Annotated in this window: 51 protein-coding genes and 5 pseudogenes (1 of these 56 cut by a window edge); 23 read left to right on the forward strand and 33 right to left on the reverse strand. The window is 62.0% G+C overall.

From position 1 onward, the window contains the following. Positions 1-722: Ig domain-containing protein (locus ACO550_RS03825; protein ID WP_485994209.1), on the reverse strand; the 722-nt coding region annotated here is incomplete at its 3' end. Positions 723-1857: 1135 nt separating this feature from the next. On the opposite strand from ACO550_RS03825, the gene ACO550_RS03830 reads away from it, so the two are divergent. Continuing rightward, positions 1858-2415, forward strand: a complete 558-nt coding sequence (locus tag ACO550_RS03830) for a DUF2726 domain-containing protein (RefSeq protein WP_315594894.1) — start codon at positions 1858-1860, stop codon at positions 2413-2415. Beyond that, positions 2412-2801 carry a DUF4124 domain-containing protein gene (locus ACO550_RS03835; protein WP_315594895.1) on the forward strand — a complete coding sequence of 130 codons (390 nt, stop codon included), beginning with the start codon at positions 2412-2414 and terminating at the stop codon, positions 2799-2801. Before ACO550_RS03830 ends, ACO550_RS03835 begins: the two co-directional genes overlap by 4 nt. A 138-nt stretch (positions 2802-2939) precedes the next feature. On the opposite strand, the gene ACO550_RS03840 is transcribed toward ACO550_RS03835, so the two are convergent. Next, positions 2940-4877, reverse strand: a complete 1938-nt coding sequence (locus ACO550_RS03840; RefSeq protein ID WP_315594896.1) for a hypothetical protein — start codon at positions 4875-4877, stop codon at positions 2940-2942. A gap of 486 nt (positions 4878-5363) precedes the next feature. Between ACO550_RS03840 and ACO550_RS03845 the strand changes: the two genes are divergently transcribed. Next, positions 5364-7010 carry a hypothetical protein gene (locus ACO550_RS03845; RefSeq protein ID WP_315594897.1) on the forward strand — a complete coding sequence of 549 codons (1647 nt, stop codon included), beginning with the start codon at positions 5364-5366 and terminating at the stop codon, positions 7008-7010. A gap of 124 nt (positions 7011-7134) precedes the next feature. After that, complete coding sequence (locus ACO550_RS03850; protein WP_315594898.1) at positions 7135-9597, forward strand: ATP-binding protein; 2463 nt, start codon at positions 7135-7137, stop codon at positions 9595-9597. Here the strand turns inward: ACO550_RS03850 and ACO550_RS03855 are convergent. From ACO550_RS03855 to ACO550_RS03865, 3 genes are all read right to left on the reverse strand, one after another. After that, entirely contained in the window at positions 9584-10207 is a 624-nt protein-coding gene (locus ACO550_RS03855) for a response regulator (RefSeq protein WP_315594899.1), read from the reverse strand. The genes ACO550_RS03850 and ACO550_RS03855 overlap by 14 nt on opposite strands. Before the next feature lie 144 nt (positions 10208-10351). After that, the gene (locus ACO550_RS03860) at positions 10352-11164 is read right to left on the reverse strand and encodes a GSU2403 family nucleotidyltransferase fold protein (protein ID WP_315594900.1); all 813 of its coding nucleotides are present in this window, start codon (positions 11162-11164) and stop codon (positions 10352-10354) included. Continuing rightward, positions 11161-12282 (reverse strand): hypothetical protein, encoded by a 1122-nt coding sequence (locus tag ACO550_RS03865; protein ID WP_315594901.1) that lies wholly within the window; start codon positions 12280-12282, stop codon positions 11161-11163. The genes ACO550_RS03860 and ACO550_RS03865 overlap by 4 nt, the downstream gene beginning before the upstream one ends. Positions 12283-12464: 182 nt before the next feature. Here ACO550_RS03865 and ACO550_RS03870 point away from each other — a divergent pair, with 182 nt between their 5' ends. The 4 genes and pseudogenes from ACO550_RS03870 (at position 12465) to ACO550_RS03885 (ending at position 16030) form a co-directional block, all read left to right on the forward strand. Next, positions 12465-12854, forward strand: a complete 390-nt coding sequence (locus ACO550_RS03870) for an MbcA/ParS/Xre antitoxin family protein (protein WP_315594902.1) — start codon at positions 12465-12467, stop codon at positions 12852-12854. 72 nt (positions 12855-12926) lie between these two features. Further along, positions 12927-14090 (forward strand): H-NS family nucleoid-associated regulatory protein, encoded by a 1164-nt coding sequence (locus ACO550_RS03875; protein WP_315594953.1) that lies wholly within the window; start codon positions 12927-12929, stop codon positions 14088-14090. A 124-nt stretch (positions 14091-14214) separates the two neighbouring features. Then, positions 14215-15771 (forward strand): annotated as a pseudogene (locus ACO550_RS03880) (Tn3 family transposase); the annotation flags it as partial. Positions 15772-15796: 25 nt separating this feature from the next. Next, positions 15797-16030: a DUF6429 family protein gene (locus ACO550_RS03885; RefSeq protein WP_315594904.1), complete on the forward strand. Its 234-nt coding sequence runs from the start codon at positions 15797-15799 to the stop codon at positions 16028-16030. 409 nt (positions 16031-16439) lie between these two features. On the opposite strand, the gene ycaC is transcribed toward ACO550_RS03885, so the two are convergent. Next, positions 16440-17063: an isochorismate family cysteine hydrolase YcaC gene (gene ycaC / locus ACO550_RS03890; RefSeq protein WP_066741837.1), complete on the reverse strand. Its 624-nt coding sequence runs from the start codon at positions 17061-17063 to the stop codon at positions 16440-16442. 173 nt (positions 17064-17236) lie between these two features. Between ycaC and ACO550_RS03895 the strand changes: the two genes are divergently transcribed. Next, a complete protein-coding gene (locus ACO550_RS03895) occupies positions 17237-18130 on the forward strand; it encodes a LysR substrate-binding domain-containing protein (protein ID WP_315594905.1) in 894 nt (297 codons plus the stop codon). 34 nt (positions 18131-18164) lie between these two features. Here ACO550_RS03895 and ACO550_RS03900 read toward each other — a convergent pair. From ACO550_RS03900 to ACO550_RS03925, 6 genes and pseudogenes are all read right to left on the reverse strand, one after another. Continuing rightward, positions 18165-18359: pseudogene (locus ACO550_RS03900) on the reverse strand (MFS transporter); the annotation flags it as partial. Positions 18360-19082: 723 nt separating this feature from the next. After that, complete coding sequence (locus ACO550_RS03905) at positions 19083-20108, reverse strand: zinc-binding dehydrogenase (protein ID WP_315594954.1); 1026 nt, start codon at positions 20106-20108, stop codon at positions 19083-19085. A 2-nt stretch (positions 20109-20110) separates the two neighbouring features. Next, positions 20111-21232: a flavin monoamine oxidase family protein gene (locus tag ACO550_RS03910; RefSeq protein ID WP_315594906.1), complete on the reverse strand. Its 1122-nt coding sequence runs from the start codon at positions 21230-21232 to the stop codon at positions 20111-20113. Next, on the reverse strand, positions 21225-21875 hold the full coding sequence (locus ACO550_RS03915; protein WP_315594907.1) for a cupin domain-containing protein: 651 nt from the start codon (positions 21873-21875) through the stop codon (positions 21225-21227). The genes ACO550_RS03910 and ACO550_RS03915 overlap by 8 nt, the downstream gene beginning before the upstream one ends. Before the next feature lie 28 nt (positions 21876-21903). Then, entirely contained in the window at positions 21904-22248 is a 345-nt protein-coding gene (locus ACO550_RS03920) for a carboxymuconolactone decarboxylase family protein (protein ID WP_315594908.1), read from the reverse strand. Between the two features lie 36 nt (positions 22249-22284). Continuing rightward, positions 22285-23058 carry an SDR family oxidoreductase gene (locus ACO550_RS03925; protein WP_315594909.1) on the reverse strand — a complete coding sequence of 258 codons (774 nt, stop codon included), beginning with the start codon at positions 23056-23058 and terminating at the stop codon, positions 22285-22287. A gap of 207 nt (positions 23059-23265) precedes the next feature. Here ACO550_RS03925 and gcvA point away from each other — a divergent pair, with 207 nt between their 5' ends. Together gcvA and ACO550_RS03935 are read left to right on the forward strand one after the other, a co-directional pair. After that, on the forward strand, positions 23266-24207 hold the full coding sequence (gene gcvA, locus ACO550_RS03930) for a transcriptional regulator GcvA (protein ID WP_315594910.1): 942 nt from the start codon (positions 23266-23268) through the stop codon (positions 24205-24207). Positions 24208-24640: 433 nt separating this feature from the next. Further along, positions 24641-25078 (forward strand): annotated as a pseudogene (locus tag ACO550_RS03935) (universal stress protein). Between the two features lie 204 nt (positions 25079-25282). Here the strand turns inward: ACO550_RS03935 and ACO550_RS03940 are convergent. From ACO550_RS03940 to ACO550_RS03985, 10 genes are all read right to left on the reverse strand, one after another. Continuing rightward, positions 25283-25543 (reverse strand): Rid family hydrolase, encoded by a 261-nt coding sequence (locus tag ACO550_RS03940; RefSeq protein WP_315594911.1) that lies wholly within the window; start codon positions 25541-25543, stop codon positions 25283-25285. A 63-nt stretch (positions 25544-25606) separates the two neighbouring features. Further along, positions 25607-27196 (reverse strand): IS66 family transposase, encoded by a 1590-nt coding sequence (gene tnpC, locus ACO550_RS03945; RefSeq protein ID WP_315594912.1) that lies wholly within the window; start codon positions 27194-27196, stop codon positions 25607-25609. Positions 27197-27253: 57 nt separating this feature from the next. Beyond that, entirely contained in the window at positions 27254-27607 is a 354-nt protein-coding gene (gene tnpB, locus ACO550_RS03950) for an IS66 family insertion sequence element accessory protein TnpB (RefSeq protein WP_315594913.1), read from the reverse strand. Further along, positions 27607-28077 (reverse strand): IS66-like element accessory protein TnpA, encoded by a 471-nt coding sequence (gene tnpA, locus ACO550_RS03955; protein WP_315594914.1) that lies wholly within the window; start codon positions 28075-28077, stop codon positions 27607-27609. The genes tnpB and tnpA overlap by 1 nt, the downstream gene beginning before the upstream one ends. 136 nt (positions 28078-28213) lie before the next feature. Then, positions 28214-28651 carry a universal stress protein gene (locus ACO550_RS03960; protein ID WP_315594915.1) on the reverse strand — a complete coding sequence of 146 codons (438 nt, stop codon included), beginning with the start codon at positions 28649-28651 and terminating at the stop codon, positions 28214-28216. A 39-nt stretch (positions 28652-28690) separates the two neighbouring features. After that, on the reverse strand, positions 28691-29527 hold the full coding sequence (locus ACO550_RS03965) for an ATP-binding cassette domain-containing protein (protein WP_315594955.1): 837 nt from the start codon (positions 29525-29527) through the stop codon (positions 28691-28693). A 5-nt stretch (positions 29528-29532) separates the two neighbouring features. After that, on the reverse strand, positions 29533-30279 hold the full coding sequence (locus ACO550_RS03970) for an ATP-binding cassette domain-containing protein (RefSeq protein ID WP_315594916.1): 747 nt from the start codon (positions 30277-30279) through the stop codon (positions 29533-29535). Further along, positions 30276-31298, reverse strand: a complete 1023-nt coding sequence (locus ACO550_RS03975; protein WP_315594917.1) for an ABC transporter permease subunit — start codon at positions 31296-31298, stop codon at positions 30276-30278. The genes ACO550_RS03970 and ACO550_RS03975 overlap by 4 nt, the downstream gene beginning before the upstream one ends. Continuing rightward, positions 31295-32197 carry an ABC transporter permease subunit gene (locus ACO550_RS03980; RefSeq protein ID WP_315594918.1) on the reverse strand — a complete coding sequence of 301 codons (903 nt, stop codon included), beginning with the start codon at positions 32195-32197 and terminating at the stop codon, positions 31295-31297. Before ACO550_RS03980 ends, ACO550_RS03975 begins: the two co-directional genes overlap by 4 nt. A 22-nt stretch (positions 32198-32219) precedes the next feature. Beyond that, entirely contained in the window at positions 32220-33503 is a 1284-nt protein-coding gene (locus ACO550_RS03985) for an ABC transporter substrate-binding protein (protein WP_315594919.1), read from the reverse strand. 199 nt (positions 33504-33702) lie between these two features. Between ACO550_RS03985 and ACO550_RS03990 the strand changes: the two genes are divergently transcribed. From ACO550_RS03990 to ACO550_RS04005, 4 genes are read left to right on the forward strand one after another with little or no spacing between them, the layout of a single operon-like run. Next, the gene (locus ACO550_RS03990; protein WP_315594920.1) at positions 33703-35094 is read left to right on the forward strand and encodes an ABC transporter substrate-binding protein; all 1392 of its coding nucleotides are present in this window, start codon (positions 33703-33705) and stop codon (positions 35092-35094) included. 17 nt (positions 35095-35111) lie between these two features. Next, complete coding sequence (locus tag ACO550_RS03995; protein WP_315594921.1) at positions 35112-36140, forward strand: ATP-binding cassette domain-containing protein; 1029 nt, start codon at positions 35112-35114, stop codon at positions 36138-36140. After that, positions 36137-37084 (forward strand): ABC transporter permease subunit, encoded by a 948-nt coding sequence (locus ACO550_RS04000; protein WP_315594922.1) that lies wholly within the window; start codon positions 36137-36139, stop codon positions 37082-37084. Before ACO550_RS03995 ends, ACO550_RS04000 begins: the two co-directional genes overlap by 4 nt. A 1-nt stretch (position 37085) precedes the next feature. After that, complete coding sequence (locus ACO550_RS04005; RefSeq protein WP_315594923.1) at positions 37086-37940, forward strand: ABC transporter permease subunit; 855 nt, start codon at positions 37086-37088, stop codon at positions 37938-37940. Positions 37941-38335: 395 nt separating this feature from the next. Here the strand turns inward: ACO550_RS04005 and ACO550_RS04010 are convergent, their stop codons facing one another. Together ACO550_RS04010 and ACO550_RS04015 are read right to left on the reverse strand one after the other, a co-directional pair. Then, positions 38336-39790, reverse strand: coding sequence for a bifunctional 2-methylcitrate dehydratase/aconitate hydratase (locus ACO550_RS04010; protein WP_315594924.1), 1455 nt, complete (start codon positions 39788-39790; stop codon positions 38336-38338). Positions 39791-40209: 419 nt separating this feature from the next. After that, entirely contained in the window at positions 40210-41121 is a 912-nt protein-coding gene (locus ACO550_RS04015; protein ID WP_315594925.1) for a LysR substrate-binding domain-containing protein, read from the reverse strand. Between the two features lie 146 nt (positions 41122-41267). On the opposite strand from ACO550_RS04015, the gene ACO550_RS04020 reads away from it, so the two are divergent. The 5 genes and pseudogenes from ACO550_RS04020 (at position 41268) to ACO550_RS04040 (ending at position 45716) form a co-directional block, all read left to right on the forward strand. Continuing rightward, positions 41268-42185, forward strand: coding sequence for an NAD(P)-binding domain-containing protein (locus ACO550_RS04020; RefSeq protein ID WP_315594926.1), 918 nt, complete (start codon positions 41268-41270; stop codon positions 42183-42185). 78 nt (positions 42186-42263) lie between these two features. After that, on the forward strand, positions 42264-43226 hold the full coding sequence (locus tag ACO550_RS04025) for a Bug family tripartite tricarboxylate transporter substrate binding protein (RefSeq protein WP_485994221.1): 963 nt from the start codon (positions 42264-42266) through the stop codon (positions 43224-43226). Between the two features lie 58 nt (positions 43227-43284). Beyond that, entirely contained in the window at positions 43285-43866 is a 582-nt protein-coding gene (locus tag ACO550_RS04030) for an amino acid synthesis family protein (RefSeq protein ID WP_315594927.1), read from the forward strand. Between the two features lie 266 nt (positions 43867-44132). Beyond that, on the forward strand, positions 44133-45113 hold the full coding sequence (locus ACO550_RS04035; protein WP_315594928.1) for a tripartite tricarboxylate transporter substrate-binding protein: 981 nt from the start codon (positions 44133-44135) through the stop codon (positions 45111-45113). Positions 45114-45296: 183 nt separating this feature from the next. Further along, positions 45297-45716: pseudogene (locus tag ACO550_RS04040) on the forward strand (PIN domain-containing protein). A gap of 169 nt (positions 45717-45885) precedes the next feature. Here ACO550_RS04040 and ACO550_RS04045 read toward each other — a convergent pair. Continuing rightward, a complete protein-coding gene (locus ACO550_RS04045) occupies positions 45886-46332 on the reverse strand; it encodes a GNAT family N-acetyltransferase (RefSeq protein ID WP_315594929.1) in 447 nt (148 codons plus the stop codon). 627 nt (positions 46333-46959) lie between these two features. Between ACO550_RS04045 and istA the strand changes: the two genes are divergently transcribed. Both istA and istB read left to right on the forward strand, forming a co-directional pair. Continuing rightward, positions 46960-47985, forward strand: coding sequence for an IS21 family transposase (istA, locus tag ACO550_RS04050; protein ID WP_315594930.1), 1026 nt, complete (start codon positions 46960-46962; stop codon positions 47983-47985). Then, positions 47982-48722 (forward strand): IS21-like element helper ATPase IstB, encoded by a 741-nt coding sequence (istB, locus tag ACO550_RS04055; protein WP_315594931.1) that lies wholly within the window; start codon positions 47982-47984, stop codon positions 48720-48722. Before istA ends, istB begins: the two co-directional genes overlap by 4 nt. A gap of 79 nt (positions 48723-48801) precedes the next feature. On the opposite strand, the gene ACO550_RS04060 is transcribed toward istB, so the two are convergent. Both ACO550_RS04060 and ACO550_RS04065 read right to left on the reverse strand, forming a co-directional pair. Continuing rightward, positions 48802-49404 carry a DUF6036 family nucleotidyltransferase gene (locus ACO550_RS04060; RefSeq protein ID WP_315594932.1) on the reverse strand — a complete coding sequence of 201 codons (603 nt, stop codon included), beginning with the start codon at positions 49402-49404 and terminating at the stop codon, positions 48802-48804. A 754-nt stretch (positions 49405-50158) separates the two neighbouring features. After that, positions 50159-50412 (reverse strand): annotated as a pseudogene (locus tag ACO550_RS04065) (hypothetical protein); the annotation flags it as partial. A 404-nt stretch (positions 50413-50816) separates the two neighbouring features. Here ACO550_RS04065 and ACO550_RS04070 point away from each other — a divergent pair. Then, the gene (locus ACO550_RS04070; RefSeq protein ID WP_315594957.1) at positions 50817-51188 is read left to right on the forward strand and encodes a hypothetical protein; all 372 of its coding nucleotides are present in this window, start codon (positions 50817-50819) and stop codon (positions 51186-51188) included. A 65-nt stretch (positions 51189-51253) separates the two neighbouring features. Here ACO550_RS04070 and ACO550_RS04075 read toward each other — a convergent pair whose 3' ends face one another. From ACO550_RS04075 to ACO550_RS04100, 6 genes are all read right to left on the reverse strand, one after another. Then, a complete protein-coding gene (locus ACO550_RS04075) occupies positions 51254-51844 on the reverse strand; it encodes a PPC domain-containing DNA-binding protein (RefSeq protein WP_315594933.1) in 591 nt (196 codons plus the stop codon). Positions 51845-51891: 47 nt separating this feature from the next. Then, the gene (locus tag ACO550_RS04080; RefSeq protein WP_315594934.1) at positions 51892-53169 is read right to left on the reverse strand and encodes a TRAP transporter large permease subunit; all 1278 of its coding nucleotides are present in this window, start codon (positions 53167-53169) and stop codon (positions 51892-51894) included. A 32-nt stretch (positions 53170-53201) separates the two neighbouring features. Continuing rightward, on the reverse strand, positions 53202-53702 hold the full coding sequence (locus ACO550_RS04085; RefSeq protein WP_315594935.1) for a TRAP transporter small permease subunit: 501 nt from the start codon (positions 53700-53702) through the stop codon (positions 53202-53204). Next, positions 53699-54709: an amidohydrolase family protein gene (locus ACO550_RS04090; RefSeq protein ID WP_315594936.1), complete on the reverse strand. Its 1011-nt coding sequence runs from the start codon at positions 54707-54709 to the stop codon at positions 53699-53701. Before ACO550_RS04090 ends, ACO550_RS04085 begins: the two co-directional genes overlap by 4 nt. Further along, entirely contained in the window at positions 54709-55695 is a 987-nt protein-coding gene (locus ACO550_RS04095) for a DctP family TRAP transporter solute-binding subunit (protein ID WP_315594937.1), read from the reverse strand. Before ACO550_RS04095 ends, ACO550_RS04090 begins: the two co-directional genes overlap by 1 nt. A 97-nt stretch (positions 55696-55792) precedes the next feature. Then, positions 55793-56929: the 3' portion of a fumarylacetoacetate hydrolase family protein gene (locus ACO550_RS04100; RefSeq protein ID WP_315594938.1), read on the reverse strand. It continues 72 nt past the right edge of the window; the window shows 1137 of its 1209 coding nt (coding positions 73-1209); the start codon falls outside the window, past its right edge; its stop codon occupies positions 55793-55795.

Raw genomic sequence — 56929 nt, forward strand, 5'->3', positions numbered from 1 at the left:
GCGGGCGCGACCGCGGCGGCGCCCACCGTGATTTGCAGCGTGGCGGTGGTCGATCCGGTCACGTTGGTGCCGGTCACGGTGTACGTCGCGGCGGCCGTTGTGGCGGTGGGCGTGCCGCTGATGATACCGGTCTGCGCGTCAAGCGAGAGACCCGCCGGCAGCGCGGGCGCAATGCTGTAGGCCGTGACAGGGCCTCCGCTACTCGTCGGCGCGTTCGCGGCGATGGCCTGGCCGGCCGTGTACGTGACCGTGGCTTCGCGGTAGCTCATCGATGCCGGTGCGGCCGCTATGCTTCGCACTTCGATCTGTACGCGCGCGGTGGCGTTGCCGGCCGCATTCTCAGCCGTGACCGTGTAGATGGCCGAAGCGCTTACCGTGGTAGGCGTGCCCGTGATGACCCCGCTGGCGCCGTCAAGCGTAAGCCCCGCCGGGAGTGCCGGGGCAACCGTGTAGCGCTCGATGGCGCCGCCGCTGGCGGTAGGACGGTTCGGCACTATCGGACTACCAACCGGGTAGACGGCCGACGTCATGCCGTACGCCAGGCCGGCCGGCGGATCCAGCGATGACTCGTCCGCCACGCATGCCGAGAGCAGGCACGTGAACAGCAGAAGCAACCAGATGATGACTCGCCGTGGCGATGGCGCGTGGGACGACACATGTGCCCGCATGGTGGAAAACAGCGGCGCGAACCCGTGTGTATCGACGGCAGAGCAATAGAGCATGAACCCGACCCAACCCGTATCAAGAAATGAGCACCGTCCGGCAGACTGGGCGAGAACGGCGGCGCCTGGACCTGGCGCGCGTGTGCGACTTTAGCAGAGGGACCCGAACTTCCGCGTCCCCCAATCAGGGGACACGCTAAAGTCGTTGAATTTAGTGCTTGAGCGATAGTAATGCGAAGGGACTATCGGTCTGATTTGCCGATCCGCACGTCCATCCCCCTGCGATTGAGGATGGATCGACCAAGCCGGATTGTGGGGCCCTTCATCGCCATCTGATAGGCTTCATTTTTTTGAAATCTGAGTTCGGAAACTCTCAGTACGTATCAGACAAACTCTGACACCACGCGCAGCACTGAGTCCGTAACCTTTGCTTCGGGATATTGACCCGTCCCGATACCCTCTGTAGCCCGCCAGTTCGCTAGCGGGCATTTTTTCTGAAGAATTGGCAATCGTTTCAGGATTCCAGGCAGCCAGGAGTGCGAGAAACTTCGTCGCTTCGATTGCTGCTTCTCTGACCGTCTCGCCGCTCGATAGGTGCCGAGCACTTTCGCGCGGGACCTTCGATGTCGCGCACCTCTTCCATATCTGTTGTGGATGTCTGCGTCGCGATGAGGTATATCTCGCGCGAAACTACAGCCGCCGCCACGAAGATGGCGATCGCAATTGCTGCTTGAGCGAGGAATTTGGTCCAGCTTTGCACGACTTTGGAGGTTGTGAGTTACTTCTGCTAACGGCTGAGCAGCGTGAGGATACACAAAGCGACCTCATACCGCCGCTTCCTTGTTGCTGGGAGGTCACAGGTCGGCCCACTCGCTGATTCATAGCTTCGACTGATCAATTGAAGGAGGGCAACTGCTCGTCGTCAGCTTGTTATGAACTCGACTTCATAGATCGCGCCGGCAGTGCCCGACGCGCTGAATAAGAGCCGCGAGAATGCCGAGGCGCTTAGCTACTGGAACCATGCATTCTCTTGGTACCCCCAGGCACCGCAAAGGGGTAGCAGTGCGGCTCCATTCTTCCCGTTCGTGGTAGGCGGTCATTTACGACCGGCTGAGCGCCCTCCCACCGGGGGATGCCGGTCGCTCGGGCCAGGCACTAATATCGCGCGGGATCGAAATAGAGGAGGAGGGGTCCGATGAAATCGATGGTCGGGCTGGTACTTCTATTGGCCATTGCGATTGTTGTCGTGTCGATGCTGAAGGCAGGCCGTGCGGGCGGACGCTCCTCAAGGACTTTTCGTTTCGCACGCCGAGACCCATTCTTACGCCAGGATGAGATCGTGCTCTACGAACGGCTGACGACTGCTCTGACCGACACACACATCTTTCCCCAGGTGGCGATGTCTGCGTTTGTACAGCATAAGGGAAAGTCGCAAGCAGCCAGAAATATGTTTGCGCAGAAGTATGTCTACTATCTTGTGTGTGAACGCAAGACGATGCGACCGCTTTACGTTATCGAGCTTGATGGTGCCTCGCACGGTAGCGCAAAAGCACAGAAGCGGGATAAGCAGAAGAATGACGTTCTCGCGTCAGCCGGCATCCCAATCATGCGCTACACGTCTAAGAACGTTGATCTGGAGACTATTTTCCGTGACTACAGGAGTGTCGTGCCTGCGCAGCCGGCGGCAGGGACTGCCTCGTCATTACCCAAAGGCGGCTCCGCGCAAAAGGCTATGCAGGTACCCGTCGCATGAAACTTCCCATGGAGTATCTCGCTGTCGGGATGTTGGTTATGACCGCGAATGCTTCGGGTCAGAACATCTATCAATGTCGGAGTGTCTCAGGGCATGTCACGTTGCAGGACAGCCCTTGTCAGAGCAATGCAAAGACTGAGGTGGTGGGTAAATCCATCGGCCAGAAGAATGCTGAGTATCGCGCCGAAGCGCCCTCCTTCTTCGATCCAAAAGGGCAGGCGCGGCTCACGTCGAGCATTATCTGTCCATCAATTCGTCAATCGTACCAGGCCGCCGTTGCCAACTCGGAACGAGCGCTGTTAAGCCAGAATCCTGCGCAGATCCAACAAGCGTCGGAGGCAGTGCAACGAGCAGGTACGCAGGTATCGAAGTACCGGTGCGAGTAGGGCGACTGTTGAGCTTGCGAGACTTATCCACGCTGTTGAGCAGGAGCAAGCACGGCAGCCAAGAACTGACCGTGCTTGTGAGACTTTGCTGACAATTCGAGTTAACGCTGGATAGGTGCCACGACCGGCAAAAAGAACTCAGTCTGCTACAGCTGGCGCAGCAGGCACCGCGCGAGGGGAGAGGGGACCGACGCCTCCATTTTCCGAGGCTGTTTTCACTCTGGGACGCTCCCTAACCATATCGGCGATCCTGGCATGAACAATTGCCGTCGGGTGAGCTGACCCACTGATCCAATCGGACTTAATCTTGCCTGAGTCTGTCAGTCCAACGCCAGCCAGCAGCGCGTCGACGCCATACCTCATCCCGCGCATGCGCGTGCCATCGTAGGCGTCAAAATCAGACAATCGTGCAAGTGGCGGCGCGGTCGAGTAGCTATGCTGCGTCCACCATTTGACTCGATCTCCCATGTTGCAGCTTTTTTCCGTACAGGCTGGCGAAACACCGCAGTACCCGGTATCGCCGTCCGCTGTCTGGAACGCAGGCTGACTGTCGATTGGCTCCCATCCATACTTCGACGCCGCCTTAATCTGCGCACTACGCAGTGGTTGAACGAAGTCCTGGTTTAGTCGCGCAAAGTCTCCAGGATTGATGCCAAACAAGAAATTCGAGTTGCCGGGCAGGAACCCGATGCTTGTCTTCTCCCGCACCATTATCTGGAAGGGAGCATTGCCGTCTCGGGTGCGCCGGTTGCAGGCAGTGAGATTGTCGCCCGCTCCAGCTGTCGGATCGGGGTATAGAAGGATCTTGACGACTGCTGGGTCAATTCCCAGGTTGTTCAACGACTTGTCGAATGCTTCGTAGATTCGAGGCAACGCATCAATGCCTTTTTTCGCTGCCTCCGGGGCGACAACGTGCAAGCTATTCAACAAGAACCCGAGCGCAGCCTGTTTGACTGGGAAACTCAGAGTCTTACGGGCCTTGTCTGGAACGATGAGCCATTTGACCACGCCAGCAAACGCGACGTCGTTCCCGCCCACGGATACGAGCATCGCGTCAACCTTGCGCTTGCCAGAGGTGCATCCGTATAGGTCTACCTGACCGAAGTAGGTCTGACCGAGATACGTGCCACTTTCTGCCTTGGGCGATTGAAGTTCTGCATTCTGAACAACCTTGCCGTCCGGGCACAAGAGCAGCGCCAGTGCATGCTGCTGCGACAATCTCAGTCTCGCGTCGTAGAGCTGAGGATGGACCAAGTCATCCACTCGCGAATCGTAGTGGTAGCCCAATCCGCCATCCCGGTGGCGATAGTCGCCTTCGACGAGATTTTTTGCGTAGCCGCCAGGCGGGTCCGCCTGCGCGCGCAGGACGCCGTCATAAACTTCGGCCCCCGAACATGCGAAGGACGCGAACTGAACGACTTCGTGTCGATTCTGAATCGCTTGGGCCATCGCTGTTAGGGCTGGCCAGGACAGCAGCGATCTATGACAAGCCTCGTCCCACCACCGGGATCCTCGCAAGACGAAGGATTTCGCACGGGCTTCTACAAACCAATCCTGGCTCGCCGACGAAGCCTTGAGTACAGCGGGGTGATCTGGGTTGCCTTCGCCGGATGCAAACGAATCACCGAGTGATACAACAAGCCGTTCGGCGATGGCAGGAAGGTGGACAAGCATCGGCTCGCCTCCGCTCGGCGTCACCCGCAGATCAAATGCTTCATGCGCTTTGACCGTCAGTTGCGGACTTAGAGCGCAATCTGATGACTTTGGCTCGGCATCGTTGATCACCCAGGCGCATTGCGTGCCTCGAGCCACGCCGGTCAGCGTTGCCTGAACATCGTGAGTATCACGAAACAAAAAGCGCTTGTCGTACTGCCCCAGCGATGGGTTCCACGCCGTCTGTTCGACGGGCAGGATCTTCTCGAGCTTGCTGGAGATTCCAGACGATCCGATTGTGGGGCTCGCCTTAAAGCTTGAGTCCCACGCCGCTTCCAACGCCTGGAAGTCCTCGGCCTTCTTGAAAACAGGAAACCGATTCACAACCCACCAGTCCAGCTCGGCTCCGTAGGCCGAGGACATCGTTAGGTATCCCGCCGCAAGGAGCAAAATAGCTCGCCTTAGCATCATCATCTCCTCCTTTTTTATGTAGACGTGTTCTAGCGACGGGACAAGGATTTCACAACCCTCCTGCACGGGGGATAGCCTTCATTAAGGCTACTTAATCTAGTCGCCGCGCATCCGGTGAATCGCAAACGCAGACGAGCACAGTGGGGGCTGAGGTATTGCAGCACGCGACCTGCTGTCAGATTCTGGCTAAGTGTTGATTAAACAAGTCTGCGAGCGCACCGTTAATGCTGCTCTTGGTGCGGCGCTCCTTTTCTGCATCAGCTCAGGCGAGCAACGGCACCCCGCGCGTTGCTCGTTTTTTTTGTATAGGCAGCTACCTGCGGTCCCGTTTTCCCTACGGCACTATCGGCCAATCGGCCGATAGTGCCGGCCACTCCTCCATTCCGATAATGCGCCACGCATCACAAAGGCAAATGACGGGAACACAGGGGAGTAAAAATGAAGCTCAATAAAACGGCCGTTGCGCGAGGTATCGTTGCAGTTCTCATTCCAACGGCGCTGGTGGCCTGCGGAGGCGGATCCGATAGCGGTTCGTCCACGACGACAGCGACGCCGGCGGCATTGAAGGTCAGCGGAACAGCCGCAACGGGCGCGGCGATGGCCAATGCCAATATCAGCGTGGTCTGCTCAGCCGGTACAGGCACGGCAACCACCAGCACCAACGGTACCTATTCCGCCTCCGTCACTGGCGGCGCGTTGCCGTGTGTGTTGAGCGCGGCAAGCAGCGACGGCAAGACTGTGCTGCGCTCTATCGTGGCAGGCAGCGGCAAAACCGACTCCACCGCGAACATCACGCCGTTGAGCGAGTTGCTGATTGCTCAACTCTCGGGTACCGATCCCAAATCCTACGTGGCCGGATTCAATGCATCTACGACGATCAGTGCGACCGATTTGGCGGCGGCACAGAAAGCGTTGCTGCAAGTCCTGACCGCCGCCGGCGTGGACACGGCAAACGTCGGCGATATCTTGGGTGGATCGCTGACCGCTGGCAGTGGCGCGGGCTATGACGGCGTGCTGGACAAGCTCCAGACCGTGTTGGCCGCAGCCGGTGTCACCCTCACGGATCTGACCTCGGCGGTATCGTCGAACAGCAAGTCGGATAGCGCCACGGGCACCTCGGTTATCGGTACGGTACTGGCCCCCGCGGCGACCGACTGCGCTGGACTCAAGACCGGCACGCTGCGCTATGTGAACTACCTGAACGGTCAAAATGGCACCTTGCAGGTGGATGCGGCAGCTTTGAAGCTGACGATTGGCGGCACCGCCTACTCGCTGACGAAGAACGCTAGCTGCGACTATACGGCCAGCGATTCTGCCGCTACCCGTCTGCTAGTGGCCCGTTCTGGCGCGGCAGTCGTGCTGCAGGGCACGGGGCTTACCGGAGTGGCAGGCATCGCCTTCCCGGAGCAGAAGCTTGACGTTTCGGCCCTGGCCGGTAGCTACAGCCGCGTCACGTACGGCGCCACCTTTGATTCGGAAGAAGGCGATTTTGGCGACACCGACTTTGCAGCAGATGGCCAGAATGGTCTGTCAAAGAACTGCCCGCAGGGTTATGGGGCGTGCGTCCTGGACAGCGACACCAAGGGAAAACTTGTAGCCAATGCTAACGGCGGCTTTGACTACGTGGAGAACAACAACAGTCTGTTCCGCGTATTCGCCTTCCGCGACAGTTCCGGTAAGACCCTGATGCTGGCGCAAGCCGCCTCAGGCGGCAACGTGGCGGCCCTGGTGACGAAGTCGAAGCTGACGCTCCCGGCAATCTCGCGCGTTGCAACGTTCTGGCAGTTCACACTGAACAACGCTGGGGTTAGCGTCGTAACGGAAGATGCGAACACAGTGACCGCCGTGGACAGCACCAATGGCGTTGTCACCCGCAGCTTCCAGTCGGACGGGCATTTCGATACGCTGACCTACAACACGCCGTTCGACGGTACTCGCTATCGCGCGACCAATGCCTGCACGACGTCGACTGGCGGTGCCTCGACCTGCAATGGCGTGATCCATCTCCCGTTTGGGGGGCTGGTGCTGGCGGGAAGTTCGGTGCCGAGCAAGCATTTCCTGTCGATTTCTGTCGACAAGCCGTAACCGGGCGCAAGCCGTTCTGGTAGGCTGACGCGGCGATGCACGTTGGTGCTCGCCGCGTCAGCTTTCGGGGATCATGCGGCGTCTTGCCACCTGCCTTGGAGCCTGGTGCTACCGCTGCTGTTTCTTGGCTCGACTGATCATCCTGACGCTCACTCCCTTTCTCGTCGCGTGTTTTGCGAATGCCGTTCGGGCCCTTGCGCGTACCGGGGCACGCAACGCACGCCTCCTGGCAGGCATGCTGCTCTCGCTCATGGCCGTGTCGGGGAGCCCCGCTGCAATACCTATCTCGGCGCAGCGTGAGACGCCCGCGCCAGTCACGATAAGCCGTGCCGAATTCCGCCAAAGCCCGGATGCTCGATGGACGCAGGTTGCCTTGCCCGATACCTGGATGCTGCGTGCGCTGCCTGGGGCAGGGCCGGGGGAATACCGCATTGTGCTGAAGCTGCCAGCTGAGCCACCGGAGCCATGGGGGCTGGCGTTCGACCGGATCTCGCCGGTGAGGGAGGTCTATGTCAACGGGGAGCTGATCGACGCTCACCCGCCCGGCGGGCGAATGGTGCCGCTTCCTGCACTGGTCGAAGTCCCACTTCACCTACTCCATGCTGGCGATAATGAAATACGCTTGACGGTTAAGTATCGATACCGCGGTGGATTGTCCGGTGTTCGAACGGGGCCGATTGATGCCCTCGAACGATCATACGAACGCCTGCTGTGGTGGGAGAACGAGCTACCCCAGCAATTGAACATGGTGGCGGTGGTGATGTCCGCCCTCATGATCGCCATTGCTTGGCGGCAGCCTCGCGAGAAGGCGATTGGTCTGTTCGGCGCCCTCGGGCTGATCAGCGGTGTCCGCAACTACGTCAGCCTTGGAGATATGTTGCCCTGGCCGGGCGACTGGATGGACCGGTTCGTATTCGCCGCAATGATATGGATGGCTATGCTATTCATGGCCTATACGCATCGGCTGCGCTTCCACGGGCCATTACCGTGGCGCCGATTCTTCTGGGGTTTTCTTGGTGCGGTGCCGTTGGTCGTCATCTGTCTTCCCAGCGCTTGGCTGCCGCCAGTACGTATGGGGATGTATGCCACGCTTGCGGTGGTCAATCTTCGGTCGGTTCAGAACGTAGTCATGTCGGCGCGGGCGAACCGAGACCTCGCGCACCGCGCACTATGCGTGTTCCTGCTCGTCATTTTTCTGGCGGCACTGCACGACTTTGCCTACCAGATCATAGGCTGGCTGCCGATCACGCAGCCGCTGGCGCTCTCCCGCGTCTTGCCGCTTGCGCTGTGCTGCTATTCAGGCCTGCTGCTGGTACGGCTGTTTGATGCAATGGCGGAGGTGGATCTGCTGAACCGGACGCTGGAAGCCAGAGTCGCACAACGAACGCGCGAACTGGAGGCGGCCAATGCCGCCAAGACGCACTTCATCGCCAGCGCCAGCCACGATTTGAGGCAGCCCTTGGTCAGTATTGGTTTGTTGGTCAACATGCTGGGTCATGAGATCGCCAAGGTGGTGCCAGGCGCCGCGCTGAGTGTGTTGCTCGGGCGCCTAAACAAGGCCGTCTCAACGATGGAGGAGTTACTGAAACGGTTGTTAGATTTCAGCCGGCTCGAAGGTGCGGGCAACACGCCCGTCAGCCTGCGTCCGGTGCTGGTCCAGGGCATCCTTGATGCGGTGTTCGCGCATGAACTGTCTCAGGCCGATGCCAAGGGCCTGCGGTTGCGGATCCGTCCGACCTCGCTCACCTTGCTGACTGACCCTGTGATGCTCGAACAGATCCTGCGCAACCTGGTGAGCAACGCCATTCGATACACGGAGCGAGGTGGCGTGCTGGTAGGTGTGCGCCTGCACAGCACCTCGGGCGAGGCGCAGATATGCGTGTGGGACACCGGGCGTGGCATTGCCGAGGCTGACCGGGACGCGATTTTCGAGCCCTTCGTGCAGTTGAATAACCCGGGTCGGGTGCGCACAGAAGGATTGGGGCTGGGGCTAGCGATCGTGCGACGGGCTGCCGCGCAACTCGGACACACAATTGAACTGGCGTCTGAGCCGGGCAGAGGAAGTTGCTTCAAGGTTGCCATCCCGCTAGCAGAAGGGGAGATGCTGGATATGAGCCTTGATCGCCCCCAGCGCGCAGTGGCGATCGATGTGGCCACATTGCGTGGGCGCGTGATCTGGTTGGTCGAAGATAACGACGAGGTCCGTGACGCGCTGGTGCTGCAACTCTCGCAATGGGGTGTTCGATTTGAATCTTTCAGTCGGGCTGCAGATTTCCGGGATCGCTTGCTTTCCGCCCAAGACTGGCCAGACCTGATGATCAGCGATGCCAGGTTGCCCGATGGCGACGGACTGGAACTCCTCAGGGAGATGCGCGCCGATGCCCCTATCCCCGTTGCGGCACTGCTTGTGACAGGAAATACGGCCCCCGACCAGATTGCAAAGCAGGCAGCTTCGGGCGTCGCAGTCTTGCACAAGCCATTTGGGGGCGAGGCCTTGTTGCGAGCGATACATCAAGAACTGCAACGCTCTGCTCAGGGCTTCGGCAGGCAGCAAACTCACACCCGGTGGAGCCTCAAAGGTCCTTGACGCCTCGGCGCGCCACTTCGACCATGGCCTGCGTCCGGGAACGCACGCCCAGGCGCCGGTAGATTTCGGAAAGATGGGTTTTGACCGTGGACGCGGATACGTCGAGATCGCGGCAGATCAGCTTGTTCGGCTTGCCCTGAAGCACCAGGCGCAGCACCTCCCATTGCCGGCGAGACAGCCCGAGGGCCTCGTATGAGGCAGACGTATCATTCTGCCGTCCAACAAATGATGTAGGCAGCGACACGCCACCTTCAATAACGAACTGAATGGCGTCAACAAACTCGGTGCTCTCCGTTGCCTTGTGCAGGAAACCTGCCGCACCAGCGTCGAGTGCCGCGTAGATTGTCTCCGCGCGATCATCCGCCGATAGCACGATGGCCCGTGCCTGCGGTACCTCTTCGCGCAGTGCGACCAGTGCCTCGATCCCTTCGGCATCGGGTAGAGAGAGATCTATCAACAGGATATCTGCCGAGTGCTCCTGCAACGCGTGACGCGCTTCCGCCAGCGAAGCCGCACAGCGGAACTCTGCCTCTGGAAAGCGCTGGGACAGGAGCAACTTCAAGGCGTCGCGCAACAGAAGATGGTCGTCAACCAGTAAGACTCGTATCACGACAGTCGCGCCTCATTTTCATTGCCAGACGAAGGTGAGCCTTCCCGAACCGTGCCCGCGCGGATTCTCTTACCGTTATTCTGCCGTACGGTATGCAGGTTGGTCTAGGCATCATTTGCTGCCGATCGAGACTGGCCACGGTGACTATCCGAGAATTTCGTTTAGAAGCTCTTCGCAGAGTGCGTGCATATCTTCCGGTACCAAGGTCCTATCCGTCGGAATGCGCGCGGCTTCGCGTATTGTGTCTGTCACTTCGGTAAAGATCTCGTCCCGCGCCTGGAGGGCCTTCTTTAAGTCTTTTTCCGGATAGGCTGGGACGATCTGGTCTTTCCAGATCGCGGCCAGGACATCCGCCCGGGCACCGAATAGCTCAAGAGTGTCGTGAATGTATAGGACGTCCTGAGGCTTCTTCTCTTTCCCCCGCTTGTCGTGGACCAACAATTTTTGGACGATGAAGGCCACCGGATTAGGGATCTGAAGACCGTCTAGCGTTTGCGGCAAACTTGCGTCCTTGGTCAGGGAGACCTGCCAAGGGGCGATGAGCAACAGATCCATATGCCGCAACTTCTGCGCGGTGACGCCGGCGAGTTCCGTTGTTGCATCAGGCTCGCCCGTTCGTTTTGTGCCGCTGCCACGCAGCGTGGTCAAAAACTCGGCGTAAAAGCCAGCCTGTTCGTCCTTCCCCAAGGTGTATTTCGAGACCGGTGGCTTGAACTCGCTCTGCAGAGCTTCATGGAATCCAGCGCTTGTGAGGGCGTCTTTGATGTTTCCGTCAAACCGATCCTTGTCTCCGAGCGCGACATCGGCATCTCGCGTGAAGAGGGCGCTGTAAGACGGGACAACAGCCAATGGGTGTTGACGAAATAGACGGTAGGCCCATCCGCCTGCGAATACGATCTGATGGCGCCATGGTTCCAAGGCGACTGCTAGCTTTGCGAAAGGCTCCAGGTCGTTCATGCCGACACTCCAATAAGATCTCGCAGAACGCTGCTTTCGATCAGCGCCGCTTGTTCGCGGCCCCTGGACGGATGTGATGCGACATCGAGCCACACTTGGATGACGTCCGTCACCAGCGCGTTGCTTTGAATAACCGCTCCCCTGAAGACTGACTCAGGAACCAAAGACTGCCGCAAGATAATTCCTGGCTTCTCGCCTTCCCGTACTGGGCGGATTCCTTTCCATTGCGGCTCGTCGGCCGGGTTGCTCAGATCGCGGACGTATACGTGTGGTGTCACGCCGGAGACGTGGCCGAGGCCAAAGGCTTCTGCAGCGCGAAACAGTCCTATACAGACGTCGTCCCGATATCGCTCGGTGAACTTTCTGAGCTGCAAATCTTCAGCGCCAGGCACTAGATATCGGAAAGCCTGCTCTGGCGCCGTGCGAACTACACTGGCCTGCCACCTTCGAAACAGCTCCTCACGCCGGACTAACTTTAGAGGCCTGCCTGGTGCGAGAAAGCCTTCCTTCCGCAAGGTAGTTAGGAAGCGCGAAACGCTCATCGTGGATACGCCAGCCGCCTTCGCCAACTCGGTTCCACTTCTCAAAGGATCGCGAGGCGCCGATAGCATCTCCACCGGAACATCTGGCGAGAGAAGAACCTTCAACATCCATTGATTCAGGTCTGAGAACAGATTGAGGGCTGGAGCTGGCGCGAAACTACTACTCACGGGGCGCTCCTCTAGCCTGGTCAAGTTAGAAAGACCATCGCCTTCGAAGTATCGCCGTCCATCTCCCCCAAAGAGTCCAATAGCAACGTTTGGCGCGAAGGCCGCCACGAAATGGGAGACACGGTTCACTAGAGCGTCAGGCAGCTCCTTGACGTGTACCAAGGCAAACGGCCGTGCGCCCGGACGGTTTTTTACATAGGTTTGCGCCTGCAGAATCGCCTGCGAGAGGAGTGCGATGACGCGATCCGAACGTGCCTCTGGGGCTGCCTTCACCTCTACAAGATACCAATGAGTTCCTTGTCTGAGCTCTAGATCAGGGCCATTTCGGCCTTTTTGTGCCTCTACACCCACATTCCAGTCATGATCAGTGAAGAACCGTCGCAGAGCAGCTTCCGTGTCTTGATTCATATCATGGCCTTGTTAGATATCATGGCCGTGATAAGTAACATGGCCGTGATAGATATCTTGGCCATGATAGCCTGATGATCGTACGTTTTCAAGAAGGGACGCAGTGTTGACGGCAAGCCGACCTGAACACCGGTCCCCGACGCACCCTGAGTCATCGCCGCGAGAAGGGCCAGTCCCTGACAGTGGAAGAGTCTGACAAGGCCATTCGACTTGCTCGGATATTGGCCCAGGCGGGGAACACCTTCGGCGACATAGCGCGAGGGCTGAATTGGCTGCGGTCTAAACAGCAGCGACTGGGTGGCGCCGCGCCGCTGTCATTGGTTGGAACGGAGCAGGGCGCTCATCTCGTTGAGGAGCAGTTGGTGCAGATCGACGAGCGCCTCGTCGCGGCAGTCCGCCGGCGTGTTGGAGGTCGACTACGTGCGACAGCCCAGGGTCGAAAGCGTACTGGTCGGTCGGATGAGTTTTCTGGTGGAGAAACTAAGACGGCGGGTGCCGGCGCGGAGTGGTATCGTCCGCGGGATCCAGGCGCAGACTCCCCAGCCTTGCGTCACGTAAACGCCGATGGGTAAGTTCGAATGACACGCAAGAGACAGGTCTTACTGTCGATGGGATTAGGACGCGTCTGCAGTGCAGTGATTTCAATGAAGGAGAATGAATTGGCCCCAGAGCAAGCGGTTAAACCCGTTGCCACGAGCAATGCGACGGACGGACTTGGTCAGATGGAGCTTCCCATCACTGAGGGGATGCATGATGCCGATACCGAAACTGCTGAAATCAGCGATGCATGTGTCGGGAATGGCAGCGTTGACTCACAGGCCCAACGCTTGGACTTCTGGTCGACAAGCCGGGATAGCGGCCCGACGGCGACCGTGTCATATCGACGCCGGCGGCGTTACACGGCCCCGGACGCTTCAGCGGAAGATGTGGCACCAGAAGAATCGATGGAAGCTACCGACTCGGACACATTGACTGAATCCGACGCGCCGAAAGCACCCACTGAAGCCGTGGCCGAAGCTCCGGTTGAAGTCCTGGCCACGGACGAGCCGGCGGAAACTTCCGCCCGGGACGCATTTGTCGAGGCGGCCGCCCCGGTTGCGCCGCGTTACGCCCCAGCTCCGGAAGCCGCGCCTGAAGAGACGCGCGCCCCGAAGCCCGGTCGGAAGCCGAAAACCCTAGCCGAGGTTGCTGCTCCGGAAGTCACGACTCAAAACAGCCCAACCCCGAAACGTGGTCGGAAGCCGAAAGCACTCATCGAAACGGCCACCCCGGAAGCTTCGCCGGAAGAGAGGCGGACCCCGAAGAGCGGTCGGAACTCGAAAATCCTAGCTGAAGCTGCCGGTGAGGAAGTCACGACTCAAGAAGCCCGAACCCGGGAACGAGGGCCGAAGCAGATAACACTGCCTGGAGTGGATGTTGCCCCGGAAGCGCGGACCCAGAAGACGCAAACGCGTAAGTCGGGACAGAAGGAAAAAGCGCCTATTGCAACCCAAAGCCCGTCCAGATCCTCACTGCTCGCTCAACTAGCATCCGTCAATGCGCAACTTGAGCGGTTGCGTGCCACGGAAGTACCAAAGGTCGTGCAGGAGATTCAGAAGTTAATGCAGGAGTACGACCTCAGTATTGAGGACATTGCGGGCAAGCTCAGTGTTGAGCCCGCTGCCCGCGCTGTTCCAACCAAGACGAAGGCCGCGCCGCCTCCGAGGTACCGCGACCCCAAGACGGGCCAGACCTGGTCGGGGCGCGGTAGGGCTCCAGCGTGGATTGGCAAGAAGCCCGAGCGTTTCCTAGTCGATCGCTTGTACTGAATCTGTAGCAGCAAGATACGTATCTGGGGTAATCGAATGGACATGGACTTCCCCTCCTGTGGTCTTGATGGCGTTTCGACACACCATCATGCACCTCGATGCCGACTTGCGGCTTCCGCCGCAGCGTGGATCCGTGTGGATCAACCACAGTTTGTCCTTTCGTGAACGTCACCAGATGCTGATTCCGCTGTCAGATTGGGAGTCCGAGCGAGGCCGATACCTATCGTTATTGGGTCTACCAGCTACAGCGGAGCCCTTTCTCGAGCGATTGAATGAGAACCTGAAGGCCGGCCTCGCGGCGCTGGAGGAGGCTCGCGAAGCCGGCCGCGCGACAATCGGCAAGGATGGCGCTCTGCGCCTCTCGGCATTTGAGGCGCTACCGACGGACGAGATACCAAGGCGCACACGAGACCTGCTGTTCAAAGCGATCGGCATAGCTCAGTTCGCGGATCTAATGATGGAAGTGGATGTCCGAACGGGCTTTAGCGAAGTGCTGCTGGCGCGGAAGGCGCGCGATGCCAACGAACTTGTCTCGCTCTATGGTGAGCTGATGGCACACGGCACCGAGATCGATGCGAAGGGCGTTGCTGCCATGATTCAGCAAGTCGATGCTGCGGCGATTTCGAACACCATGCGTGTTCTCGAAATGTCGGGCCGGCTGTCGCGCGCCAATGCGCGCGTGGTGGAGTTTCAACGTACGCAACCAATCACAGAGCTGTGGGGAACTGGGCAGCGAGCCTCGAGCGACTCGATGAGCCTGGATACATCACCTCATCTGTTTTACGCTCGCGTCGATCCGCGCAGGCGCACCCATGCAGTGGGTATCTACACGCATGTCCTAGACCAGCATGGTATCGTGTACAACCAACCCATCGTCCTTAACGAGCGCCAGGCGGGGGTTGCCATTGAAGGGGCAGTGCGCCACAGCGACACGCGCGAAGATGGCGGCCTGCTCGCGCTTGCCGTTGATACGCACGGGTATACGAGCGTGGGAATGGCAGTGTCGAAGCTGCTCGGCTTCGATCTATGTCCGCGGCTTCGCAATTTGTCGGAACGCAAGCTCTATCTGCCACGGGATATGGACGTGGCCAAAGATCTTGCTCCCATCGTGGATCATGGTATCTCACTGAAGGCCATTCGCGACGGCTGGGACGGGCTACTGCGGCTCGTTGCATCCATCAAGTCAGGGCGTGTCAGCGCCGTCGTCGCGTTGCAGCGATTCGGCAGCGCGGCGCAAGGGGATCCGACTTATCGGGCGGCGGAACAACTTGGCAAACTGCTGCGGACCCTGTTCCTGTGCGACTATTTCAGCAACGTCGAGTTTCGCCGGGAACTGCACGCGCTGCTCAATCGCGGTGAGTCGGTACACGAACTCCAGCGTACGATTTACACGGGTAAGGTCGCGCCGGAGCGCGGCCGTCGTCGTGACGAAATCATCGCGATTTCTGGCTCGTTGACCCTGCTGACGAATCTGGTGATTGCCTGGAACACGCAGCGCATGCAGGCGACAGTCGACGGGTGGCGCCGCAAAGGGCCGCGAGTCGACGACGATTGGCTGCGCCGAATGGGACCTGCGCATTTGGCGCATGTGAACTTTCGGGGCACGTTGCGATTTCCCCTCGAGCAGTACCAGGACATGCTGCTCGAAGCGGCGCCCTGGCAGCGTGCGGCAGAATCGTGAGGGCCACCTGCAAGGAGGAGGCAGGATGGACATCAATACCGACGCGATCGACGAGGTTGTTCTCGCGCTGCTCTACCTGAATTTATGCGGGGAGAATCGGGCCTGGCGGAGCTTTGACTGGGACGCATTGAACCGTCTGCACGAGAGAGGGCTCATCGGGGATCCGGTGAACCGCGCGAAATCGGTTTGGCTTACGGAGGAGGGCTTAGGCGAGGCCGAGCGGTTGTTCACGAAATACTTCGTCCGCCCTGGCGTCTAGCAATTGGATACCGGGCACATGTGATCTCTCGCCCACAGGCCGCACAAGGGCTGCGCTTGTTGGCAAGGCTGGCGCCAGATTTTGCATCGAAAGGAGGCTAGGTAGTGAACCCGCCGTCTTTTAACACTTTGATTTGTAAGGGTAATTCTTAGCTCACCGCCAGATTTTGCACGGAAAGTACGATTACCCCCCGCAGGCATTCTAGATGGCCGCGCGGTCCCGGCTGTCCGCCGGCACGCCCGTCAACCAAGTGGCCCTCGATCTCGGCTATGACAGACAGCCCCAGCGCATCTCGACGATGTTCCGCATGGCGCTGGGCGCGCCGTCATCATCGCTTCTCCACGCAGCGCTAACGCCGCACCGGCGAACGGTGCGGCGAGGCATTTTCATGTGTGACGTTACGGCCGCCTTACTTCGCCGACATGACCTTGAAGCTGGTCATTAGGTTGCGGTAGTCGGGGATGTGGTTGGCGAACAGCGTGCCGAGCCCTTCGATGTCGTTGCGCCAGTCGCGGTGCAGCTCGCAGGCCACGCCGAACCACGTCATCATCTGGGCGCCCGCATGGGCCATGCGATGCCACGCCGCGTCGCGCGTGATCGGATCGAACGTGCCCGATGCATCGCCCACTACGAACACGTCGAAGCCTTCCGCCAGGGCCGACAGCGCCGGAAAGGCAACACAGACCTCGGTGACCACGCCGGCGATGATCAATTGCTTCTTGCCAGTGGCCTTGACCGCTTTCACGAAGTCTTCGTTGTCCCAGGCGTTGATCTGACCGGGACGCGGAATATACGGTGCTTCCGGAAACTGGGCCTTCAGCTCGGGCACCAGCGGGCCGTTGGGGCCCGTCTCGAAGCTGGTGGTCAGGATGGTCGGCAACTTGAAGTACTTGGCCAGGTCGGCCAGCGCCAGGACATTATTCTTGAACTTGTCCGGGTCGATGTCGCGCACTAGCGAAAGCAGACCGGCCTGGTGGTCCACCAGCAGTACGGCTGCGTCATTCTTGTCCAGGCGCTTGTAGGACGTTGTCATGGCTATCTCCTTGCAGGGATTGGGTCACGCGTCTCGCAGACGCGTTGTTGGAAGCATCGGCCGCTCTGGCGTCACCGCGATGACGGCACCGAAGCGTGGAGCCATCATAGGTTCGCGGAAACCGGCGCAGTAGTGCCGTAAGATGCCGTCTGTGTTCTATGGGAGGAACAGTCATGGACGACCTTAACGACCTCTACTACTTCGTCAAGGTCGTCGATCATGGCGGGTTCACCCAGGCGGGTCTGGCACTGGGGGCGCCCAAGTCGAAGCTCAGCCGGCGCATCGCGGCGCTGGAGGCCCGGTATGGCGTCAGGCTGCTGCAGCGATCGACGCGGCACTTCTCGGTCACCGAGACCGGGCGCGAATTCTACGAACGCTGTATCGGCGTGCTGGTCGAGGCCGAAGCGGCGCGCGAGGTCATGGAGCGCGAGCGTTCCGAGCCGCAGGGCATCGTACGGATGACCTGCCCGACGACGTTGCTTGAATACCGCGTGGCCGGGCTTGTGGCGCAGTTCATGCTGGCCTATCCGAAGGTGCAGGTGCATCTGGAAGCCACCAATCGCCGGGTGGACGTCATCGGCGAACGGCTGGACCTGGCGCTGCGCGTACGCTTTCCGCCGCTGGAAAACAGCGACCTGGTGATGCGCGTGCTGTCGGAGAGCCATCAACGCCTGGTGGCCTGCCCGGCGCTGATGGCGGGGCGGGCGCCACTACGGAGTCCCGAAGAACTGGCTGGCATGGCCAGCCTCGATTGGGGCCCGCCGCGCGGCCACGTCTGGCAACTGATCGGCCCTGAAGGACAATCGGCCGAAGTCCGGCACCAGCCCCGTTACGTCACCGACGACATGAGCGCGCTGCGCAAGGCGGCGCAGACCGGCGTCGGCATCGTACAGTTGCCTTGCATGGTGGTGGAGGATGACCTGCGCAATGGCACGCTGATCGATGTACTGCCCGGCTGGGCGCCGAGAGGCGGCATCATCCACGCGGTATTTCCGTCGCGCCGGGGGTTGATGCCGAACGTGCGGCTGCTGATTGACTACTTCGCCACCCACATCTACAAGGAATAGCGGCCAAGGCGGATGGCCGCCGAGCGCCTAGTCGAGCGCGATTCCGTGATTCGACGTTGACGGCGCCGACCACCAGCGCGGCCGCGGCGAGCATGGCCGAGATCATCGCCAGGGCCAGCGTGAAATGTGTGGACACGACCGGTGCGATGACCGCCGGGGCGAACAGGCCGCCGAAACGTGCCACGGTGCCCGTCGTCCCCATGCCCGTGGCGCGCAGGTTAGTCGGATAGCCGGGCTGTTGAGGCAGCGGGAGGTGGCAAGCGGACGATGCTCGCTACTCAGGAAGAAGCCATGTCCGCAGGCACTGAGCCGGCCAAGCAAGACGAGGTCGATTCCACGGCCCCGACGGACAGATTGCGAGCGAAACTCTTTCGGCCATGACCTGCGAGAAGGGATAGCCTCATTCCGCAGACGACACGAGTCATCGGGCATCAGCTGATTTTCCCTTGCGCATTTCAACTACGAAGAGCTCGATAACTATGCGCCCAGCGTAGAAGAGCGCTCGAGGTCGACGGCCTGCCCGACGTTCGAGGAGATCACCGACGAAATATCGAATACATCGTCGACAGCGTGCCGAAGCGGCCTTACCGCATTGAGAGAAAGCTCGCGTTTTCCGTGATTTCCCATGTGGATTTTGCGGTGAAGCCGCTGAACTAGTTGGTCGTGTGCTTAATGAGCGTTTAGGCTCCGAGGGCCATTACATCTGTGGGAGTGGCCACCCCCTGCTGAAGCCAACACGTGAACCTTTCAACGGGGAACAGGGGCGGCCGCTAGGGCTACCGACCCAAAAGGCAAACTCAAAGCCGGCAGCAGCTACCGAGTGGGAAGCAGTCGTCTGAACGTCGCGGCAGAAGCTGGTCCGAGCGACGCTTCATGGCCGGTCACTGCCTTCGTCGATTCCAGCCAAGTCTGGCCGATACGGTGGGAACATCAAATGTCCGGTAGATACTATCTATCGGGGTGTGACGGTTAGCACCATCCGGAACTTGACGTCGCCACGCTTCAACCTTGCGTAGGCTTCAGACGCCCGATCCAGTGGCATCGTCTCGAAGCGGGGGTAGGCTTCGACCAGCAGGCTGAAATCCAGCGCTTGCTCGCATTCGCATGGCGTCCCTGTCAACGAGCCAACGACGTGGCGCTCTCCGCCCACCAGCAGCTTCGTCGGTACGGACAACGCTTCGTTGCCAACTCCAAGCACCACGAGTCGACCCTGGGGCGCCAGCGCTGGAAACAGCGTGGACACCATGCCGGCATCGCCGATCGTGGAGATGATGGCCTGCACGCCGCCCAACCTCTGCAATTCGCTCGCGGCATCCACGCGTGCGGTATTCAGGTACGCATGGGCGCCGAGCGCGGTGGCATCGGCCGCAATATCGTCGCCCCGGCCGATGGCGATGACCCGGAATCCCATCCTCCTCGCATACTGCAGCGCCATGTGTCCAAGGCCGCCAATGCCCAGAATGGCTATCGTATCGCCCGGCTGCGCACCGGACTGCAGTAGGGCATTGAACGTGGCGATGCCAGCGCAGAGAATCGGTGCGGCCTCTTCGGAGCGGAGTGCGTCGGGAATCGACACAAGACCTGTGGCGCGGGCCAGTACCATTTCCGCATAGCCGCCATCGCACGTTGCGCCGACAAAGGACTGGTTCCGGCAAAGCTGAAACTCACCGCGCCAGCATTGCGCGCAGGCGTTGCAATGGCCCCCGAGGCGGCCAACGCCAACACGTTGGCCAATCGCCCAGATCTCCGGCGTACCTGCACCAAGTGCCGCGATGCGCCCCACGATCTCGTGGCCAGGGACGCGTGGTGGCTGCAGGGTGGAGTCGGCCTGCTCGATATCGGCGATATCGGCGCCGCACATGCCGCAGGCCTCCACCGCGATCAGCACCTCTCCTGTGCCGGGTGTCGGCGTTGTGCGCTCGACCATTTCCAGGTTGCCGGGGCGGCTGACCTGCATGGCGCGATAGGTGGGCGAGATAGTCATGATCCGATGGGCGAAGGGTGGGGAGGCAGATTCAGTGCGGATGCGACGCCTTGCGTCGCGGCGTCAACGGCGCCTGCGATGTATCCAGGGAAGTTGGGTGACCACTCGCTGGCAACGCCGGTCATGCGGCCCTTCCATGGATAGGCGGACGCGGTGGCTGCGGGCGCCATGGTGTGATGTTGCAATCCCGCATCCAGATCTGACGCAGTTGCAGTCAAGGGGTCGGTCGCCCAGTCCTTGATGAAGTCTTGTCGGGGCGCCGCAGCTTGCGGCCCGAATAGCCGGGCAAGCTGGGTCCGGCAGTGGGTGCGAAGGATTTCGTGAGAGATGCCCTGGCGCACGCGTGCCGGCACGCCGAAGAAACCAAATAGCGCGGCGGTGCCGCCCGGCGTGCCCGCATCGTGAATTTCGGCCAGGGGACCCGCCGCGCTGCGCGCTTCGCCGGACAGCCCTTCGGCTCGCCAGAATGGTTTGTCGTAGACCGCGACGTACTTCGCATGGTTGGCCATCCACGTGGGCGTGGCTTGCCATTGCCGTTGAAGTCTGGCGGGCAGCGCCGGCGAGAAGTCGATCGACTCGCTGGCCAGGCGGGGTGGCACGGCCAGCAGCAGATGCTGTCCCCTGGTGATGGCGTGATTGCCCGATGCGTCGACGCTTTCTACCTCGATGCCCTCGGCGAAAGCGCGAACCTGACGCACACGTTCGCCAGTCATGAGTCGCGATGCGTCGATGTGGTGGCGCAGCGCGTCGATCAGCGCGCCCATCCCGCCCGTCAGCCGCATTGCCGTGGGGGAATCGGGAAAGCCTCGCATGCGCATCGGTGGGATGGTGGGCGCACGTTCTGCCATCATGGCACCCGCGTCGTGCTGCGCAAAACGGTCCAGTTGCAGGGCCGCGATCAGCTTGTCGAGGTCGCGATGATGGGCCGGCCAGAACCACGTCGGGCCTAGGTCGATGCGGTTGGGTGCGCTGATCGGCAAGGGCGACAGGATGCGGCCCCCGAGCGCGTCGCGTGCCTCGATCAGCAGGTAGTCGCCAACCCCATGCTGTTCCAGCAATGCGGCGGCATGGAGACCACTCAGACCGCCGCCGACGATGATGAATCGCGCTTTACGCATGGTATTTCCGTTCGCTTTTGCTATAGAGCGTTGCGCCATCCGTGCCGGTCGCGACCGTACCACGGTCACTCGGGGGGAAGCGCATCCAGGTGCCGCGAGGATGATGGTCGCCTTCGAAAATGGCCTCGCCTTCCAGCACCAGCAACTCGATCCCGCCGTCGATGCGGAGCATGCAGCCAGGCTTCAGGCGCTGCAGCCAGACCCGCTCCACGCCGTTGTCGTATAGCTGGCAGATGTCGCCATCGGCACGGGGTTGCCATCGATGCGGATCGCCTGTGTCGATGCGCACGGTCTGGGCGTCATGTGAAGTCATCTGGCGAAGCTTCACGAACAAGATGGCGCCGTCCGGGCTTGCCGGCGCGTGCGAGGAGCCAGGCGGGTTGCGTAGATACCAGCCTGCCGGGTATTGGGCGTGACCCTCGGAGAGCGTGCCGGCAAGCACCAGGATTTCCTCGCCATCCGGATGCAGATGGCGAGGAAAGTGCGAACCCGGCGCATACCTCACGATGCTGGTCGCACGCGCATCTTCGCCGCCCAGCCGGTCCAGCATGACGCGGTGGACCCCGGCCTGGGGCGAGGCAACCCACTGATACTGATGCGGCATGACGATGGCACGCCGCGAGAAATCCGCGTTGACAAGCATGGGAGTCCTTCAGGGATGGCAGGCCGGGTCAGGCGTCCTGCAACTGGACGTGCGTTTCGAGGACGCGTGCCGAATACGTCAACGCGGCCCCGGCGTTGAGGGCGATGGCTACGCTCAGCGCCTCGGAGATCTCCGCAAGCGTCGCGCCATGCTCGACAGCCTTCTTCGTATGCACGGCGATGCAGCCGTCGCAGCGCGTGGTCACTGCTACGGCCAGGGCGATCAGTTCGTGGATCTTCGGTGCCAGGTTGCCGGTCCTGGCCGCGGCGCCATCGATCATGTTGAGGCCTCGCATCACGTCGGGGCTCTGTTTGGCGTAGTCGCCGACGCGGGCCAGCAGTGAACCGCGAAAGGTATTCCAGTCTTGCATCATGTTCGGTTTCTCAGGGTAGGGAGGGGGTGTTCGCGTTCAGTTGCGGCCAGCCATGACGCCGCCGTCGACGTCCCAGATGGCGCCAGTAACCCAGCTCGCCTTGTCGGACAGCAGGAAGGTGACCGCTTCGGCCACATCCTCCGGCGTGCCGACGCGACCGATCGGATGGAAGCTGTTGAAGCCCTGCAGCGCGCCGGCGACTTCTGCCTTGGGAATGAATCCTTCGTAGATCGGCGTCTGCACCACGGCCGGTGACACGGCGTTGACGCGGATGTGCTTCGGTGCCAGTTCCATGGCCAGGTGCTGAGTCAGCGAGTGCAGACCCGCCTTGGCCATGGAATAGGCCGACGACGGCGTGGCGGCGATGGCTTGCCTGGCCCACATCGAGCCGATGTTGACAATGGCGCCGGGACGCCCTGCTTTGATCAGGTTGGCGGCGACGCGTTGCGTGACGAAGAACTGCGCCTTGTTCAGCGCCATGTACTGGTCGTAATCGGATTCCTCGTGCTCCAGGAATGGCTTCGGGAAGAAGACGCCCGCGGCGTTGACCAGCAGATCGATGTCCGCATGCTGCGTGTCGATGGCCTGGAGGAGGCTGGCAAGCCCTTCGCTGCTGGACAGGTCCGCAGCCAGGGCCGAGGCCTGGCCCAGCGCCGCCAGATCCTGGCGGGCCTGGCTGGCCTTGTCGGCACGATTGCCGACGATGACCGTGCTGCCACCCTGGGCCAGTACGTTGCGAGCGATCTGCAGACCCATGCCGCTGGTGCCGCCTACGACCAGTAATTTCCGGCCTGCGAATTGGTTGTTCATGATGAACTCCGTGGTTGGCGGGACACGGGGACGGCGATAGATAAACTATGGAAGTCTCTGTCGCCCACCGGCCCGTCAGTGTGATTACCGCTTGCGAAATGCCAGCGCCTTGATGGGAATTTTTGGATATCTGCACCTGGCTGACAAACGAGATAAACTCTTCCGAATTAAAAGAAAATCTTTAGTGATCCTTATTGATCCTGAGCGATGAAGACGCCAGTCCACCTCAATGCGCTCCGCGCGTTCGAAGCCAGTGCCCGCCACCAGAGCTTTTCGGCGGCGGCAGTCGAACTGCATGTCACACCGGCTGCTGTCGGGCAGCTTGTCCGGACACTGGAGGATTGGCTCGGCATGCCGCTGTTCCATCGGGCGTCCAGTGGACGCATCCGGCTGATTCCCACCGAGGCGGCAGAACGGGCGTTGCCCGATATCCGTGCGGGCTTCGACAGGCTCGTATTGGGCCTGGAGCGTCTGCAGGAGGGCGCCACCAGCGGCGTGCTGACTGTGACCGTCAGCCCTGCTTTTGCCGCCAAATGGCTGTTGCCGCGCGTGGACCGGTTTCAGGCGGCGTGGCCGGACATGGACGTGCGGCTGGAAACGAGCCTCAAGCCCGTGGATTTTGTTGCGCAGGGCATCGATATCGGCGTGCGATATGGCACGGGGGCGTGGCCTGGACTGACGGCAGAGAGGTTGATGGACGAGGAGGTCTATCCTGTTTGCTCGCCCGCACTGCTACGACGGCATGCGGTGAAGCAACCTGCGGACCTGGCGAAAGAGATCCTGATTCACGACCTGTCGATGGAGGGCCATGCAGGCTTTCCGGTGTGGGAGGCATGGCTGCGCAGGGCAAATATCGCGAACGCTGCAATCACGCGAGGCATGAAGATCAACAACTCTGCGGCGGTCTTGCAGGCAGCCGTGGAGGGGCAAGGCATCGCGCTCGCGCGAAGCGTCATGGCACGAGAAGACATCGCAAGCGGACGCCTCGTGCGCTTGTTCCCGGAAATCAGCTTCGCGTCACCGCTTGCGTATTTCATCGTGTACCGGTCCGAGTGTGCGAACCTGCCCAGATTGGTGGCGTTTCGGGACTGGTTGCTCGATGAAGTGGCCAGGGCGCTTCCGGTCACTCTATCGGACGAGAAGGGTTGAAGAGCGGCTGCAGATAACGCCAGATCGAATTCAGCAATTGGCTGGACTTGGCCGGTTTCAGCCATGGGAGCGTCCTGGCATGGACTTGCCAGCGTCAGAGGCAATTACCGACCCCTATGCTCAGGTCACAACCATGCGCAGATGGTCGGTTGCTGACGACGCCGCCCCAAGCATGGCAAGGCTCTGGCAAGGTGAGCAAGCGAGGATCTGGACATAGTTCTAATCTGCGGATGCAGTGGTGGTCCCACCTCGGGAGATCACCATGGACATCGTTCGTCGACAGCCGTCCTATAGTTGAGTTGGGTGTTGATTTTAAGGAGATCTCCGAAACCCCACATCTTTTTACAGTGTTCCTGGTGCGGTATCGGCCAACGCCACTTGAGCAGAAGTGATCAATTCTCCGCGCCAGTAATGTTCTGACGAGGAGCACATCATGTTCCAGCACCTTCTTCTAGCAGTGGACGGCTCGCCCTTAGCGGAATCGGCCTTCGACAAGGCAATCAAGCTTGCCAGCGAGATGAAGGCCAAGGTCACCGCAGTACGTGTTTGCCCGGACTATCACCTGCTTGCTTACCATACAGAAATGTTGACCGATACGCGTGAGTAATACCGGGACGCGGCCGAGGAGAACGCCACCAGGTACTTGACCGAGTTAGGCCGTAAGGCCGATCTCCTTGGCGTGCACTGCCAGCCGATCTACGTGGTGAGCGACCACCCATACGAAGCCATTATCAAGGCTGCGCAAGACAGAGAGTGTGACCTGATCGTGATGGCGTCGCATGGCCGACGTGGTGTACAGGGCGTCCTGCTCGGGAGCGAGACACAAAAAGTCCTGACCCATAGCAGGATCCCTGTGCTGGTGTATCGGTAATATTCGCTGGGACGATGGCGGTGATGGCCGGCAAGCGCCTGGTTGACCCGTGATTTGCTATGCTGCCGTCAGCCGTCAGCCGTCAGCCGCCAGGAGCCCGAGAAGACAATTTCGCTGTGAGCGAACTTTTGTCAGTTGGGTGGGCTAGATCGATTTGCTCGAACCGTCTTTAGGGACGGCTGCGCGCGCATATCTCACGACCGATCACACGGCGCGCGAGGCCGCCACAGCCTTGATTGCAACGAATAGCGTCGGCCTAGCCAAGGTGCGGCGACGCCGAGAATGATCCAGGCCGGGGGCATCCCCCTTGATGTATCGATCCTTGATTTCGCGGAACGTCGCAAGCTGCTTGTCGACATCGACGTGATAGCTGACCAGTTCGACTAGATCCTCAAATCCAAGGCCAGCCGCCTGGAGAATCGCGCCCAACCTCCGGAACGCAAGATCGATTTGTGCAAGTGTCACAGTTATTTGTGTAAGGCGTAGGTAAGCGCTCGTTTCTCCCCACCTTGCGCGCTATGAGTTTGTTCAGGCAGGATGCGGCGGGGCGAAGTTGAACGGCAACAGATCGCTGATGTCAGCGTCTGGCGTTCGCTGTGGCAACTCTGTGAGCACGTGGAGCAGGTAGGCATATGGCTCGACGTCACAGGCGCGGCACGTAAGCATCAGGCTATAGATCATGGCGCTCGCCTGGGCGCCAGCTACAGTGTCTGCGAAGAGCCATGCCTTCCGACCCGTGCAGAATGGTCGGATGTCGCGCTCCACCGCGTTGTTGTCCACTGGAGCCCGTCCATCGCTGACGTAACGGCTCAGATATTCCCATTGATTGCGCGTGTAGACGATCGCCTTGCCCAGCAGGCTTTCCGGCAGCACCTGCGGCGCCTGCTCATCCAGCCATGCCTTGAAGGCTTTCAGCAACGGTACACTGTGTTGCTGCCGCAGTTGGTACGTGTAGTCCGCGCGCGTTTCCCCTTTGGGCAGATCTTCTTTTGCTAGCGCCTCGACCTGATACAGCGCCTTGAAGTACTCGAGCGCCTTTGTTATGCGAGCGCTGGGCTTCTTCTGGCCCTTTTGCGCATCGACGAACATCCGTCTGGAATGAGCAAGGCAACCGAAGTGCGTGACGCCTTCGAGGGTGCGCCAGGCACTGTAGCCATCGGTCATCAGCATGCCGTCGTAGCCGGCGAGGAACGCCTGCGGATACTCCTGTCCACGCCCCGGTTGGTAGTCGAACAGCACCACCGATTGCTCACAGTCCTCCGCGCTGCGGTAAACCCACATATACGATTTGCTCTGCGCGGTCTTGCCTTCTTCCTTGAGCACCTGCACCGTCGTCTCATCGGCATGGATCAGCGGCTGCGACAGTAGCGTGCGGCGTAGTGCCTCGTACACGCGGCCGTAGTGCAATTGCGCCGGGCGGATGATCCAGTTCGCCAGTGTTCCACGGCCAACCGTAATCCCAGCGCGCCCCAACGCATCTTCCATGCGGTAAAGCGGCGTGCCATCAACGTACTTGCCGACCGCCACCGTAGCCAGCATTGCCGGACTTGCGCTGCTGCCGGGCAATGGCTGCGCTGGCATCGACGCGGTCAACATCGGTGTTCGCTCGGCATTGCGATCGCAGTGCCGCCAGGCGTATTTGAAGCGCACGTGCTGCAGTACCGAGACCTTGGCTTCGATGTGCAACTGCTCGCTGACGTCCTCGCCCATGCGGTGCATCGAGCCTTGGCAGCATGGGCAGATCTTCTGGTCTTCCGTCAGGTCGTACTCGATGCGCTGGCGCGGCAGCTCTGCCGGCAGCGGCTTGCGTCCGCGTTTGCCGCCTGCAGGCCTATCCGGCTGCGGCAGTCCGGTGTCAGGAAGCCCGAACGCGTCTTCCTCGTCGTCGGGCAGGGCCGTGGCAGCCATCTGCTCAGCTTCATCGAACACGCGGTCCTTGGACTTCTCGCTGCTCGGTGCAAAGCGTTTGGACTGTGCGAGGCGGAACTGCTCTTCGAGGAGCCTGATGCGATCGGTCAGCTCGGCGATGTGCGCGGCGTTGGTGGCAGCCCGCGCTTCGAGTTCGCGGATATAGGCCTGGGCGGCCGGCGGCAATTGCGAGAAGTCGTGTTCATCCATGCTGAACACGATAGTGCAGCGACCGCGTAGATGGGTATACGTCACCCCGCAGGACCATCAAGCCGTGTGCTGATATTGGCGTGACGGGTGGCGCTGCACGGCGTCCACATCGATACCGTCCAGCAGCCAGTGCAACTGCTCGGTCGTCAGTTCGACCACCGCCTGCTGACGCCGTGGCCATGCGAAGCGGTCTTCCTCCAGGCGCTTGAGCAGCAACCAGAATCCATTGCGGTCCCACAGCAGCAGCTTGACGCGGTTGCGCCGGCGGTTATGGAAGGCATAGACGGCCCGGGCAAAGGGATCAAGCTGCATCGACTGCTCGACCAGTGCAACCAGACCATTGATCCCGAGGCGGAAGTCCACGGCGTTGCGGTGAAGGTAGACCCGCACGTCGGAGCCGAATCGGAACATCAGCGCGCTCCCAACGCTTCGATCATCGCCGTCACCAACGCAACGTCCTGCCCGCCGCATTCAAGTTCCACCGTCACGCCATTGGGCAGGCGCGCCTTCAGTAACGCGGAGATAGGAGATGGGCGCTGCGCTGGCTGCGTGCGAACTGGCACCTCGGCCGGCGGGCGTCCCCGCACCGCCGGCGATCCCGTGACCTGCATCACATTGCTCACTTCGACGACCGGCACGAACGCCGGCAACGTAGACCCGGTGGCCGCGGCGGCTTCCTTTGCCACCTGGTGCAGTCGGATCCACTTGCGCAACTGGTTCGTATTGATACCGAGCTTGAGCGCCATCCCGGAGACCGATACCCCAGGCTGCAGGCATGTCTCGACTATTCGGCGCTTGTCCGACCGGTCAAAGTCCCGCTTCCCGTTGGAGCGAACACGGATCACCCTCAGCGGCAGAACGTCAAACTCGGCTTCCATCATGATTGCGTCCGCAAAGAGTGGTTGCGGACGCAAGCCTGCCCACTCTCAGCCGCAAATGCTAGGTGGGTTCAATTGCGCGCTTACAGGCGTAGAGGCTTTTAGTGCGGCAGCGGGGAAAATGTTCAGTGGAAATCCACTAGCGGTAGACCAGCACCGGAATCTTGGTGTGTGTCAGCACCCTCTGCGTCTCGCTGCCGATCAGCAGCGCCTGCAACCCGCGCCGCCCGTGCGATGCCATCACGATTAAGTCGCATTTCCTCGCCTCCGCCTCGTCCAGGATGGCCTGAAAGATATGGTCGCCGGTGACGCAGGCAGTATCGCAGGTTACGCCTGCCGCGGCGGCGTCCTTCGCGATCGTCGCGAGGTACTCTTCCGCCTGCCGGTATGCTTCGCGCATGTAGCGTTCCCGGGTTTCCTGCAACAAGCCGGTCTGCAGGCGCATTACGTCATAGTGTGCGACGACCTGCATGGCTGTGATGCTAGCCCGCAGTGGCCGTGCCAGTTCAATGGCCTTGCGGTAGGCCGTATCGGACAAGGTTGAGCCGTCGATGGCCACGAGCATATGCTTGAACATTTTTATCTCCTTGCGGCGGTGCCCGAACGCTTAGGCATGTCAGGCCCCGAGAAACAGCCGGCCGACCTCGGGGTCATGGCTCAGGTCGGCGCCGATGCCGGCCATGGCGAGTTGCCCGGCCACCAGTACGTAGCCAAGGTCGGCAAAAGCGAGCCCCTTGCGGGCGTTCTGTTCGACCAGGATGATTGTCTTGCCTTCCTCTTGCTGCAGTTGCCTCAGCAGTGCGAACACTATCTCGACGTAGCGCGGCTCAAGCCCGATCGAGGGTTCGTCCACCAGCAGCACGGTGGATCCCATCATCAGCGCACGCGAGATCTCCAGCAGCCTGCGCTCTCCACCGGAGAGCACACTGGCGCGCTCACCACGGCGCTGCGCCAGCGCGCCGTGGCGCTGGAAGATGCGCTCTGCCGCCGCTGCGGCATCATGTCGGTCGCGCATCAGGTACCCGCCCATCAGCAGGTTTTCCTCGACCGTCATGTCGGGAAAGATCGAGCTTTCCTGCAACACATAAGCCACGCCCGCGTGCCGCAGCTTTTGCTCGGCGCGCAGGTGAGTGACCGGCTTGCCGCCCACGCTGATCGTGCCCGCCATGACCCGGGCCAGGCCGTAGATGGCGCGCAGCACCGTGGACTTGCCTGCGCCATTCGGGCCGATCAGGCAGAGCGAGCTGCCGCGTGCCACGCGCAGGCTGAAGCCGTGCAGGATTTCCATGCCGCCGTAGCCGGCCACGAGGTCGTCGACCGCGACCATCGGCGCGCCGCCGGCCAACTGATCGAGCTGCGCGATGGTCGGCCGTGGCCGCGCCAGGACGGTGGCAAGTGTGGCGCCCGCCGCAAGCGCTGGCGGCCGCGCCATTGGCGGCGCCGTGTCGTGCATCGCGTTCACGGTTGTGCTCCCAGGTAAGCCTCGATCACCGCGCGGTCGGCGGCGATCCGCGCCGGCGGGCCCTGTGCCAGCACCGCACCCTGTGCAAGACAATAGACGTGGCCCGCCAGCTGCATCACGACCCGCGTGTTGTGCTCGATCACCAGCAGCGTGATGCCGAGCCGCGCATTGATGTCCCGCAGCAGCGCGATCAGGCTCTCGATCATCACTGGGTTCACGCCAGCGGTCGGTTCGTCGAGCAGCAGCAGCTTCGGTTCGTTCATCAGGGCCATACCGATCTCGAGCAGCTTCTGCTGGCCGAACGACAGGTCGGCGGCGCGTTGTTCCAAATGATCCTGCAGATCGACAAGGCGTAGGACCTCGCGGGCCCGGTCCGTCACCGACCGCGGCTGGCGCGTGCACATCGTGGCGAGGCCTTCGTGCACGTAAGGCACGCTGACCAGCAGGTTCTGCAGGCAGCTCATCTTGCCGAATACCCGGGTCTGCTGGAAAGTGCGCACCAGCCCCAGGCGCGCAATCTCCGGCACGCGCATCCGCGAGATTTCGCGCCCGTCAAAGGTGATCGAACCTGCGTCGATGGGGTGGTAGCCAACGATGGAATTGAATAGGGTGGTCTTGCCGGAGCCGTTCGGCCCGATCAGGCCGACAATGCCGCCGTGTGGCACGGACAAGGAGATGTCATGGTTGGCCACGACTCCGCCGAAGCGCTTGGTGACGCCGTGCAGTGCAAGCAGGTCGGTCATGGCATGGCACTCCCCATGACGCCGCGGCGGTTGGCCCGGGTCTCGCGCAGCCAGCCCATGACGCCAGTCGGGAACAGCACCACGATCAGCACGATCAGCACCCCTAGCGCCACGCGCTGCCAGTTCAGCAGGTACGTCCAGAACAGTTCCTGTGTTAGGTGGAACAGTACCGCGCCGATCACCGGTCCCCACAACGTGCCCTTACCGCCCAGGATTGCCATCACCACCATCCAGATCCCGAACGTGGCGCTGGCGAACGCCAGCTCGCGCGGATCGATGAAGCCCACCAGGTTCCCAGTCAGCGCACCTGCAATGCCTAGGAAGAGGGCGCAGACGCACCAGGCCAGGATCTTGTACCGCGTGGTATGCAGTCCGAGCGCGTCCGCCTTGTCTTCGTCGTCACGGATGGCGTTGAGCGCCAGCCCGAACGGACGCGTGTAGAGCCAGCGCAGCACCAGCAGGGTGATGGAGGCCAGCACCAGCATCGTGTAGTAGTAGAACGGCTCGCGGCTACCGGCCGCGCCTGGGAACAAGGGTAGCGTCATGCCTGATCCCGCGCCGATGAAATCCCAGCCTGCGGCGGCATCGGCAAAGGCAATGCCCAAACCCAGGGTTCCGATGGCGAAATAGTGTCCGCGCAGGGCCAGTATCGCAGGCCCCAGCAAGAGCGCGACCGTGATCGCCGCCAGCGCCGCCAGTCCAATGCCCGCCGCCAGTCCGGAGAAGTATCCCAGTCCGAGGTCGCGTTGTGCCACTGCACAGACATAGGCGCCTACGCCGAAGAAGACGATGTTGCCAAACGAGTTGTAGCCCAGCTGCCCGCCCATCACGTCCCACGTCAGCGCAAACAGCACCATCAGCCAGAGGAAGGTGAGCTGCGTGGTTATGCCGGTGAGCAGCCAAGGCGCCGCGATCGCACCGATAAAGCCGACGCGCAGGACAAGCCAGGCGGCCAGGGGGACCGTGGTCGCCGGGACATCCGATTCGAGCCGGCGTGTGCCGCGCGGGAGCAGACTCATCGCAGATAGCCTCGACGCCGACGCAGCATCAGGTTCCGGCTGACCAGGATCGCTACCAGCAGGGCATACAGAAAAGCGGTCTGGTACTCGCTGCCGAGCAGGAAGCCCGCGTAGTTCTCCGCGATGCCAAGCCCACCGGCAGCGCTGAGGACCGGTAGCATGCTGCCCAGGCCGGCAACGACCACGATCATGAAGGCGCGCACGGTGTATGGCAGGCCCAGGTACGGATGGACAACCCAGGTCATTGCAACCAGCCCGCCGGCCGCGCCGCAGATGGCGGCATTCAGGGAGAAGGTGGTGGCGTAAATGCGATCTGTGTCCACGCCAAGCACGCGCGCGGCGCGTGCGTTCTGCGCGGTGGCGCGGATTGCCTGGCCGTGGCGGGAGCGCCGCAGGAACAGCATCAACGCGGCGCCCAGCGCGAGCGCCGCGGCAAACGCGGCCAGCTTTACCTTTGGCACCACCAGTCCACCGGGCAGGAACAGGCTGCCGAAGCCCGCGTCGAGCGTGCGCACGTTCGCACCAAAGGCTATGTTGGCAAGCTGCTGCAGCACGATGCTCAGGCCAAAGGTGGCCAACACCGAGACAAAGAGATCGCGCTCGACTAGCCGAAAGATGACGATGCGATAGAGCCCCCAGCCCACGCCATACATCGCCGCCGCGGCAAGCAGTACCGCCAGCGGCGCGGGCACGCCCCGGCCGACGAGCCAGATCACCGTATAGCCGCCCAGCATCACCAGCTCGCCCTGTGCCACGTTGATGAGGTTCATCACGCCCCAGACCAAGGCCATGCCATAGGCCGCCAGTGCGAAGATCGCGCCGGCCAGCAGCCCATCCACCACGAGCTGTGCATTCAGCTCCGGGCTTTGGAATAGCAGCGTCAGGTCGGTCATTGTCATCAGGCCGCCACGCAGCGGCTCACTACTTGCGGTCTGCCCAGGGCGGCGCCGGAAAGATGACCTTCGACGACGCCCACTTTCCCGGCGCGACCACCTTGAACTTACCGTCCTGCACCTGGTACAGCACCATCGACTTGGCGACGTTCTTGCCGCTCTGGTCGAATTTGAGCGGACCGTAGAACGTCATCAAGTCGGTCCTTGCCACTGCCTCGCGGACCTTCTCGGTATCAAACGAGCCGGCGCGCTCGAAGGCGTCGACGAAGGCCAGCACCGCGGCACTGGACTCGGCCGCCTGGTACGGCGCCTCGTAGCGGTACTCCTTCTCGAAGCGCTGCGCGTACTGGTTGGCCGTGCCGAACCAGCGGTCCTCGTAACTCAGCGTACGGTCCCATTGCGAGCCGCACACCGCATACTCTGATGCCTTGCCGAACTTCTCGATGATCTGCGCGGAATCGCAGTGGGTCAGCGCCAGCATCGGCACGTCAATGCGCATCTCGGACACCTGCCGCACCGCCAGCGTTGCACCCTTTTCATGGCCTGACACCACCAGGATGTCAGGCTTGAGCGCCTTCACCTTGGCCAGCGTGACCGCCATGTCGTTCAGTTCGGGCGGCAGCTTCTCGTCGATCACCACCTGCATGCCCAGGCGCCTGGCATCCTCGGCCACGCCATCGTGCACGTCCTGCGAGAAGTTGTCATTCTCGATGGCGATGGCTACCTTCAGGTTCTTCGGGGACTTGCCGGCGCGTTGTGCTTCTTCTGCCGCGAGGTTGATGGCTGCCCGCAGGTAGTAGTCAGAGGTATTGAGCACCGCGAACATATAGCGATAGCCCTGCGTGAACAGGTTTCGGTCCGCGCCGTTGCCCTCGACCATCGGAATCTTGTACTTCTCCGTGACCGGGGCGATGGCCTTGGTCAGTCCGGAACTGTAGGGCCCCAGCACGAACTTCACGCCGTCCTGGCTGATCAGTCGCTCGGCCAGTTGTGCACCCCGTGCCGAGGTCGATTCGTCGTCGTAATAAAGGACCTTCAACTGGTAGGCCTTGCCGCCGACCTTGACCCCGCCCATCTCGTTGATGCGCTTCACGGCAAGGTTGTAGCCGTCCTGCGTGTTCTTGCCGTTGGTGGAATACTTGCCCGTCAGCGAGACGGCTGCACCGAGGATGATGGTGTCGCCCTCCACCTTGGCGGTAGCAGGGACCGAGACAGCCAGCCCGAGGCCGGCGAGGCTGCACACGATGGTGCGGCGCAAACTGATAACGGACCTGGCACTGACCGGCAAACTTTGTGTGGACGCGCGCGACATACCACCTCCTCACGCACTCTCTCTTTCTCCAAGGTATGACTCATTTCTGAATAAGGAAGTGCCCAATGTACTGATTTCGGCACTTCATGAGGTGTTTCTGGATTCCCTATTTACGAAATGAGGCCTACGCTTGAGTTGATCAGGTAGATCGTTGCTCGACCGGGGTGGGAGCCGACCGCTTTCTCGCAAGGAGATGGCCATGGCGAAGACAATACATCCTGGCGGAGCCGACATGGCAGTCGCCACCGGTACGGATACGCGTGCCAACACCAGCAGACGCAGATTTATCCAGGCCACTGGCGCCGTCGGGCTTGCTGCCGGGCTCGGACCGTTCGTAATCTCGCGCCACGCCCACGCGGCCAGGCACACGCTGAAGATCCTGCAGTGGAACCACTTCGTGCCTGGCTACGACAAGTGGTTCGACGACACCTATGTGAAAGAGTGGGGTCAGAAGAACGATACCGAGGTGGTGGTGGACCACGTCGGCATTCCCGCGCTGGCCACACGCGCTGCGGCCGAAGTATCGGCGCAGAAGGGGCATGACCTGTTCATGTTCCTGTCGCCGCCGCCGGTGTATGAGGAACAGGTGATCGACCATCGCGAAATCTACGAGGAATGCCAGCGCAAGCATGGCAAGCCCGTGGAGCTTGCGATCAAGAGCACCTACAACCCGAAGACGAAGAAGTACTTCGCTTTCTCCGACAGCTTCGTGCCGGACCCGATCAACTACCGCAATGACCTCTGGGAGGAAGCCGGCATGAAGCCTCCCGACACCTGGCTGGATATCCTGGCCGCCGGGCGCAAGATCAAGGCCAGCCGCGGTATCCCTATTGGGGTCGGGCTGTCTGCGGAGCTCGACACCGCAATGGCGATGCGCACTATCCTGTATGCCTTCGGCGGCTCGGTCCAGGATGACCGGAACGCCGTAGTGTTGAACTCGAAGAACACCCTGGAAGCGGCAAAGTTCGTCAAGGCGCTGTACCAGGAGGCGATGACACCGGAAGTGCTGGCATGGGACCCGTCGTCCAACAACCGCGCGATGCTGGCCGGCAAGATCTCGCTGTGCCTGAACGCCATCTCCATCACCCGAGAGGCCGAGAACAAGAAGCTGCCGATCGGGCGCGACATCTGGCTCACGCAGGCCTTGCAGGGGCCGGCGCGGCGCATCGCACTGGAACACGTGATGGACTGCTATGTGATCTGGAAGTTCGCCGAGAACATTGCTGGCGCGAAGCGGTTTCTGGCCGACTATATCGACAACTTCCGGCAGGGCTTCCTGGGCAGCGAGTTCTACAACTTCCCGTGCTTCCTCAGCACCGTGCCCGACCTGCAGAAGTTGATCGCCGACGACCAGAAGGCTGCGCCGCAAAACAAATACAAGGTGCTGGGCACGCTGATGAACCAGGCGACCAATGTCGGCTACCCCGGCTACGCCAACGCGGCGATTGACGAGATCTTCAATACCTGGGTCCTCAACACCATGTTCGCCAAGGCGGCCACAGGCGACGAGACCCCGGAAAATGCCGTCCGCATTGCCGACGCCACCTGCAAGCGCATCTTCGCCAAGTGGCGCGAGAAGGGCATGGTGTAGCGCAACCGTGACTGTAAATGGCTTCCGTGGAAGTTCGCTCGCTCACCAAGCATTTCGATGGCGCCAATGCCGTGAATAACGTCGACCTAGGTGCCCGCGATGCCGAATTCCTGGTCTTGCTGGGACCATCCGGCTCCGGCAAGACCACGCTCCTGCGCCTGATCGCGGGGCTCGAGGCGCCGAGCAGCGGCGACGTTCTAGTGGATGGCCGGGTGATCACAGCGCTGCCGCCACGGCTGCGGAATATGGCGATGGTGTTCCAGAGCTACGCGCTGTACCCGCACCTGAACGTGTTCGATAACATCGCCTTCCCGCTGCGGGCCAGGCATCTGCAGCGCGAGGCCGTGGGAAGCAAGGTGGACTGGGCCGCGCAGTTGTTCGGCATCGGCCACCTGTTGCAGCGCAAGCCGCGCCAGCTGTCCGGTGGGGAGCGCCAGCGGGTGGCGCTGGCGCGTGCGGTCGTGCGCGAGCCGTTGGCGTTCCTGCTCGACGAACCTTTGTCGAATCTTGACGCCAAGCTGCGCACTTCGGCGCGCGACGAACTGCAGCGCTTCCAGCGCCGGCTGGCGATCACCACCATTTACGTCACGCACGACCAGATTGAGGCGCTGGGCCTGGGCGACCGCATCGCCATTCTCGACCACGGCACGGTCCACCAGATCGGCACGCCGCGAGATGTCTACGAGCATCCCGCCGATCTCTTTGTCGCCACCTTCATCGGCTCTCCACCAATGAACCTGGTTGAAGCCGACGGTGTCGTCACCGGCTTTAGGCCAGAGCATTTCCTGCCGCAGGAGGCCTATCCCGGAGAGGGGGCGCTGCGAAGCTTCGCGGTGGACGTGACGCGCATTGAGAACCTGGGTTCGGACCGCCTCGTATACGGCAGGCTGGAGCCGCCGATGCCGCAGGCCAGCGTGGTCTCGCGAATTCCCTGCACGGTGACGGCGCCGATCGAGGCCGGGGGCGGACACCGCTTCGCGGTGCGCGAGCGCGACCTGCGTCGCTTCGATGCCAGATCCGGGGCCAGCCTCGGAGGCTCGCCGTGAAGCGACTCCACGTCGCCACCGGGCAGCCCGCGCCTGTGCTGGCGCAGCATCCCGTGCCGCGCCTGACTGACGACGACCGCTGGCTCGGTCGCGCCATGCTCGCACCGGCGGTGGTCTACATCGTGCTACTGGTGGGCTTTCCGTTCCTGCTGTCGATCTACTACAGCCTGACGGATGTCACGGTGGGCAGCCACGCGCTGAACTTCGTCGGCCTGCGGAACTTCCGGCGCGTGATCGAGAGCGACACGTTTTGGCGCTCGCTGGGCAACGCGCTCGTGTTCACGCTGCTGTCGCAGGTGCTGGTGGTGGTGCTGGCCAAGATGCTGGCCATGGCCTTGTACAGCGACTTCCGCGGCAAATGGCTGGTGCGTCTGCTGATCCTGCTGCCGTGGGTGGCGCCGATCTCGCTCGGCACCATCGGCTGGCTGTGGATCTTCGATCCGGTCTACAGCATTATCAACTGGACCCTGCGCGCGGTGGGGATGCTCGGACCGCATGAATGGCCGGTGTGGCTCGGCCAGCCGGACCTGGCGATGGCATCGGTCATCGTGGTGGACGTGTGGCGGCTGCTGCCGCTGGCCACGGTGATTATCCTCGCCGGCCTGAGCGGCATCCCGCAGGACATCCACGATGCCGCCGAGATGGACGGCGCCGGCTTCTGGCGCCACCTGTTCCTCATCAATATTCCGCTGGTGATGCCCATCATGCTGGTGGCGCTGTTGTTCGGCATCGTGTTCACCTTCACCGACATGATCATCATCTACGTGCTGACCCGCGGCGGGCCGTACGACACCACGCAGGTACTTGCCAGCCTGGCCTTCTTCACCGGCATACCGGGCGGCGACCTGGCCGAGGGCGCGGCGATCTCGCTGTTCCTGTTCCCGGTGCTGGTGGCGGTCGTGATCGTGCTGCTGTCCGTGGCGCGCCGCACGGAGGTGACCTGAAATGCGTCCCGCTGCCATCACTTACCAGCGCTGGGCCGCGCGCGGCGTTCATTTCGGCATCGTCGCCGCATTCGTGGCGTTCTGCGCGTTTCCGTTCTACTGGATGCTGATCACCACCTTCAAGGATGTGCACGACCTGATCAACACCGCCAACAATCCCTTCCTGTTCAACCTGCCCCCAACGCTGGAGAATCTGCGGGTGCTCTTCGGCGAGACCCGCTATGTACGCTGGTTGCTCAATACGCTGGTGGTGTCGGTCGGCGTGGTGCTGATCACGCTGCTGCTGGCCGTGCCCGCGGGCTACAGCCTTGCGCGACTATCAGGACGCTGGGGTCGGCATTGGGCCATCGGCATCTTCCTGACCTACCTGATCCCGCCCACCATTCTGTTCATCCCATTCTCGCGCATCATCGGCGCGCTGGGCCTGCAGGATTCACTGTGGTCGCTTGTGCTGGTGTACCCCAGCTTCACGGTGCCGTTTTGCAGTTGGCTGATGATGGGGTTTTTCAAGGCGGTGCCGCGCGATATCGAGGAAGCCGCGATGATGGACGGGCTGAGCCGCTTCGGTGCCTTCCTGAAAGTGGTGGTGCCGCTGTCGTCGAGCGGGATCCTCACCGTAGTCATCTTCAGCGCCACGCTGGCAATGCAGGAATTTGTCTATGCGCTGACCTTCATCACCAGTTCGTCGCAGTACACGGTGAGCGTAGGTGTGCCGACCTTTCTGGTTCGGGGCGACGTGTATTTCTGGGGCTCGCTGATGGGCGCGTGCCTGATCGTCAGCGTGCCGGTGGCGGCGCTCTACAACAGCTTCCTTGATCGTTTCGTGGCGGGGTTTACCGTTGGTGCGATCAAGTGATCCAGCACTGGAGGAGCTTGCCGACCACCAGCGCCACCATCGACTGTACGTGACGATGACCTGCACGCATGCGTCATGCTGATCTGCAAGGAATTCATGAACGCGGCGATTGCTACCGCCACAAAGACTGGCCACACGACACGAACCAACTTTCGGGAAATGATCCACAGTACTCGGCCGCCAAATTTGCCGATTGGTGCACCTCATCGAGAGTAGGGCATCGACGGGCCGCCCCTGGCAAGCGCCTAGTCGCCCCCTAGAGATCCGCCGCGCCCGCGCCAACTAGTCGCCCTCTCAGCCGTTTCATTTCTTTGGAAGCGGCGGCCGCATTCACTTGAGCTACTGCCATTTGGCCTGCCAAGCCAGCATGTTCAATGAAAGTGTGAGGCGATAACCTAAATCACATACATATCGAGGTACTCATTGACGGCCATCGCCTCAAGCCTGGCCTGGTCGAGCGATACGGCAAGGATCGCCGCCTGCTGTTTGGGCGGGAAACGGCGCGCCAGGTTGGTCCGGAACTTCTCCACCAGCAACGGGATGCCTTCCGCGCGCCGGCGCTTGTGGCCAATCGGGTACTCGACCAGCATTTCGTCCAGTTCCGTGCCGTCGTCCAGTTCGATCGTCAGGGCATTGACGATCGATCGCTTGTCCGGATCATGGTAGTCGGCGGTAAATGACTTGTCTTCTTTGCAGACGATCCTTGCGCGCAGCGCATCGATACGCGGGTCGGCCGCTACCTTGTCCTCGTAGTCATCGGCGGTCAGGCGGCCGTACAGCAGCGGCACGGCCACCATGTACTGGATGCAGTGGTCCCGATCGGCGGGATTGTTGAGCGGGCCGGTCTTGTCGATGATGCGCAGGCAGGCCTCGTGCGTGCGGATCGTGACCCGTTTGATATCCGCGGCGGTCTTGCCGGCGTCGGCCAGCGTGCCATGCAGCGCCATTGCGGCTTCCACTGCGGTCTGCGCGTGGAACTCGGCCGGGAACGAGATCTTGAACAGCACGTTCTCCATCACGTACGAGCCATATGGGCGCTGGAATCTGAAATGCTCTCCCTTGAACAGTACGTCATAGAAGCCCCACGTCTTCGCCGTCAGCACCGATGGGTAGCCCATCTCGCCGGTGCGCGCGATCAACGCCAGCCGCACCGCGCGGCTGGTGGCATCGCCTGCGGCCCAGCTCTTGCGACTGCCGGCGTTGGGCGCGTGGCGATAGGTGCGCAGGCTCTGGCCGTCGACCCACGCCAACGACACGGCATTGATGATCTCGTCGCGCGTCAGCCCCAGCATCTGCGCGACCACGGCGGTGGAGGCCACCTTGACCAGCACCACGTGGTCGAGGCCGACCTTGTTGAAGGAGTTCTCTAGCGCGATACAGCCCTGGACTTCGTGCGCCTTGATCATGGCCGTGAGCACAGCCTTCATCGTCAGCGGCTTGCGGCCAGCGGCGATGTTGTTGCGCGAAATCCAGTCGGCGGTGGCCAGGATGCCGCCCAGATTGTCAGACGGATGCCCCCATTCGGCCGCCAGCCAGGTATCGTTGAAGTCCAGCCAGCGGATCATCGTGCCGATGTTGAAGGCAGCCTGGACCGGGTCTAGCTGGAACTGGGTGCCCGGCACGCGCGCGCCGTTCGGCACAATCGTGCCTGGCACGATGGGACCCAACAGCTTGGTGCACGCCGGGTAGGACAGGGCTTCGAGCCCGCAACCGAGGGTGTCGATCAGGCAGTTGCGGGCGGTGTCGTAGGTGAGGTCGCTCTTGATCTCGTAGCCGGTCACATAGTCGACGATGTCGACCAGTACCCGGTCCGGATCGGGGCGTTGCGCGGACGGCGTGTCGGTGGACATGGTCAGCCTCGCGGGAGGGGAAGTATCAAAACGCGTCGCTTGGCACGCGCACTCAGCCTTCCATCAGCACGCGTGCGCTTGGTTGGGATGCCGGCGTCGATCATTGTGGCACTCGAATGTGCCGGCGCCCGGATGCTTCCAGCTCGTCGACCACGTTACCGGTCGGGAAATCGCGCCGCTGACGCCTTCTTCCCCTGCGGCCGGGTCCATGAACTCGACCTAACTCGGCGGCCGGGAAGGTGACTGGAATTTTAGGAGATCGTCGCCCGAGAACCCGCATGGGTGCTAGGGGGGGCTATCCCGGTAAACTGCACGGGAATCAAAGGGACCCCAAAGATGCGCGAATTAGCTCGAGCCGTTTGTTGACCCAAGATCTGCCTCGGCGCTTGATGCAGCCATGCGCGACTGGTTGCGCACACTCAGTCGACGATATCCACCCCGACATAGTTGGCGGCATGCAACTTCAGCAGACCGACAAACGCCTGGGCCTGACGGGTTGGCATGTCGAAGCGCGAGCGGACCAGGCTGAGCGTCAGCGGTATATGTTCGCGAAGCGGTCGCACTATCGTGCCCGGCCAACCTGCACGGCCCACCGAGAATTCATCGACGATCGCGATGCCTGTGCCTGCCCGTACCAGCGCACAAGCCAGTTCTGCCCGTTCGATATCCGCCTTGGCCCGCCATTCCACGCCCGCCTGCTCGAAGGCCGCCGACAACAGCTGACCAAACGGGATATGGCGGGCATACAGGACCAGCGGATACGCCGCGGCCTGTGTGAGGGAGACTGCAGCGTGGGCGGTTAGCGGATGGCCCTCCGGCATGATGCAGACCATGCGGCCTTGGGCGAATGGCTCGACCACGAGGTTGGGATGCTCGATCGGCAGCACCGAGACCGCCAGTTCCGCCTTGCGGCCCAGCAGTTCGAGCGCCATATCGGCCAGCAACGTAGTGCGCATCGTCAGCCGGATTTGCGGATGCGCCTCCAGGAACGTGGCCACGACCGGCGGCAGGAAATTGAGGGCAAGGCTTGGGCTGGAGCACAGCTTGAGCGTGCCTTGCGGATTGGTAGCCAGATCCCGCGCAAACTCGTCGATCCGGGAGGCTTCCTCGAACAGCGACCCGACTTCCTCGTACAGCATCTGGGCTTCGGCGGTGGGATGCAGCTTGCCTTTCACCCGTTCGAACAGCTTCAGCCCAAGGCTCTGCTCGGTATAGGCGACCAACCTGCTGACGGCCGGCTGCGAGATGCAGAGCAGGCTGGCCGCACCGTTCATCGAACCCGTCAGCATCACGGCCCGAAACACTTCCATCTGCCGTAGCTTGAATCTCATCGCGCCCCCAACGCACCCTCATCGATAACCGAATGTTATATCCTGCAATCACCCGAGCATACGACAAAGCAGATAAAAACCCATAGCATCTTCCTCATGGAACGGGCTATCCCGGATACAAAAGAGACATACTCTGGAGGAGATGCATGCGTCGCAAAATTGGCTTTGTGGGCCTGGGGATGATGGGGTTGCCGATGTTGGAAAACCTGGCAACGGCCCCAGATCTCGACATTCAGGCATTCGATACCGCGGACGCGGCGTTTACCGCACTGGCCGGACTGCCCGCTTGGGGCGATACGTTGCACCGCGCGACGTCGCTGTCGCAACTGGCAGAGTGCAGTATCGTTGTCACGATGCTGCCCAACAGCCCCATCACCAATCAAGTCATTGCGGGCAATAGCGAGCAGCGCGGACTCGTGGACACTCTGTCGGCCGGCAGCACCATCATCGACATGGGGTCGTCGAATCCGGGCGACACGCGCAAGCTGGCTGACACGCTCGCGGCACGGCAGATTGCCCTGGTCGACGCCCCCGTGTCCGGCGCCGTCGCCAAGGCGCGCGCGGGCACGCTGGCGATCATGGCCGGGGGCGATCCCGCACACGTGGCGGTGGCACGCCCCCTGCTCGAGTACATGGGCGAGACCCTGATCGAAACCGGCGCGGTGGGCTCTGCGCATGCGATGAAGGCGCTCAACAACTATGTCTATGCAGCGGGGTTGCTGGCCGCTTCCGAGGCGATGCTGATTGCGCAACGCATGGACCTGAACGCCGACGTCTTCGCACGCGTTCTGAACGCATCGAGCGGACGCAACGTCGCCACCGAGACCAAGCTCACCCAGTTCATCATCCCGCGCACGTTCAACGCCGGCTTCGCGCTGCGCCTGCAGGCCAAGGACCTGGCCACCGCCGCCGGCTTGCAGGCGTTGGCCGATGTCGATGCGCCCCAGCTGACGCTCTGCGCATCGCTCTGGAGGCAGGCCACCGATACGCTTGACGCGCGTGCCGACAATACCGAGATCATTCGGTATCTGGAAAGCATGCAGGCGGGCACTGTCGCGTCCTGAGCCATATCGATCGCGCGCCCCCGAAGCGCACCATCCACCGGCATCGCGCCGGATAAAAAATACGATTCTGGAGACAACATGATCAACCTATACCGTGGCATGGCCGCGGCGGTGGCCTTCACGCTGAGCGCCGCCTCCCTGGCAGCGGGCTATCCTGACCGGCCCATCCGCATGGTCGTGCCATTCCCGGCTGGCAGCATTACCGACGTGGTGGCGCGTGCCCTGGCCGAACCGATGTCGCACGATCTGGGGCAACCCTTTGTCATAGACAACAAACCCGGTGCCAACGGCATCATCGGCACACAGCAGGCGGCCCAGAGCAAGCCCGACGGCTACACGATTGTAATCGTCGGCGTCACGACGGCGGCCAGCAACGTCAGCCTGTTCAAGAAACTGCCGTATGACCCGGTCAAGGATCTCCAGCCGCTGGGCGGCGTTGCGGAAACACCGTACCTGCTGGTCGGCGCGCCGGCCGCGCCGGGCAAGAACGTGGGCGATGTCTTTCAATACGCGCGCCAGAACCCGGGCAAGCTGACCTATGGCTACGGTTCGGGTAGCGCGCAGGTATTCGGCGCCAAGCTTGCGCATATGGGCAAGTCCGAAATCGTCCAGGTGCCATACAAGGGCGGTCCGCAGGCCCTGACCGACGTGATGGGCGGCATTGTCACGCTGACGTTTACCGACTTCGCCAATGGCTTGCAGCAGGCGCGTGCCGGCAAGGTGAAGATCTACGGCGTCAGCACGCGGGATCGCTTCGCGCTGGCCGCCGACATCCCGACGCTGAATGAATCCGGCGCGCCGGGCTTTGACCTGACAGTCTGGTTCGGTCTGATGGCACCGAGTGGCCTACCCGACGATGTCGCGCGCAAGCTCTCGGCTTCACTGGACAAGGCGCTTGCCAATGAAGACCTGATCCGTCGCTTTGCCCAGCAGGGGCTGACCCCGAAACGGCAGCCGGCCGCGCAGTTCGGCTCGTTCGTCAAGTCCGAAATCGGCAAATGGGCCACGATCGTCAAGGAAGTCGGCATTACGCCGGAATAAGCGCCATCGCCCTTGCAGCGCCCCCTGGTCTCTTACCCCATCCCCCCGGAGCAAACCTGTGTCCCTGATCGAAATCCGCAAACGCCATCTGATCGTTGAAACGACCTATCACGAAGGCGGCCCGCCGGTTGCGCATCCGCTGAAGCTGGCCGCGGCTGCCGCCGTCATCCGCAACCCATATGCCGGCCGATATGAACCGGACCTGATGCCGTTCATGGCGGAACTGCGCACCCTTGGCTCGCTGCTGGCCACGGAGTTGGTGGAAACGCTGGGCGGCAAGGACAAGATCGAGGTCTACAGCAAGGCCGCTATCGTCGGTATCAACGGCGAAATGGAGCACGGTGCAGTCTGGCATGAAGCGGGCGGCTGGGCCATGCGCACCGTGCTGGGCGAACCGAAGGCGATGGTGCCGGCGGTCAAGGCCGTGGCCTCGGCGGGTTACCGCATGATGGTGCCGGTGCATTACGTCCACGCGTCGTACGTGCGCAGCCACTTCAACAGCATCGAGATCGGCATCCAGGATTCACCGCGTCCGGATGAAATCCTGTTTGCACTGGTGATGGGCACCGGCGGCCGTGTGCATTCACGGCTGGGCGGACTGCTCAAGGAGAACGTGGTCGGCGCCGACGGACAGCGCTAGCGCGCCGAGGCCGCAGGCCGGTCGCCTCTCCGGCTGCGGTCCCCGGCGGCCCTTTCCGGCGGCCGGTTCCGCTTCGCCGGTATAATTCGGGCCGCATCTATTACCCGAATTCCTGTTGTCTGAAGTGATGTCTCGATTCTGCGCGCCTGTGCCACCCGCAGCGCGCAATGAACGCGTGAGCAGCGGCGTCACACCTCCCCCCCACCAGCCCGCGCCAAAAGATGGCGAACGTTCGGCTCAGGATTCGCTTCACAAGGATCCTTGCAATGCTGAAGGCAATGCTGGCCACCGTGCTGGTGGCCTGTGGTCTCACCACCACGCCCGTACAAGCCCAATCCGCTCACAACCCGTGGCCAGCCAAGCCCATCCGGCTGGTGATTCCGTTCCCGCCGGGCGGCGGCACCGATATCCTGGCCCGCCTGGTGGCCAACCAGGTGTCGCAGGACACCAAATGGACTTTTGTCCCCGACAACAAGCCGGGGGCTGGCGGCACGCTGGGCATCGCGGAAATCGTCCGCGCCGCGCCGACCGGGTACGACCTGGTCATGGGACAGAAAGACAACCTCGTGGTCGCCCCCTGGCTGTACAAGTCGGTGTCCTATGTGCCAGGTCGCGACCTCATTGCGATCAGCCACGTCGCCTACACGCCCATCGCCATCGTCACGTCAGCCAATTCGCGCTTCAAGACGCTGGCCGACGTGGTAGCCGCCGCGAAGGCGCATCCGGAATCCATCAAGTATGGGTCGCCCGGCAATGGGACGACCATCCATCTGGCCGCCGAGATCTTTAGCCAGGCCGCCGGCATCAAGTTGCTGCACGTTCCATACAAGGGATCCAATGCTGCGATGATGGACGCCATGGCAGGCAACGTCGACCTGATGGTGGCATCAGTCCCTTCCGCGCTGGCCCAGGTCAAGGCCGGCAAGCTGCGCGCGCTGGCCGTGACGTCGGCCACCCGCAGCACGTCGCTGCCCAACGTGCCGACGGTTGCGGAAAGCGGCTACAAGAGCGTGGACGTCAGTACCTGGTACGGCATCTTCGCGCCGGCCAAGACGCCGGCGGATGTTGTCGAACGCATTGGGACCGAGGTCAACAAGGTTCTCGCCCGGCCTGACGTCATCCGTGCCATCCACGAGCAAGGAGCCGAGCCCAAGCTCCTGACTTCCCAGCAATTCACCGATCTCGTGACATCGGAATACAAGGCGTGGAAGCCCATCGTGGAACGGTCGGGCGCCAAGCTCGAGTAGAAGCGTCCTGCTGGATCCGGAGGGCGGCCCACCCGCCTCCTTCGTGGACGAGCGTCTCAATTACCAAGTTGCTCTCGCGGGGTGCGCAACAGGTTTGCGCGCGACCCGTCATTTGAATGACTGATCATTGGAACTCACGAAGCACGGTTCCTTATCGGCGTCTGCCCTTCTGGACGTCTTTGAATGAAGTACCTTCTCGATACCAACGCGGTGATCGCGATGCTCAAGGGGCGAACCCAACATGCTTGCCCGTCTGCGACCGCATTTGCCGGCGGATTTTGGGATGCCGTCCATCGTTGCTCACGAGCTGTACTACGGGGCTTACAAGAGCTAGCGCGCGGCGGCGAACTTTGCGGGCATTGAAGCATTGCAGCTCGAGGTGGTCCCATTTGATACGGAGGACGCCTAGCACGCAGGCGAGATTCGTGCACAATTGGCGTACCGCTGGTACGCCGATCGGCCCCTATGCCACATTGATTGCCGGACAGGCGAGGGCGCGCAACCTCATTCTTTGTGACACACAACGTCCGCGAGTTTTCCCGTGTAACGCAGCTGCTAGTCGAAGACTGGCATGCTGCCGGTCCACCTGCGTACAGTCTTTGACGTCCTAAACCCCGGCGATTCCTTCTGTAAGCGCCTGAAGTCACAGGCGGGCAATATTCCGGGCAGCGTTTGTGTCGGGTCGTGTACCGCTGCGCAATGGCTGCACGTCCACTGCTTACAGTAGCTTGCACCCTCATTCCAACCTTCACAAAAAACTGCTCTTTAGAATTTAATCCAGCCGGCGACACATGCAATGCGTCCTCGCACCGAAGCGCCGCAGGAGCTCCCCTGATAGCACTACTTTTCGGGTCATAGAATTGACCGATGCGAGCGAAAATCCATGGCGTGCAAAGAATGTCGGATGGTCATCCGTGAGTAGGAACGCTGTGTTGCAACGGCGGGCACGAGCGCGCATTAGCAATGCCCCAACAAGGAGTGTTGCGATGCCTTGCAGCCGAAGTTCAGGAAGAACGTAAACGGTGCGGATAACAATAGCGTCATCAAAGCATTCGCCAAAAGCCCAGGCGACAATTTTTCCTTGCAGCCGGGCCACATGGTCAAGTCGCGTTGAATTTTCCGCAAACGTATCGGCCTGTATTCCGTACTTCGTACACAATTCCGTAATTAGGCCCATATCTTCTGCTTGTGCAGCTCGAAATGCTATCTCTTTTAACATCTCAGTTTCGATTTACAGGACGATTGCCCGCGCGCGGAGAAAAGGAAACTAAAATCAATGCTTTCTTCGAGGCATGTATTTGAAGGGTGTTCGACTCGGCTAAGCATAATGTAGGGCACACTTACATCCCACCTGTATCATGGTTAACACATATATCACTCGGCTGTCGGAGATGCACAAATCTCTCAAACCACTTAAGCGAGAAGCAGGAATTTGTTCGAATTAAGAATAATTTGCATTCGCAATATTATTTGCATTCCAATTGTTCGTGAAAAATGCCCGCGGTTCCGAGGAAGGGGTCCCCTTGATTGCCGTGCGATTTAGCGACCCACTGCGAAAACGGTCGATCACTCGGTGATACTTGAAGTAGAGCTCTAGCATGTCCACTCCTTCGGTTATAACAGCCGGAGACAATCCCCCGACACGGAAAGAGTGGAATAAAAATGATTACGTGGCGAAGAACAGCCAGCCGACGGGCGAATCCTGCGATGTTGCCGAGTTACGCCACATATTGAAGTTCGCTACATAAGAATGGTGTTGCGCGCAATGTAAAACTGAGCCACCTCGCGCAAGGTAAATCTGAACCACTTTTCCGTACAGTCAGCCTTTTCCGCGCGAGGGCCGACGATGCTTTTGAAGGAACAGTGGATGCAGATCCATGTGCTCAAGGCCCTGGGGTTGTCACTGCGCGAGATCGCGCGGCGCCTGGGTGTTTCTCGCAACACCGTAACTCGCTACCTGGCTGCCGATGAGGTTCCACGCTACAAGCAGCGTGACCCACGTCCGACCAAGTTGGATCCGTTTCAAGACTATATTCGGGAGCGCATGCAAGCGGCGGCGCCTGAGTGGATCGCCGCGCCGGCCTTATTGCGCGAGCTGCGGGCACGCGGCTACCAGGGGCAGTTGCGCAGCCTGCAAGCCTTTATGCAGGCGCATAAGCCCCTGCAAGCATCCGATCCGGTCATGCGGTTCGAGACCGCTCGGGGCCAACAGATGCAATGCGACTTCGTCGTCTTTCGCCGTGGTTCCGATCCACTTTACGCGTTCACCGCGACTCTTGGATTCAGCCGCTGGCGTTGGGCCAGATTCACCACTAACGAGCGAGCAGACACGCTGGTGACCTGTCACCACGCGTTGTTCGAGACGTTGGGTGGCGTGCCCCGGGAGATCCTGTACGACAACGCCAAGACCATCGTCGATGTGCGCGATGCCTATGCCGAAGGGCATCATCGCTGGCACCCTGGTCTTTTGGATCTCGCCAAGTGCTATGGCTTCATTCCCAGACTCTGCCGTCCATACCGCGCGCAAACCAAGGGCAAGGTTGAGCGCTTCCATCGGTATCTGCGCGGCAACTTCTACGTACCGTTGACCAGTTGGCTAAAGCAGTCGGGCCTGGTGCTTGATGTTGATACGGCCAACGCCGAGGTTGGCAAGTGGTTGCGCGACGTGGCGAACCAACGTGTGCATCCGGTTACCGGCTACGCGCCGGCGGAACTATTCATCCAGCAAGAGCGCGCGCATCTTCGGAAGCTGCCAGCATTCGCCCAGCCCTCCCAGCCCGCGAGGATTGCACCGGCGGTTCCTTCGCTGGATGCCACCCTGCAGCATCCGCTGTCGGTCTATCAGCAGCTTCTGACGGAGGTGCGGGCGTGAACTTGCAACAAGAGCGCATTGACGCCCACTGCCAAGCACTCAAGCTCGAAGGCCTGATGCAGGCTTACCGCATGATGGCTGGCGATGCCGCGACTAAAGACTGGAGCTTCATGGATTACTTGGAGCACGTACTGGCACACGAAAGGGATACCCGACAGGTTCGTTCACGCCAGACGCTGGTCCGCATGGCTGGGTTTCCAACAGTCAAGACGCTGGATGAATACGACTACAGCTTCGCTGTCGGAGCACCTCGTAAGTTAATCGAAGAGCTGGCGACGTTGCGGTTCATCGAGCGTTCCCAGAACGCTGTGCTGCTTGGCCCGTCCGGTGTTGGCAAGACCCACCTGGCCATCGCAATCGGATACGCCGCCACGCAAGCCGGCATCAAGACCAAATTCGTCACTGCAGCCGATCTGATGCTGCAACTGGAGGCCGCCCGCCGCCAGGAGCGCTATGACGCGGTCCTTAGGCACAACGTCCTTGGCCCACGTCTGCTGATCGTCGACGAGATCGGCTACTTACCGCTGTCTGGGGATCAAGCCAGTCACTTCTTCCAGATCGTCGCCAAACGGTACGAACGGGGCTCCATGATCCTCACCAGCAATCTTCCCTTCACCCAATGGGACCAGACCTTCGGCGGCAATACTACGCTAACAGCGGCGATGCTGGACCGGATCCTTCACCACGCGCATGTACTTCGATTGGTTGAGCCCCAGCGGATCTCAAGGCTCGCGTAGATGCGCTGGAGTCGAAGATTCGTAACGTCAACGACGGTCGGTTCGGCCAAGAGCCTTAACGCTGCACGGGTTGGGGCACTTAGCGTTCTGGCCGGTCCACCGCCCGGTTGGCGTCCATCGCCAGCTCTTCATCCTGAGCTATGGCGACGGCGTCCCGGAGGTTTGCGCGTAGCATCTCAATACCGCCGACATACCCACCAAGGGCTTCTGTGGCTCGTGCCTCGATCTCCGCGGCCGAAGTCAGGCCTTCCGACACCAGCGCCCGAATATCTTCCCGGTCGTTGTCGGCTAGGCGAGCGATCTTGCTGACGGCCAGATCAGTCGGTGAGAGGACTCGCACACGGATTTGCTTGAGACCAAGGTCCACCGGAATTGAGTCTTCCTGGTAGTCCTCGTGCATCAAAGCGAACGTGGGGTTGTAGTTGGTGTCTAGGTAGATCGCTTGCGTGATACCGTTCTCTAGCTTCACGTCCACCAGCAAATCCTGCGGGAGCATTACGCGACCGGCGAACTCGGCGTCTACATCCGTAGTCACTCGGCTGGCTGTGTACAGATGAACAGCCATTCCGCCCGCCAAGTACACAGTCAGCGGCTTTTGCAACGAAAGGCGAGCTTCGAGTTGCGCCATCAAATCCCGAAGGCCCTCGGCGAGAGCGGTGTGGGTGTAGAAGCCGTCGGACATATCAAGCGTGGCGCAGACGCATGGTCAACATGTCCCGAAGACGCGGAACACTCAGCACCCAACCGTTCCGGACAATGTCGCCACTCGCTACCAGGTCCGTAGGATGCTGGCTGAAATAGGATTCGCTGACGGCCAAGAGCCTATCCGCCTCTGACGGCATCCGCGGTCGAAGGACCATCGAGGCGAGCCGGAAAACGTTGGCTTCACGTTGATCGGTCGCACGCGTGAGCTCACCCCTTGCCGCTGCAGCGCAGCGGCTCAGTAAGGTTTGCTCAACATCTCTAGACGACATCGCATTGCTCCGATCAGAGGCGGTCCGGATTCCGCCATCGAGATCACTTTACCGGTTTATATTGGCAATCTCAAACCCGGCGGTACACAGCCCGTAAAGCGCCTTATAAGTAACAACTCCAATGGGTTCTGAAAGGTCACTCCGCTAATCTCAAATGTCAGTCCGAGCGTGCTTTTTGTGCGGGGTGGGACGTGTTTTGTGGGCTGGCCGTAAGGCGGTGGTGCAGGCCGGCGGCGCCTGAGGGTGGAGCAGGGTGCGGCCGTCGGGTCCCACCATCGCTTGCTCTAGATCGAGCCAATTGATCAGCTGTTGGCGCTTGACATTCGGCGCGGCCTGCACCGCGCGCGGCGGGCCGCCCGACAGCGTGCGCGACGGCCCCGCCTGCACCTGCGCCTGCGTACTGCCCGCCGTATTGCTGCCAGTAACCGCCGACGCTTGGAAGGTACTGCGGCGAACGCGGCCGTACTGGATCCCCTGGTCGTACAACGCCCAGAGTTGCTCAACGCGCCAGTCGTCGAGCGGGTAGCCGAATCCCGGGCGCACGCAATAGCCGGCCAGGTTCAGCCACAGGCGTTCATGGTTGGCCGTGCGCCGTCTGCGTCGCGCGCGCTCGCCGAACGCGCCGAACAGTTCGCGCAGCACCGCTCCCGCGCACCCAGCAACTGCTCCAGTTGCGCACGCAGCCGCTTGACTTCCCTTCTCGAGCGTTTTGGCCCATTAAATGTGATTTAAGCGACTTGCTTTCGATTTCTCGGACGCGGCTCTGGCGCCTGATGCGCTGCGACTGCCTTCGCTGGGACGGTAGGTAGCCAGGCAGGGTTCTTTCACCTTGCGTGGCTGGGTCTGTGCTGTATAGCCTGAAGTGCGGCAAGGGCATTGGAAGCGCGACTGATACCGTCGGGTCGTACCCCGCGCGCGACGGCACCAGTCCCGGACGCGCTGACGCCTCGCCGTGATGATACTGCCGCCACGCGCCCCAGTATCAAAACGACCCGGCGGGAGGCATCACGGCCAGACGGTCCGTCTTGGTCAGTCGGTGTCATGTCGAAAGTTTTCATCAGGCACTGCCATGGTGAGCATTATGTTCAGCGTCGTCGCACAGAGGCAGGGCAGTAACGACATGAATCGGGTTCTCGCATTGACGATGGTGTGCGGCCTGATGAGTGGCTGTGTCTCGACGGGGGTGGACGTCAGGCCGGAGCAATTGGAGGACTTTCTACCGGGTTTTTCCACCCAGGAGGACGTGATCGGGCAGATTGGTGTGCCGACCTCCCAGGCGACGCTAAGCAATGGATCAACAATCCTGATCTATTCGTTTGCAACCTCCCAAACGCATCCCGAGAGCTTCATCCCAATCGTTGGCCCCTTGTTTGCGGGGGGCAAGATCCGATCTTCGACGGCGCTGTTCGAGTTCGATTCGAACGGTGTTCTCAGGAGCGTGCGCAGGGCAACTTCCAGCGGGGCATCGGGCTTGAGCGTATTGCCGCCTTGATGACGGGCAGCGCAAGAACGGCGCGGATCACCGCGCCGTTCCGTTACTGCGTTCCTGTACCGCGGCTACTCTCGCGACAACTGCAAAACGTTGGCACCGATCAGCGGATCGATCGCGCGCTCCAGCTGCTGCCCGTGCAAGGCGATGGTCACTTCGAGCGACCCCGTGCCGACCTCCATCGCCAGGATGTGGCCGCCGTAGGTGTCAAACTTGACATCGCCGGCCACGCCGTGAATATGGATCGACGGCTTGCCTTCCTTCCAGGCCACGCTGCCCACCACGCTGGCCATTTCCACGTCGCGATACATCTTGGGGTTGAACTGCTGCTTGCCGGCGTCCCAGAAACCGAAGGTCACGTTGGCGAAGCCGATGGCCGACAGGCTTGCGCTTGGAATCTTCTCGCACTCGGCAAAGGCGGCCAGGCGGTCCAGCACGTTGTCGCCCATGCGCAGCACCAGCAGGTAGCCGGTGGGCGTCTTGATATAGCGCCGCACGTTCGGGTAGTTCTTGTTTTCGGGTTCCACGCGCAGCATGCCGTTGCAGCCGGACGGCGCAGCGGACTGGGCCTGGGCGGGTTGCACGACGGCCAGGGCGGTGGTGGCGGCCATGGCCAGCATGGCGGATGCCAGCCATGAGCGGGCAGGGGTGGTGTGCATGTCTATCTCCTCGTTGTAATGGGTTGGGTCTTGTGAAGGGTGGGGGCTCAGTGCAGCCAGGCGGCCGGCACCAGGATCAATTGCGGGAACAGCACGAACAGGAACATCAGCGCGGTCAGGCTGAGCAGGAAGGGCCAGACCCCGCCGATCACACTGTCAAGGCTGCAGTGCGAGGTGCCGGCCACCACGTTCAAGACGGTGCCGACCGGCGGCGTCAGCAGGCCGATGGCGTTGTTGAGCACGAACATCACGCCGAAGTAGACCGGGTCGATGCCCGCCTTGGTGATGACCGGCATCAGGATCGGCGTCATGATCAGCACCGTAGGCATCAGATCCAGCGCCGTGCCCACCACGATCACCAGCAGCATGATGATGAACATCAGCAGGATCTTGTTGCCGATGAACGGCTCCAGCAACGCGGTTACCTGCGCGGGAATGTTGGCGATGGTGATCAGCCATGCCGACACCAGCGCGCAGGCCACCAGGAACAGTACCGTGCTCGATGTCTTGGCGGCCGTGACGATCAGGTCGGGCACCTTGCGCATCGACAGTTCGCCGTAGACCAGGCGGCCCACCACCATCGCATACACCACGGCCACCACGGCGGCCTCGGTCGGCGTGAACGCGCCGATCTTCATGCCGCCGATGATGACCACCGGCAGCACCAGCGCCCAGATGCCCTCGCGCAGCGCGCGCAGCAGCTTGCGTGCCGAGAACGGCTCCACGGGGGCCAGGTCTTCCTTGCGGGCGCAGACGTACCACGTGGCGGCCAGTGTCAGCGCCATCATCGCGCCTGGTGCGATGCCGGCCAGGAACAGCTTGGTGATCGAGATCTGCGCCACCACGCCGAAAACGACGATGGCAATGGATGGCGGAATCACGGGCGCGATGATGCCGCCGGCCGCGATCAGCCCCGCCGCGCGCGGCACGTTGTAGCCGGCGTTGCGCATCATCGGGATCAGCAGCGCAGCGACGGCGGCGGTATCGGCCACCGCCGACCCCGAGATGCTGGCCACGACCGTGGCCGCGATGATCGCCACGTAGCCCAGGCCACCACGCACATGGCCCACGGCGGCGTCGGCCACCCGGACGATGCGCCGCGACAGGCCGCCCGCGTTCATCAGCTCGCCGGCCAGCATGAAGAACGGCACCGCCATCAGCGGGTAGTTGTTGACGCCCTCGAGCATCGTCTGGGCCAGGATCTGCGTATCGAAGTTGCCCAGGTGCAGCATCAACGCCACGCCCGAGGCCAGCAGGGCAAAGGCAATGGGCATGCCGAGGCCCATGGCGCCCAGCAGGGAGCCGACAAATACAAAAATGGTCATGATTTCCTACTCCGTCCTGATAATGCTTGCCGTCATTCGCCGCTGGTGCCCGACTGCGGCACTAATTCACCCAGTGCCATGCGGCCACTGACCAGCCGCCAGAGCGACCACGCCAGCATGGCCGCCATGCCCGCGCCGCAGAGCAGCAGGCACGCGTAGACCAGGCCGAGCGGCACGCCGGTAACAGGCGCGCGGTCGTCCATGCCGATCTCCACGATCTGCCACGCGCCATGGGTCAGCAGCAGGCAGCAGCCCAGCGCGCCGGCATCGGCCAGCAGGCGGCATATGCGCTGGGCGCCGGGCCCGAGGCGTGCGACGACGGTGTTCATGCCCAGGTGTGCGCGGTCGTGCATGACCAGCAGCGCGCCCAGCAGCGTGAGCCACATGAACAGGAAGCGTGAAGCTTCCTCGGAAAACGCGATGCCGGTGTTGAACACATAGCGCAGCACCACGTTGCCGAAGACGAGCCCGATCATGGCGATCATCAGGACGACCATCGCACCATGGGCGATTCGAAGGGTGAGGCGGGTCATGCTTGTACTCCTGTTGAAGCTGCCGATGGCTGGCCGGCACCTGCATGCGGCGCCGTGCCATCGAGCGTGATGCAATAGAACGCCAGGGCGTTGTCGCGCCAGATGCCGCGTGCCTGGCCGGCGTCGAGGCCAGCCATGGCGTCGGTCATGGTGTCGACGATCTCGGCCGCACTGGCGCGCAGCCCCGATACGGGCAGGTTGCTGGCGAACATGCAGCGCCCGGCGCCGAAGGTATCGATGGCGTGCTGGATCACGTCCACGTTGCTGGCGCGCTGCCACGGCGCGCCGGGCAGGCCGAACTCCGATAGCTTCACGTGGACGTCGGGCAGGCTGGCCAGCGCGCGCATGCCGCGCAGCCATCGCGCCAGGCCGGTCTCCGAGCGGTCCCACGGCAGTCCGGCGTGTTCCACCGCCACCCGCAGGCCCGGCACGGTGGCGATCAGCTCGGCGGCTTCCTCCAGGTGCCAGAACGGCACGCGCAGGTCCCACGCCAGTCCATGCGCGGCCAGCGCTTCGAGTCCGGCCCGCCAGCGCGGATCCTGCAGCGTGCCAGGCTGGTGCCGCACGTCGTGCGTGGCATCGTTGGCGGTGCGCGGCTTGCAGCGCACGCCGCGCACCAGCGGATAGCGCAGTTGCGCCCACAGGTGGGCCGCGTGGTTGGCGTCTAGCAGGTCGACGTGGGCCACCACGGCGTTCGGAAAACCGTGCCGGGCATGGTGGTCGTGGAGCCAGGCCGTCTCCGCCAGGGACTCCTCGCGGTCGCGTTCGGCTTCCACATGGACCGTGCCGTCCACGCGGATGCCGGGCCATTGCGCCAGGTAGGTGTCCGCGCCGAAGTCACGCTGCAGGACCGGGTAGTCGCCGAGAAAGAAGGCCTGCGGGTCGTAGCGGTCCTGCAACCACGGATAGCGGCCGGCGCCAAGGTGCCACAGATGGTGATGGGCATCGACGATGGCGTCGGGGCGGTGGGTCATGGCGACGTGCCCTTGGGAGTCGGCGGCGTTCATCAGCGCTGCGTCTCGATGGCCCGCAGGATGGCACCGCCCGCGTCGCCGTTCTTCTGCACGAAGAGCTGGCGGGTTTCCTCGCGCACGATCTTGCGGATGCTGTCGTTGTCGGGGTGCTCGTTGACCTGCACGCCCTTGGCGCGCAACTGGGCGATGGCCGCGCGCTCGTTGTCCGCATTGAGCTTGCGCTGGTAGGTGGCGGCCGCGGCGGCTTCCTCCAGCAGCACCTTCTGGTACTCGGGCTTGAGCGATTCGAACTTGGCCTTGTTCATCAGCACCACCAGCGCGGTGTAGGCATGGCGCGTCAGCGACACGTACTTCTGCACCTCGTAGAGCTTGGCCGACACCATCAGCGTGGGCGGATTCTCCTGGCCGTCGACGGCCCCCGACTCCAGCGCGCCGAACACTTCGGCGAACGGCATCGGCTGCGGGCTGGCGCCCAGCAGCTGGAATGCCTTGATATGCGACGGATTCGGCGTGGTGCGGATCTTCAGGCCACGGACGTCCTCGGCGCGCTGGATAGGCCGCTTGTTGTTGCCCAGGCTGCGGAAGCCGATCTCCCAGAACGCAAGGCCCTTGATGCGATGCGCGCCAAGTTCGTCCAGCAGGGAACGGCCGACGGCACCGTCCAGTACCCGGTAGGCACCTGGGCCGTCCTCGAACTGGTAGGGCAGGTCCAGCACGTTGAGGCGGGGTGCCAGGCCGGTGACGAACGGGTTGCCGGTGGCACCGATGTCGATGGTGCCGCTGCGCACACCGGTCACCAGCGAGGTGTCGTTGCCCAGCTGGCTGTTGGCAAAGACCTGGATCTCGACGGCGCCGTTGGTACGCGCCTTGACCTTCTCGCTGAACGACAGCGCGGCAAGATGCTGGGAATCGGTCTCGGGCACCGTATGCGCAAAGCGCAGCTTGACGGTCTGGGCGCCCGCCGCGCTGGCGATGGACAAAAGCGCGGCCAGCACGATATGCGAGATAGCGTGTTTCATGGTGGTTGTCTCCTGGGTGATGAAAGGCGCCGCCACCTCCGTGAGATGTCTGGATGGCGGTCGCCGGCGGGGCCATGCGGCCCCTTTGCCAGCGTTGTCAGGGCGGCGGATGCAGCAGACCGCGCCGGGCAAGGTTGTGCATGAGGGCGCCGAGACCGACGGTCCACGGCGGTAGGGTGGTGCAGTCCTGCACCCAGTTCACGAGGCCGCCCAGTTGCGCCGCGCGGATGGCCACGCGGTCGTGCTGGTGATGCGTGAAGCCGGCGCCCGGCTCGTCGCGGTCCTCGATCGGTGCGAACAGCGTGCCGCAGAACAGCATCATGCCGTCGGGGTACTGGTGGTGCGCGCCCATGGCGTGGGTGACCAGTTCCTGCGGAGCACGGCTGATCTGGCGCATCGTGCTGTGGCCGTTCAGCACGAAGCCGTCCTCGCCTTCCACGGTCAGGGCGATGTCCGTGGCAGCGATCTCGTCGATGCCAAAGTGCGTGTCGCAGAGCCGTATCCACGGCCCCACGCTGCACGACGCGTTGTTGTCCTTGGCCTTGCCAAGCAGCAAGGCACTGCGCCCCTCGAAATCGCGCAGGTTGACGTCATTGCCCAGCGCTGCGCCGACGATCCTGCCGTCCGGCGATACGGCCAGCACGACCTCGGGCTCGGGGTTGTTCCAGGTGGAGCGTGGATGGATGCCCACCCCCACGCCGGTACCCACCGACGCCAGCGGCGCCGCCTTGGTGAAGATCTCGGCATCGGGCCCGAGGCCAACTTCCAGGTACTGCGACCACAGCCCCTGGGCCAGCAGAACCTGCTTGATGCGCGCCGCCTCGGGCGAGCCGGGGCGCACGTCGGACAAGCTGTCGCCAAGAATGCCGGCCAGCGACGCCCGTACGGCGGCCGCACCCGCCGCGTCGCCACGGGTACGTTCCTCGATCACGCGTTCGAGCATGCTCGCCGCAAACGTGACGCCGGCCGCCTTGACCACCTGCAGGTCGTTCGGCGCCAGCAGGTGCCGGTGCGCGGGGTGGGGCCCGTGCGCGCAGGTATCGTCGAGCCAGCCCTGCAGCGCGCCAAGCGATGGCCCATCGGCCGCCGCCACCCGCGCGGCGCAATCGGGCAGCGCTAGCAGGGCGGCCATGGTGGGGGCGACGGCGCTGATGTCGACCAGCTCGCCCCGGCGGACCGTGACCAGCGTCGGGCCGCCCAGGCGGCCGGGTACCCACGCACGGCCAACCAGTAG

The organism is Cupriavidus sp. (assembly GCF_057315035.1).

Bases quoted from the DNA above. Each gene is read 5' to 3' on its own strand.
- ACO550_RS03830 (WP_315594894.1), top strand. From the start codon at position 1,858: ATGAAATCGATGGTCGGGCTGGTACTTCTATTGGCCATTGCGATTGTT.
- ACO550_RS03835 (WP_315594895.1), top strand. From the start codon at position 2,412: ATGAAACTTCCCATGGAGTATCTCGCTGTCGGGATGTTGGTTATGACC.
- ACO550_RS03840 (WP_315594896.1), bottom strand. From the start codon at position 4,877: ATGTCCTCGGCCTACGGAGCCGAGCTGGACTGGTGGGTTGTGAATCGG.
- ACO550_RS03845 (WP_315594897.1), top strand. From the start codon at position 5,364: ATGAAGCTCAATAAAACGGCCGTTGCGCGAGGTATCGTTGCAGTTCTC.
- ACO550_RS03860 (WP_315594900.1), bottom strand. From the start codon at position 11,164: ATGAACGACCTGGAGCCTTTCGCAAAGCTAGCAGTCGCCTTGGAACCA.
- ACO550_RS03865 (WP_315594901.1), bottom strand. From the start codon at position 12,282: ATGAATCAAGACACGGAAGCTGCTCTGCGACGGTTCTTCACTGATCAT.
- ACO550_RS03875 (WP_315594953.1), top strand. From the start codon at position 12,927: ATGAAGGAGAATGAATTGGCCCCAGAGCAAGCGGTTAAACCCGTTGCC.
- ACO550_RS03885 (WP_315594904.1), top strand. From the start codon at position 15,797: ATGGACATCAATACCGACGCGATCGACGAGGTTGTTCTCGCGCTGCTC.
- ycaC (WP_066741837.1), bottom strand. From the start codon at position 17,063: ATGACAACGTCCTACAAGCGCCTGGACAAGAATGACGCAGCCGTACTG.
- ACO550_RS03895 (WP_315594905.1), top strand. From the start codon at position 17,237: ATGGACGACCTTAACGACCTCTACTACTTCGTCAAGGTCGTCGATCAT.
- ACO550_RS03910 (WP_315594906.1), bottom strand. From the start codon at position 21,232: ATGCGTAAAGCGCGATTCATCATCGTCGGCGGCGGTCTGAGTGGTCTC.
- ACO550_RS03915 (WP_315594907.1), bottom strand. From the start codon at position 21,875: ATGCTTGTCAACGCGGATTTCTCGCGGCGTGCCATCGTCATGCCGCAT.
- ACO550_RS03920 (WP_315594908.1), bottom strand. From the start codon at position 22,248: ATGATGCAAGACTGGAATACCTTTCGCGGTTCACTGCTGGCCCGCGTC.
- ACO550_RS03925 (WP_315594909.1), bottom strand. From the start codon at position 23,058: ATGAACAACCAATTCGCAGGCCGGAAATTACTGGTCGTAGGCGGCACC.
- gcvA (WP_315594910.1), top strand. From the start codon at position 23,266: ATGAAGACGCCAGTCCACCTCAATGCGCTCCGCGCGTTCGAAGCCAGT.
- tnpC (WP_315594912.1), bottom strand. From the start codon at position 27,196: ATGGATGAACACGACTTCTCGCAATTGCCGCCGGCCGCCCAGGCCTAT.
- tnpB (WP_315594913.1), bottom strand. From the start codon at position 27,607: ATGTTCCGATTCGGCTCCGACGTGCGGGTCTACCTTCACCGCAACGCC.
- tnpA (WP_315594914.1), bottom strand. From the start codon at position 28,077: ATGATGGAAGCCGAGTTTGACGTTCTGCCGCTGAGGGTGATCCGTGTT.
- ACO550_RS03960 (WP_315594915.1), bottom strand. From the start codon at position 28,651: ATGTTCAAGCATATGCTCGTGGCCATCGACGGCTCAACCTTGTCCGAT.
- ACO550_RS03965 (WP_315594955.1), bottom strand. From the start codon at position 29,527: ATGCACGACACGGCGCCGCCAATGGCGCGGCCGCCAGCGCTTGCGGCG.
- ACO550_RS03970 (WP_315594916.1), bottom strand. From the start codon at position 30,279: ATGACCGACCTGCTTGCACTGCACGGCGTCACCAAGCGCTTCGGCGGA.
- ACO550_RS03975 (WP_315594917.1), bottom strand. From the start codon at position 31,298: ATGAGTCTGCTCCCGCGCGGCACACGCCGGCTCGAATCGGATGTCCCG.
- ACO550_RS03980 (WP_315594918.1), bottom strand. From the start codon at position 32,197: ATGACAATGACCGACCTGACGCTGCTATTCCAAAGCCCGGAGCTGAAT.
- ACO550_RS03985 (WP_315594919.1), bottom strand. From the start codon at position 33,503: ATGTCGCGCGCGTCCACACAAAGTTTGCCGGTCAGTGCCAGGTCCGTT.
- ACO550_RS03990 (WP_315594920.1), top strand. From the start codon at position 33,703: ATGGCGAAGACAATACATCCTGGCGGAGCCGACATGGCAGTCGCCACC.
- ACO550_RS03995 (WP_315594921.1), top strand. From the start codon at position 35,112: ATGGCTTCCGTGGAAGTTCGCTCGCTCACCAAGCATTTCGATGGCGCC.
- ACO550_RS04005 (WP_315594923.1), top strand. From the start codon at position 37,086: ATGCGTCCCGCTGCCATCACTTACCAGCGCTGGGCCGCGCGCGGCGTT.
- ACO550_RS04010 (WP_315594924.1), bottom strand. From the start codon at position 39,790: ATGTCCACCGACACGCCGTCCGCGCAACGCCCCGATCCGGACCGGGTA.
- ACO550_RS04015 (WP_315594925.1), bottom strand. From the start codon at position 41,121: ATGAGATTCAAGCTACGGCAGATGGAAGTGTTTCGGGCCGTGATGCTG.
- ACO550_RS04020 (WP_315594926.1), top strand. From the start codon at position 41,268: ATGCGTCGCAAAATTGGCTTTGTGGGCCTGGGGATGATGGGGTTGCCG.
- ACO550_RS04025 (WP_485994221.1), top strand. From the start codon at position 42,264: ATGATCAACCTATACCGTGGCATGGCCGCGGCGGTGGCCTTCACGCTG.
- ACO550_RS04035 (WP_315594928.1), top strand. From the start codon at position 44,133: ATGCTGAAGGCAATGCTGGCCACCGTGCTGGTGGCCTGTGGTCTCACC.
- ACO550_RS04045 (WP_315594929.1), bottom strand. From the start codon at position 46,332: ATGTTAAAAGAGATAGCATTTCGAGCTGCACAAGCAGAAGATATGGGC.
- istA (WP_315594930.1), top strand. From the start codon at position 46,960: ATGCTTTTGAAGGAACAGTGGATGCAGATCCATGTGCTCAAGGCCCTG.
- ACO550_RS04060 (WP_315594932.1), bottom strand. From the start codon at position 49,404: ATGTCCGACGGCTTCTACACCCACACCGCTCTCGCCGAGGGCCTTCGG.
- ACO550_RS04070 (WP_315594957.1), top strand. From the start codon at position 50,817: ATGAATCGGGTTCTCGCATTGACGATGGTGTGCGGCCTGATGAGTGGC.
- ACO550_RS04075 (WP_315594933.1), bottom strand. From the start codon at position 51,844: ATGCACACCACCCCTGCCCGCTCATGGCTGGCATCCGCCATGCTGGCC.
- ACO550_RS04080 (WP_315594934.1), bottom strand. From the start codon at position 53,169: ATGACCATTTTTGTATTTGTCGGCTCCCTGCTGGGCGCCATGGGCCTC.
- ACO550_RS04085 (WP_315594935.1), bottom strand. From the start codon at position 53,702: ATGACCCGCCTCACCCTTCGAATCGCCCATGGTGCGATGGTCGTCCTG.
- ACO550_RS04090 (WP_315594936.1), bottom strand. From the start codon at position 54,709: ATGAACGCCGCCGACTCCCAAGGGCACGTCGCCATGACCCACCGCCCC.
- ACO550_RS04095 (WP_315594937.1), bottom strand. From the start codon at position 55,695: ATGAAACACGCTATCTCGCATATCGTGCTGGCCGCGCTTTTGTCCATC.